Raw genomic sequence first — 50,252 nt, 5'->3', positions numbered from 1 at the left:
TTTAATGCCGCTTTGTGTGAATGAACTTACCCAAACCTGCCACATTGTGTCCGTTTAGGGGCTGCAAATATAAAACCCTTTTCATTACCACCAAATTCTTTTTAAACTTTTATTGAAGAAATTTTTAGTGAATTGGATTTCAGCACATTACATCAAGTTTAATTTTATTAAAAACTTCACTTTGTCCTTTATATATATAGGTATATCTTTGTGGGCTAAATTCATATAAATTAATAATGATTAAAATCACTCTACCTGATGGTTCAGTTAGATCTTTTGATAAAGATGTAACTCCTTATGAAGTGGCTGTAGATATTAGCGAAGGTTTTGCGCGTAATGTTATTTCAGCAAAATTCAATGATAATATTGTTGAAACCACCACTCCATTAACTACTGATGGTAGTCTTACTCTATATACATGGAGAGATGATGAAGGCAAGAAAGCTTTTTGGCATTCTTCGGCTCATGTTTTGGCACAAGCGCTAGAAGAACTTTATCCTAATATAAAACTTTGGGTTGGGCCAGCTATTGAGAATGGATTTTATTACGATGTAGATCTAGGTGAGGATTCAATTTCAGAAAAAGATTTTAAGAGCATTGAGAACAAAATGATAGAAATAGCTCGCGGAAAACATGATTTTAAAATGCGTAACGTTTCTAAAGCTGAAGCTCTATCATATTATAAAGGAAAAAATGAATATAAAGTAGACCTCATCGAAAACCTTGATGATGGCTCTATAAGTTTCTGTGATCACTCTAATTTTACAGATTTGTGTCGTGGTGGACATATTCCAAATACTGGTATTATTAAGGCTGTGAAAATATTAAGTGTTGCAGGTGCATATTATAAAGGTGATGAAAACGAAAAACAATTAACAAGAGTTTATGGTATTTCCTTCCCTAAACAAAAAGAATTAACCGAATACCTTCACTTATTAGAAGAAGCAAAGAAAAGAGATCATAGAAAACTTGGAAAAGAACTAGAACTTTTCACTTTTTCTCAAAAAGTAGGTCAAGGTCTTCCGCTATGGCTTCCTAAGGGTGCTGCTTTACGTGAAAGATTAGAGAACTTTCTAAAGGCCGCTCAGAAAAAAGCTGGTTATGAAATGGTTGTTACCCCACATATTGGTAATAAAGACTTATACGTAACTTCTGGTCATTTTGCTAAATATGGCGAAGATAGTTTTCAGCCCATAAATACTCCTGCCGAAGGTGAAGAATTTCTTTTAAAACCAATGAATTGCCCACACCATTGTGAGATTTATAATAATAGACCTTATTCATATAAGGAATTACCTAAAAGATTCGCTGAATTTGGCACAGTATACAGATATGAGCAAAGTGGTGAGCTTCATGGTTTAACCCGTGTAAGAGGATTTACTCAAGATGATGCACATATTTTTTGTACACCAGATCAACTAGATGCAGAATTTAAAGAAGTTATAGATTTGGTTCTATACGTATTTGGCTCTCTGGGATTTGAAAACTTTACTGCCCAAGTATCATTAAGAGATCCTGAAAAACCTGAAAAATATATTGGTAGTGAAGAAAATTGGGAAAAAGCTGAACAGGCCATACTTAATGCAGCTAAAGATAAAGGTTTGAATTATGTTGTTGAAACTGGTGAAGCCGCTTTTTATGGTCCAAAATTAGACTTTATGGTTAAAGATGCTTTAGGTCGTCAATGGCAACTGGGTACTATCCAAGTGGATTATAACCTCCCTGAGCGTTTTGACTTAACATATAAAGGTAGTGATAATGAGCTTCATAGACCAGTAATGATACATAGAGCACCATTTGGTAGTATGGAAAGATTTGTTGCAATTTTACTGGAACATACAGGTGGAAACTTCCCACTTTGGCTTATGCCAGAGCAGGTTATGATACTGTCTGTTAGTGAGAAATATGAAAAATACGCCGAAAAAGTTTTAAATTTGCTAGAAAATAACGAAATTCGCGCCCTCGTTGATAATAGAAATGAAACCGTGGGGAAGAAAATTAGAGAAGCAGAAATGCAAAAATTTCCTTACATTATAGTTGTTGGCGAGCAAGAACAAAATGATAACACTATTACTGTTAGACAACATGGAGGAGAAGATCTTGGCACAATAAGTGTTATTGAATTTACCGAAATGATCAATAAAAAAATAAAGGAAAGCCTAAAAAGCTTTTAGATAATAAAGTTTAATTAAAAAATATAAGCCATAGCAATACGTAGAAACAGAAGGAGTTACAATAGACGAGAAGCCCAAGAGGACAAACATCGTATAAATTCTAAAATTAGAACTGAAGAAGTTCGAGTTGTAGGAGAAAATGTTGAAGTAGGCATTTATCCTATCAAAAAAGCATTATCCATGGCTGACGAACAAGGGTTAGATCTTGTTGAGATTTCGCCAAATGCAAACCCTCCTGTTTGTAAGATTATGGATTATAAGAAGTTTCTTTACGAACAAAAGAAACGAGAAAAAGCTTTAAAAGCAAAAGCTTCTAAAGTTGTTGTAAAAGAAATTCGTTTTGGCCCTCAAACTGATGACCATGATTACGAATTTAAAAAGAAACATGCTATAAAGTTCTTACAAGACGGGGCAAAATTAAAAGCCTTTGTATTTTTTAAAGGACGATCAATAGTATTTAAGGAGCAAGGACAAATCTTATTATTAAGATTAGCGCAAGATCTTGAGGAATATGGTAAAGTTGAACAAATGCCAAAACTCGAAGGTAAGCGAATGATTATGTTCATTGCACCTAAAAAAGTCAAATAAATACACCGTCACTAAGGTCGTGGTGTATTAAAAATAAGCGAAACGTAAAATTAAAACTAGGACAAAATGCCTAAAATGAAAACAAAATCGAGTGCTAAGAAACGTTTCAAACTAACTGGCACTGGTAAGATTAAAAGAAAGCACGCTTTTAAAAGTCATATCTTAACAAAGAAGTCTAAAAAGCGTAAGCTTGCGTTAACTCATGATACATTAGTACATAAGGCTGACGAAGATAATATTAAAACAATGTTACGTTTAAAGTAACAACGTTTTAATCGGTTAAAACAATTTATAAACCCTGGAGTTAGGCAAAATTATTTAGCAAGTACCACGATTTGGTCGCCTACTACAAAAAACAATTAAAGAAATGCCAAGATCAGTAAATTCAGTTGCAAAAAGAGCTAGAAGAAAAAAAGTTCTTAAGCAAGCAAAAGGATACTGGGGAAGACGTAAAAACGTTTGGACAGTAGCTAAAAATGCGGTTGACAAAGCGATGCAATACTCGTACAGAGACCGTAGAAACAAAAAAAGAACATTCCGCGCGTTATGGATTATGCGTATAAATGCAGGTGCAAGACAACACGGAATGAGCTATTCTAAGTTTATGGGTAAACTAAAAGCTAACAACATTGAATTGAACCGTAAGGTTCTTGCAGATTTAGCTATGAATCACCCAGAAGCTTTTGAAGCAATAGTAAACAAAGTAAAGTAAGGCTTTTAGCCAAATTAATAACAACATTTCGCTTATATAAAATCCGATTCATGTATTTGAATCGGATTTTTTTATTGAATCAATTTATACTCTAATCAAAAAATGAAACATGTAAAACTGGTTGTTTCCGATATGGATGGCACACTACTAAATTCTAATCACGAAGTAAGTCAGCGATTTTTTAATTTGTTTAAAAAGATGCTGTCTTTAAATATAAAATTTGTTGCAGCTAGTGGCAGACCATATTATAGCATTACAGAAAAACTTCACCCTATAACAAAAGACATAATAATTGTAGCAGAAAACGGAGGGCTTGTTATAGAAAACAAGGAAATCTTACTTAGCAACAATATCCATTCAAATAAATTAAATAAGCTTTATAATTTAGTCTCTAAAATAAAAGATGTATATCCTATATTTTGCACTAAGCATCGTGCTTACTTTCTTAATACACCCTTAGAAATAGTAAATACTTTTTCTGAATATTATTCAATGAATAAAACCATTAGTTCGTTAAAAGAAATAGAAGATGACGTTATAAAAATAGCGCTATATCATTCTAAAAATTCAGAAAGCTATATTTACCCACACGTAAAACATTTGAGCCCAGAATTTAATGTTGTTGTGTCTGGGAACAATTGGGTTGATATTTCAGAATCTATCACAGATAAAGGAAATGCGCTTTCTTTTCTGCAAAACAGATATAACATAAAACCTTCTGAAACTATGGTTTTTGGCGACTTTAATAACGATTTAGAAATGCTGAAGCTATCTAAATATAGTTATGCAATGGCAAATGCACATAAAGCTGTTAAAGCTACAGCGAATTTTGAAACCGACACAAATGATAACTTTGGTGTAGAGAAAGTAATAGAATTATTAATTGCCGAAAGCAGTCAAGACTAACAGTCTTCCTGAAGCATTATTTCTATGCTCACAGAGGTATATGCCTTGCCAAATACCCATATTTAGTTTACCATTAGTAATTGGTACTTGTAGCGAAGTTCCTAACAAAGAAGCTTTTATATGTGCTGGCAAATCATCTGGTCCTTCATAGGTATGTTTATAATACGGTTGATTTTCTGGCACCATTTTATTAATATGACTTTCAAAGTCTAATCTTACCGTTGGGTCTGCATTTTCATTTATGGTTAAACTTGCTGATGTATGCTTAATAAAAACTTGTAACTGACCTATTCTTATCTCTTTTATTTCAGGAATTGCATTTTTTATTTTAGAAGTAATGAGATGAAAACCTCTTGGGTAAGCTTCTAGTCTAATCTCTTTTTGAAAGAATTTCATTTATAATAAAACTACCTATTAAGTCTTCTGCTTTTTCTTCTTCGCTGCTGGAAACAATACATTATTTAAAATAAGTCTATAACCTGGCGATGTTGGGTGTAAATCGAGTTCTGTCTTTGGGTCTCCCACTCTATGTGTATAATCTTCTGGATCGTGACCTCCATAGAATGTAAAAAAGCCTTTACCCTTAATTCCATGAATGTATTTTGCTTCTCCATTAGTTCTATTTTCGCCCATTACTAATACATTGGATTTTATTTCATCTCTTGTAAAAGATGTCGTTTGTCCCATAAATCCTTTTACTAGAGATGTATGATTTTGTGTTAACATCGTAGGAATCGGATCCCACTTAGCAGAGTATTCCATCAACGAAAAATAATCAGTTTTAAAAGGTATCTGACGTTTAGACGTCATATCAATTGAAGAAAACTCATAAACATTAGGGCTTCTTTCTAAGACATAGTCCTTAAACGCAAATGTTTTTGAGTAATCTATTTTGTTTTGATATCCTGGGTCACTTACATCACCATCAAACATAGGTTCGCAAATATCTACTCCTTCTGCCGATAAGGCAATATCAAAACTATCGGTTGCCGAGCACATTGCAAACATAAAACCTCCACCTACTACGTAATCTCTAATTTTTAAGGCTACTGCTAATTTTGCTTCTGAAACCTTATCGTAACCTAGTTTTTCTGCCAATTCTTCGGCATTCTTTTTTTCTTCAATATACCAAGCTGCAGAACGGTAGGTTCTGTAAAATTTCCCATACTGGCCTGTAAAATCTTCGTGATGAAGATGTAACCAATCATAAAGTAACAATTCATCGTTAAGAACTTCTTCATCGTAAATAGTTTCATACGGAATTTCAGCATAGGTCAAAACCATAGTTACTGCATCGTCCCAAGGTTGTTTTCCATAAGGTGTGTAGACTGCAATCTTTGGTGCTTTTTCTAATACAACCGCTTCTTGATTTACTGCAGGACTTGCAATTTCATCTAATATCTCTTTAGCTTTACTGTCTGAAATCACTTCAAAAGATACACCTCTTATCTGACATTCACGTTGAATGATTTCTGCATCAGGCAACAAAAACGAACCTCCTCTATAATTTAAAAGCCAATTTACTTTGAGTTCGCGCTCTAAAGTCCAATAGGTAACTCCATAAGCCTTGAGATGATTTTCTTGAGATTCAGCATCCATTGGAATTAATATATATGAAGCGTATGCATTAACACTGAGAAAGAGTGCAAATAATATGAAAGTTAATTTTTTCAAGTTCATAGATTTATAACGAAATATAACCAATTTTTAGTCTTTCTAGTCTTATTTTATCATTCTTTTAAGAGCTAAATGGCATACTCCATCAGTCTATTATAATGAGGTAAACATTGTTCTAAAAGGGTATTTAGGTGTGTTGGAAAAGCTTCTGTTTTTGGTTTATATTCTCGAAATCCACTCGATTTATGAACGTTATGATACCAATAATCTGCCCAAATACCATCTTCCTCTCGTTTTTGTGGTTTCCAGGATAACATAGACTTTTCAAATGGAATGTTTGCAAATTCACATAACTTGAGTAGTGTAGCTTCAGGGTTTTTAAGGACTTGCTTAGAATTTATAACCTTGAAAGGAATACTTTGATTTTCAAAATAATTTAAAAGATCGATATGAAGTTGATAACCTACATCATCAATTGTAGGATTATGAATCACTTTATCAAAAGATGGTAACATATCTACAGGATTTCTAGTTAAAATAATATTGATGGTATCCTTCATGAATGAACGATCTAAATCTAAGAGATGATGCGTCATTTGTTTGAAAAACAAAACTTGCTTTTCAGTATTGTTCAACATCATTTCTACCACCTTTTCTCCATCAGATTCCATAGTATTCATAATCTCTTCTGCGCCTGGATGATAACTATTCGCATCTGGATGATGCTTTAAGTAATAGGCATAAAGTGGTTCATCAAACACTTTTGTATCCTTACGTTGTGCAAAAGAATACATCAATGCAGTTGATATATTTCTTGGTCCAGACCATAAACATACACGTTTAATATTATCCATTGGCAACTGTTTTTTCGATTAACTTTTCGTACAAATCGCTAAGCTCTCTAGTCATTTTTCCACACTTACCCTCGCCTATTTGTCGCCCATCGATTTTTGTAACAGGTGTTAAACCTCCGAAAGTTCCTGTAACAAAAGCCTCGTCTGCTCCATATACATCAAACAAAGAAAAATCTTTTTGAAAACAAGGTATATTGTTAGTATTGCAAACTTCTATAACCTTAGCTCTAGTAATACCATTCATACAATACTTGCTTGTAGATGTCCACACTTCGCCATTTTTAACAATAAAAAAATTAGTAGCATTACAAGTGGCTACAAATCCATTAACGTCTAGCATTAAAGCTTCATCAGCTCCAGCTTCAATCGCTTGAATAAGCGCCTGAACTTCATGAAGCTTACTATGGCAATTCAACCTTGGGTCTAGATAATCTGGCGAACCTCTTCTTATGGTACTCGTAAACAAGGTAATCCCTTTTTCTTTAGATACTTTTGAAGCTTTTTTATACTCTGGAATAATCACCACATTTGGTCCGGAAATGGTTAACCTTGGGTCTTGGGATGGTGTTTTTTTAATGCCACGCGTTACCATTATTCTTACGTGTACGTCATCTTTCATACCATTAGCATTAAGAGTATCCCATACTTTTTGGGTTAACTCTTTTTTGGTAAATGGCAGTACCATACCAACCGTTTTAGCAGATTGCCACAAACGATTAAAATGGTCTTCGATAAATACTAGAACGCCATTGTGTAACCGTAAGGCTTCCCACACACCATCACCTACTAAATAACCACTATCAAAAACAGAAATTTTTGCTTCGTTTCGAGGAAATAGCTCGTCATTAATGGAAATAAGAATAGTATCGTTTCTGGAGTCTTCTTGTGCATTGTGCGTGCCGTGAACCATAATGTTTTGTTTATGGCATGAAGATACTTAAAAATTACAACGCTAAAAACGCTTAAAAGTCTTAATCTAATTTTGTCTCATTGCCAGAAAGAAGACTCGCAATGACCTTAGTACTTGGAAATTGTTCTAAAATAATCTTGATAAAAACAGTTATAGGAATAGCCATTATTAGTCCAGGAATTCCCCAGAGAAATCCCCAAAACATCAACATAACTAATACGGCTATGATATTTATTGAGAAAGATTTTCCCATAAAAATAGGTTCTAAAATAGCACCAAAAACTACCTGAACCATTGAAATTGAAATTATAAAGAAGAGCAATGTACTTGTCGGATCTAATTCTACAAATGCAAAAATTGAAAGTAAAATCACCGAAATAAAAGAACCTACCATTTGCACAAAGTTAATAGCAAAGGCAAATAAGCCCCAAAAAATCGGAAAACTCACATCAAACATTACACACATTAAACCCGTAAACAAACCAGTTAAAGCACTAACCAAAAATTTCACTTTTATAAATTTAATCAAGTCTTTTTCAATCTTCATAAAAGCTTTAATTGAAGTATGTTTTTGTTTTAACAGTGTGTTATTAAGGAGATTATGCACATTAATAGATTCACCTAACCAAAGTACAACAAAGAACGCTGTCATTAATAATGTTGTAAAAAAGGTTCGCAAAAAACCGAATGTACTGCCGAGATTTTCTTTTTCAAAAAACTGTGCTAGTATATTTTTATCTTGTTGGAATTCAATGCCAAAACTATTTGATAAATAAACTTTTAAGTCTGCTAGTTTTTCTTCTGCCTTTGGAAAAAAATCTGATTTAGTTGCCAAAATTTCCTTACTAGATAGCTGTATCAATTCTACACCTAAATAGACACAGGCAGATACTAAAAGTAGAACAACAATGATGCTTAAAAATTTTGGAACTTTCCTTCTTCCTAATTGACGCATTAGAGGTAGAAACAATAACGCAATAAACATTGAAAATATTAACGGAATGAATATGAAAGATAGTACTTTAAGCAAATAAAATACTAAAGGAATAGCAATGATTAACAACAGAATATTTGTTGTGCGTCTTTGATCTAACATGAGGCAATTTTCTTCTTAAATAACAGAGGTAAAGATAGGTTAAAAAAGAGGCTTAGTAATTATAAAATGATGTTAAAAAGGTACTCCATCATCTTCTGGATCATCAAACGCATCAGATGCCGAAGGGAAACTATCTGGTTTAAAGGTGTCATCATTAGCAGCCGCATTTAACTTTGATTGAAACTCAAAAGGTGTATCAAAATCATCCAAGTTATCAAACTTACCAAGATGACCGATAAACTTAAGTCTTATATTTTCCAAGCCACCATTTCTGTGTTTTGCTACAATAAATTCGCCTTGGCCTTCAGTTGGTGAACGTTCTTCATCATCCCACTCATCAATTTTGTAATATTCTGGTCTGTAAATGAATGATACAATATCTGCATCTTGTTCAATAGCACCAGACTCACGCAAGTCTGACAGTAAGGGTCTTTTGCTTCCACCACGTGTCTCAACAGCACGAGATAACTGAGACAATGCAATTACTGGAACATTAAGTTCTTTTGCCAATGCCTTAAGGTTACGAGAAATCATAGAAATTTCCTGCTCACGGTTACCACCTTTTTGGCTACCACCAGCAGTCATTAACTGTAGATAATCTATCATTATCATTTTGATACCATACTGTGATGCTAGACGACGTGCCTTTGCTCTTAAATCGAAGATTGATAAAGAAGGAGTGTCATCTATATATAAAGGTGCCTTTTCTAGGGTTTTCACTTTAACGTTAAGCTGTTCCCACTCGTGCTTTTCTAACTTACCAGTTCTTAATTTTTCTGAAGACAACCCTGTTTCACTAGAAATTAAACGAGTTATTAACTGTACGGAAGACATCTCTAAGGAAAAAAAAGCTACAGGTGTATTAAAATCTACAGCTATATTACGCGCCATGGTTAGCGTCAATGCTGTTTTACCCATACCTGGACGAGCTGCAACAATAATTAAATCACTTGGTTGCCAACCAGAAGTCAATTTATCTAACTTATCAAAACCTGTTGGTATACCACTTAATCCTTCCTTATTTGATATCTCTTCAATCTTCTTTTTTGCTTGAATTACTAAGCTCTGTGCTGTCTCTGTCGATTTTTTAACGTTACCTTGAGTAACTTCATAAAGTTTAGCTTCTGCATTATCTAAAAGATCAAAAACATCTTTAGTTTCGTCATAAGCTTCTTCGATAATTTCGTTAGAAATCTTAATTAAACTACGTTGAATATACTTTTGAAGTATGATGCGTGCATGAAACTCGATATGAGCTGAAGAAGACACTCTTTGTGTTAAAGAAATAAGATAAAAATCACCACCAACCAAATCTAATTTTTCATCTTTCTTTAATTGAGAAGAAACGGTTAATAAGTCTATTGGTTCGCTGTTTTCAAATAATTTGAAAATAGCTTCGAAGATGTATTTATGAGCATCTTTATAAAAAGCATCTGGACTTAAAATATCAATAACCTCATCAACACCTTTTTTGTCAATCATCATTGCTCCGAGAACAACTTCCTCTAAATCAGTAGCTTGAGGAGGTATTTTCCCCTTCTCTAAGCTTATGATTGTGCTTTTATCGACTTTGTAACCTTGTATTGGGTTGGGTTGTTTCATAAATAACAAAAGTAGTTAAATAGTACTGACGAACTATGATTAATGTCAGCTTCAATCTTAACAGTTCTTCAACAATTTAACTGTTAATAACTTGATTATATTGTTAATAGCGCCAAAAAAAACCGAAGATTCAACTTCAGTTTTTTTTAGTTGCTTATGTTTGTTGATATTAGTCTTTATAGACACCCATTTTATCGTATTTATCCATACGTTTTTTGACTAATTCTTTTGGTGATAAGTTTTTTAACTCGTTGTACGATTTTACAATAGCATCGCTAACTGCCAAAAATGTTTTTTCTCTATCTGTATGTGCACCGCCAAGAGGTTCTTTAATGATTTGGTCTACAAGCTTCATACGCTTCATATCTTTAGCAGTTAGCTTTAAAGCTTCAGCTGCTTGCTCTTTGTACTCCCAACTTCGCCATAAAATTGAAGAACAAGATTCTGGTGAAATTACAGAATACCAAGTGTTTTCTAGCATCATCACCTTATCACCTACTCCAATCCCTAAAGCTCCACCGGAAGCTCCTTCACCAATAATAATGGTTATAATAGGAACTTTTAAACGAGACATTTCTAAAATATTTCTTGCTATTGCTTCACCCTGTCCTCTTTCCTCAGCTTCTAAGCCAGGATAAGCGCCAGGAGTATCTATTAATGTCACTACAGGAATTCCAAACTTTTCCGCAGATTTCATAAGACGCAGTGCCTTACGGTAACCTTCTGGATTTGACATTCCAAAATTTCTATATTGTCTGGTCTTGGTATTATATCCTTTTTGCTGACCAATAAACATATATGTTTGGTCGCCTATTTTACCCAAACCGCCAATCATAGCTTTGTCGTCTTTAACGTTGCGATCTCCATGCAATTCTAAAAAAGAGTCACCACAAAGTGCTCTGATATGGTCTAAGGTGTAAGGTCTATTAGGATGACGAGACAGTTGTACACGTTGCCATGCTGTTAGATTTTTATAAATCTCTTTTTTTGTTTCAGCAAGTTTCTTTTCAATCTGCTTACAAGTTTCAGTTACGTCTACATCACTTTCTTTTCCTATAATCTGGCATTTATCTAGCTGCTCTTCTAGTTCTTTTATCGGTAATTCAAACTCTAAATATTCCATACAATTTGAAGTTAGTTTTAAGTTAGTAAAGTTTACAAACCTACGTATTCTAATTCACTTTTTATAAAAAAATTAATATTAAGTAGGCTCCTTTTATAGTTAGTTATAAAATATATTATTGCAAAGGTAACATACTAACTTTAATTGTTAATTGGCATCTTTTTTTTGTTTTCGTGTTTTATAGTTTTTTAATAAAGCATCTAGAAGTACCATAGATATTATTAAGGCAGCACCTAAATAAAATTGAGGTGACATCTTTTCGGTCTCTGGAAAAAGGAACAAGGCTAAAATTATGCCGTAGATTGGCTCTAAATTATAGGTCAAAATTACAGTGAATGGGCTAATATGTCTCATAACTTCTACTGCACCAATAAAGGCATACGCTGTACATATTGAGGCTAATATAAAAATATAAATCCAATCGCTTTGTGAGAGTTTAAAGAATTGTTCGTTGAAGTGAATTCCCGAAAAATGAATAAATAGACTTAAAAAAATGACACCACTAATAAATTCGTAAAATGAAATAACGGTTGCGTTATATCGCTCTATAAAACGTCCATTGATAACGGCGAATAATGTTGAAAAAAGTGCAGAAAGTAATCCTAAAATGATTCCGTTAATATATTTTAGTTCGCTACTAGTAATCAAAAAGACTCCTAGAATTACTATCAATCCAAAACCTATTTCATAAACTAAAATGCGCCTCTTAAAAAAAATAGGCTCAATAAAAGATGCGAAAAAAGCACCTGATGAAAACATTGCCAAAGCAATTGAAACATTTGATTGTTTTATAGATTCAAAAAAAGTAATCCAATGTAAGGCTATAATTACACCTGCTGCAGAAAATTTAAGAATGGTTTTTCTACTTACCGTTATATTAAGTTTTATTATTTTTATGTAGACAAACATTAATATAGCAGCAATTACCATTCTGTACCAAACTATTGCAGTTGCACCAGCAGATATTTCTTTACCCAGAATTGCCGTAAAACCAGCTATAAAAACCAGAAAGTGTAAATGAAGATAATCCTTAAATCTAGCGTTTGGCATTCTGTAGAAGGTATACAGCTAAAATACCAAATATAAAGTTAGGAAACCATACAGCTATTACAGGTGAAAAATTTGATTGCTCAGCCATAACACCGAAAATCTTATCAAAAAAGACATAAATCATAGCAATAGCAATACCAAAAGCCAAATTTACACCCATACCACCTCTACGTTTAACAGATGATACTGCAACTGCAATAATAGTTAATATAAATATTGAAACAGGTAAACTCCATTTTTTTAATTTAACCACCTCATATCTGCCGATATTTTTTGACCCTTTCTTTTTTTCTGATTCAATAAATCTTAGAAGTTCTGCATAAGATTTTGTTTCGGCTGCATACTCTAAGGGTGTTAAATCTTCGAGTTCAAAAGAAAAAATAGTATCCTTTCGTCTTACTTTTTCTATGATTTCACTATTATTTTCAAAAGTACGTTTTAAGTAGTTTGTTAACCTATAGCTACTATCTTTTTCAATAAATCTAATATTATCTGCAAAGATTTTATATTTTAATTCATTGCCTTCAAAATGCTCGTAAGTAAAATTATTTCCTGTCTTACTCTTTGGTGAGAAGCTACTTACATAGATATAATCGTTATCGTTAATTTGTTGATATACATCTCTGGTTTCTTGTATTTTTTTATTCTTTTTAAGGTACTTATATTTAAACTGGTTAAAGCCTTGACTAGCTATTGGAGCCAAATACATACCCAAAACTAAAGCTACACCAGAAATAATAGTGGCTCCTATTAAATAAGGTCTTAAGAATCTGGTAAATGACACCCCAGAACTTAAAAAAGCAACAATCTCTGTATTGTTGGCCAACTTTGAAGTAAACCAAATAACAGATAAAAATAAGAAAAGAGGAAATAAAAGATTAGCAAAGTAAACTGTAAAATCTACGTAATACGCTGTAACTTCACCAAATGGTGCTTTATTTTCTATTATTTTCCCGACCTTTTCTGCTAAGTCTACTGTAATACCAATAGGAATAAACAGCAACAACATCATTAAAAATGTTAACAAATAACGCTTAAGTATGTACCAATCTAGGATTTTCACTTACTATAATCTTTTATCCATTTGTTTAACCATTTTTTCTTTCCATGTTTTAAAATCACCTTCAATAATATGCTTTCTGGCTTCTCTTACCAACCATAAATAAAAGCCTAAATTATGAATAGTAGCTATTTGCTTTCCTAATAATTCATTAACAGAGAATAAATGTTTTAGATATGCCTTACTGTACTCGGTATCTACAAAGGTGATTCCCATTTCATCAATTGGCGAAAAATCTTCAGCCCATTTTTTATTTTTAATATTTATGGTACCATGGGCTGTAAATAGCATCCCATTTCTGGCATTTCTGGTAGGCATTACACAGTCAAACATATCTACACTTAACGCGATATTTTCTAAAATATTGATTGGTGTACCAACTCCCATCAAATAACGTGGCTTATCCTCTGGTAAGATATCGCAAACTACTTCGGTCATGGCATACATTTCTTCTGCTGGTTCACCAACTGATAATCCACCTATTGCATTTCCTTGTGCACCTGCATTCGCAATATATTCTGCTGATTGAATTCTTAGATCTTTATAAGTACTGCCTTGTACTATTGGAAAAAACGTTTGCTCATAACCATACTTAAAAGGTACTTTATCCAAATGTGTTAGACATCGTTCTAGCCAACGATGCGTCATATGCATAGAACGTTTTGCATAATTATAGTCACATGGATAAGGTGTACATTCATCAAACGCCATAATGATGTCAGCACCTATAGATCGTTGAATTTCCATTACATTTTCAGGTGTAAACACATGGTAGCTACCATCAATATGGGATTTAAACTTAACACCTTCTTCTTTAATTTTTCTATTTGCAGATAAAGAATACACTTGGTAACCTCCAGAATCAGTCAAAATATTTCTATCCCAATTCATAAACTTATGTAGTCCACCTACTTGTTCTAAAATAGGTGTTTGAGGACGTAGGTATAAATGGTAGGTATTTCCTAAAATGATATCTGGGTTAACATCATTTTTTAATTCGCGCTGATGTACACCTTTCACAGTACCAACAGTACCAACAGGCATAAAAATTGGTGTTTCAATTGTTCCATGATCTGTTGTAACAACACCAGCTCTTGCCTTTGATTCTTTATCTTTTGCTAAGCAATTAAATTCCATAAATGTAAGTCTGGTGGCAAATATAATTAACTCAAATACATTGGCATCTTAATTAAATTCAAAAATTGTTAGCAATTCATTAAAATCGTTAATAAGTGGCACTATTCGACTTTTGAATGCGACTTATAAAAAGTTATTTTTGCAGCATTAATTTAACCTAAAAAACATGTCTAATATTCAACAATTAGAAGATTTAACTACTCAAGTTCGTAGAGATATCCTACGTATGGTACACAAAGTAAATTCTGGTCACCCTGGCGGATCATTAGGTTGCGCAGAATTTTTTGTTTGTCTTTACAAAGAATTAATGGAAACCAAAGAAGGTTTTGATATGGATGGTATTGGTGAAGATTTATTTTTCCTATCCAATGGTCATATCTCACCTGTTTATTACAGTGTACTTGCGAGAACAGGATACTTTCCTGTTGAAGAATTAAACACGTTTAGATTAATAGACTCTAGATTACAAGGTCACCCAACAACTCATGAAGGTTTACCAGGTGTAAGAATTGCTTCTGGTTCTTTGGGACAAGGTATGTCTGTTGCAATTGGCGCCGCAGAAACGAAGAAATTAAACAATGACAATCATCTTATTTACAGTCTTCATGGTGACGGTGAGTTACAAGAAGGACAAAACTGGGAAGCTATTATGTATGCTGCTGGTAACAAAGTAGACAACCTCATTACAGCGATTGATCTTAACGGTCAACAGATTGATGGATCAACAGACAATGTTTTACCTATGGGTAACATAAAGGCTAAATTTGAAGCTTTTGGTTGGGACGTTGTGGAAATAAATGAAGGTAACAATATCGAAGCCATTTTAAAAGGTATGGCAACTGCCAAATCACTTTCCGGAAACGGCAAACCTATTTGTGTACTGCTTAAAACAGTAATGGGTAATGGTGTAGATTTTATGATGCATACACATGCTTGGCATGGTAAAGCGCCAAACGACGAACAATTAGCTGTAGGCTTAGCTCAAAATGCAGAAACTTTAGGAGATTATTAATCAGCAATCAAAACACAGAATGAAAACATATACAAATACAGGAAATAAAGATACACGCTCTGGTTTTGGAGCTGGATTAACAGAATTAGGTAAAACAAACGAAAATGTAGTAGCATTATGTGCTGACTTAACTGGTTCTCTTAAAATGGATGAGTTTAAAGCTAATCATCCTGAACGTTTTTTTCAAGTGGGCATTGCTGAAGCCAATATGATTGGTATAGCTGCAGGAATGACCATTGGTGGTAAAATTCCATTTACAGGAACCTTTGCAAACTTTTCTACAGGTAGAGTTTATGACCAGATACGTCAAAGTGTGGCCTACTCTGGAAAAAACGTGAAAATTTGTGCTTCACATGCAGGCGTTACACTAGGTGAGGATGGTGCTACACATCAAATTCTAGAAGATATTGGATTAATGAAAATGTTGCCAGGTATGACAGTAATTAATACTTGTGATTACAACCAAACCAAGGCAGCAACATTAGCTATAGCAAAACATGATGGTCCTGTATATTTAAGGTTTGGCCGTCCTAAAGTACCAAATTTTACACCAGAAAATGGTGAATTTGAAATTGGAAAAGCTGTAAAGCTGATTGAAGGAAATGATGTTACCATCGTAGCAACAGGGCATTTAGTTTGGGAAGCTTTAGAAGCTGCTAAAGCACTAAATGAAGAAGGTATATCTGCAGAAGTTATAAATATTCACACCATAAAACCTTTAGATGATAAGGCTATTTTAGAATCTGTAACTAAAACAGCTTGTATCGTAACTGCTGAAGAACATAATTATTTAGGTGGCCTTGGTGAAAGCGTTGCAAGAGTTTTAGTCCAACATAACCCTACTCCTCAAGAATTTGTTGCCACTCAAGATACCTTTGGCGAGTCTGGTACTCCTGCTCAACTTATGGATAAGTATGGACTAAACAGTTCTGCAATCCACAAAGCTGCGAAAAAAGCTTTAAAAAGAAAATAACTTCATTTTGGCAACGTTTTTGATATTAGATACCTAATCTTAAAAACGAACATTATGAAAAATTTGAAAAAAACAGCATTTTTTGCTGTAGTTCTGGCATTTATTGGTTTTAGTGCTAATGCTCAAAAAGGAAGCGCCTTCGGATTTAAAGGTGGTTTAAATTATAGTGCCAACGGAGATTATTTTGAGTCTATTGGTGATAATGCTAAAAATCCAGACCGAAACATTGGTTATCATATAGGGCTTTTTGGAAAAATTGGTGATCAATTATATTTTAGACCAGAACTCGTTTACACTGCTACTAAAAGTGATTACGATAGTAATGCCTTTAACGTTAAAAAGATCGACGCACCACTTTTAGTAGGGATTAAGGTTTTAGGACCAGTAAGTGTCTTTGGTGGTCCATCTTTACAATATATACTAGACACCGAATTTGAAGGTATAGATATAGACAACGTTGAAGATGACTTTTCTGTAGGTCTTAACTTCGGCATTGGTCTTAACTTTAATAAAATTGGAATAGACCTTAGATACGAACGTGGCTTTAATGATAATGAGGCCACATTTATAAATAATAACTTAGGCGATGGTGTATTTAGCAGAATCGACACGAGACCAGATCAATTGATATTAAGTTTATCTATAGCTTTGTAAAATTGACAATAATATTTTTAAATTAAAAAGCCGCAAATTAGCGGCTTTTTTTTGTTATATAACTGTCTTATTGTTAGGCAAATTAACCTTCTTCTTCATTATAATTTATTGCGATATCTTCTTGTAAATAATCAGCAACACCATTACTGTCAGAGTCTACAATCTCTACCGTATTGATTGTAATAACACCATCTGTTTCAGATCTACTTACTTCATACTCACCTTCACCTAAAACGGGTTCTTCCTCATTAACATTTGTATCTACTGTATAAGTATTTGACATTAATTCATCTATAGTATTCACACCATCACCATCATCGTCTAGATCTATGAAATTAGGAAAATTATCCTCGTCTGTGTCATCATTAGAAACATCCATATCACTATCTAAATCTTCAATGTAGGATGGTATTCCATCACCATCATGATCTTCTACTTGTGTACGCAATAATTCGAATTTAAAAATCAAATTAGCATAGGAGGATCCTGAATCCGTGCCAGAGAAAAAACCTAGACCAGAAGGTACAAACATAACTCCAAAACCATAATCTTCATATTCAACTATACCATTGTTAAGAGTAAATCCTGTAGATGCTTTAAAGCCAGGCAGAACCAATTGCCATGCTCTTATAGAGCCAAATGAGTTAATTAGGTTGCCTTGGAGTGCCAAATTTATTGGTGTAATCCTAGAGTCAAACACATTTCCAGACCCTACCTCTTTTCCTTCATAGCGCACTTCTACACGATCTGTGAAGTTTGGTGATTGTCCTTCTCCATTATTAATTCTTAGAACATAATACTCGTATTGCACATCAAAATATTCAGTTGTTAATATTTCTACAGCATCAATAAGTAATGTATTGTTTTCTGGGTCTGGCATATCTAAATATTCTCCAGTATTTTCATCTATTGGCAACTCTGTAATTATCAAATCTCCATACCTATAGTCTTCACCTTCTTGAAAAAAACTTGAGTTATAATAATGCGTAGAGAGATAATCTATGAGCGAATCGTTATCAGCCATTTGTTGCTCACCTCTATCCCTTAACTCTATGTTTGGCACAGTAGTATCATCATCGTCTTTACAAGAGACAACTATAATTAACACTAAAAGAAAATAAAGAATATATTTTATTGATTTCATAATATAATTGTTATTTTGATAAAATTAACCACAAATCTTACCAAGTGTTCATTATTGCATTAATACGTGGCGCAAGATACATTAAATTAATATTTTTACGTCAAAACCATAACGTAGATTTTAGTTAAAATATATGCGAATAGACAAATATCTTTGGTGTGTACGCTATTATAAAACACGAAGTACAGCAACTCAAGCTTGTAAAAAAGGCCAAGTAAAACTAAATGGTGCTGTAGCAAAACCATCTAGAGAGGTTTACCCAACTGACGAAATAGAACTAAGAAAGGATCAAATCAGCTACAAGTTAACAGTTAACGATCTACCGCCAAATCGTGTTGGTGCTAAACTTGTAAATATATATAGAACAGACACTACCCCAAAAGAAGCTTTTGCGGCTAAAGATCTATTAAAATTTAGTAAAGATTATTATCGCAAAAAAGGAACAGGAAGACCAACTAAAAAAGATAGACGAGATATAGATAGTTTTTATGAAGATGATGAAGAATAAGTTTGACAGATCATATTGGGAACTTAGGTACGAAGAAAATAAAACCGGTTGGAATATTGGATACGCATCCCTGCCAATAAAAGAATATATTGAACAATTAGAAGATAAATCCGCAACTATATTAATCCCAGGTGCAGGTAATAGTTATGAAGCCCAACTTTTATGGAACAATGGATTTATTAACACTTTTGTTTTAGATATTGCCAAACAACCATTAGAGAATTTAAAAAACAGAGTTGAAACTTTTCCTAATAACCAATTGCTACATCAGGATTTTTTTGAACTCAACAAAACCTTTGACCTTATTATTGAGCAAACTTTTTTCTGTGCACTAAATACTGATTTAAGAAATCAATATGCAGAAAAAATGTACCAATTATTAAAACCTAATGGAAAATTAGTTGGTCTGTTTTTCGATTTTCCATTAACAGAATCAGGTCCACCTTTTGGTGGAAGTATAGAAGAATACAAATCTATCTTTGGCAAATATTTTAAAATTAAAACACTTGAGCGTGCAACAAATTCAATAAAAGAAAGACAAGGTAAAGAACTGTTTTTTATCTTTGAGCGGCTTTAATGCAACCACTTGTTAATTTTTTGCATTTTTCAAATCAAAACTTTAAACGGCACACTATGGCGCTTACTAAAAATACCATTCTAAGTCATAAGGAAATTGAGCACAAAATTAGACGTATTGCTTACCAGATTTATGAAAGCAATGTAAACGAATCTGAAATTATAATTGCTGGTATTGAAAGTAGTGGTTATATTTTAGCTAAGAAAATTAAATCGCAGCTTGATAAGATTTCAGATATCACATCTACGCTTTGTAAGGTTACAATAGACAAGAAGACACCAACTAATCCAATAAAAACTTCAATCAAAAGTGAAGACTATGCAAATAAGTCTATTGTTTTAATTGACGATGTTTTAAACTCAGGAAGTACATTAATATATGGTATCAAGCATTTTTTAGATGTACCATTAAAGCAATTTAAAACTGCTGTATTGGTAAACCGGAACCATAAAAAATTCCCAGTAAAGGCGGATTTTAAAGGTATTTCTTTGTCTACTTCGTTATTTGAACATGTACACGTGAACCTTTCTAAGCAACCGTACGAAGCTTACTTAGATTAAAGACATTAAAATTTCTTCAACAATATCTTTTTTAGATTTATTGTCAGCAACAATTATGTTTGAGGCTTGATTATAGTATTGAGTGCGTTCAAAAAGATGTTTGCCTATAAATTCTAGAAGAGCTTCCTCTCTTTGTAAATGACTAATCAAGGGTCTATTCTCCTTCTCTTTAAACAATCTTTCATTAAGAGTTGGTAAAGACAATTTTAAATAAAACAAACAAACTTTAGATTCGTTTAAAAGTACGTTTAGATTGTTTCCATAACAAGGTGTTCCGCCACCTAAAGCTAAAACTATATTATCTTTTGAATTTAAAATATCATTTAAGTAGAATGCCTCTTTCTTTCTAAAATAAATCTCACCCTTAGTCTTAAATAACTCACTAATCGTAGCATTTTCATTACTAGAAATATACTCATCTAAGTCTAAAAAATTGTAATTCAACACAGTAGCTAAATTCCTACCAATTGTAGACTTACCAGAACCCATATAGCCCATTAATACAACTATCATAAGACTTAAATAATTAAAAATTAGACACCAAACTTAATCAAAATAAAAAAACAAAAATTTAAATAAAAAAAGTATTGTTTTATTAATTAAACCTTTTATATTTGCACCCTCATTTAAGAGAACATCTTAATGACCGGGTAGCTCAGTTGGTAGAGCATCTCCCTTTTAAGGAGAGGGTCCTGGGTTCGAGCCCCAGCCCGGTCACAAAAGTTAAGCAATAATGCTTAACTTTTTTTTTACTCGATAATAGAGTTTTTTAGTAATTAATGTTTATCTTTTTGAATCAGTTAGCTTAGCCAAAGAGGTAACTCTTTACAATTTTTATTGCGCACGTGGCGGAATTGGTAGACGCGCTGGCTTGAGGGGCCAGTGACCGTTTAGGTCGTGGAAGTTCGAATCTTCTCGTGCGCACAACTTCTCTTTATTCTTACAATTTGTTAACTGTTTTTTTAGCAAGCTAACTATTAACAACAATTTTTTACTTAATTTATGTTAATTCTGATTAAACTATCAGTTTAAATGTTATTTTTGTTTAAACATTTTTATCAAAAAATGAACAATATTAAAAGTCAATTCAGTATTAAAGACTTAGAAAATCTTACAGGAATAAAAGCGCACACAATCAGAATATGGGAAAAGCGCTACAATTTGTTACAACCAAAACGTACTGATACTAATATAAGGTATTACGATTTGGCCAGCTTTCAAAAATTATTAAATGTAAGTTATCTAAATAACAACGGTTTCAAAATTTCTAAAATTGCAACACTTGCAGAAGAACAGATTCCTGTATTAGTAAGAGAAATTGCTGCAGAGAATAATTTAGAAAGCCATGCCATCAATGCATTTAAGCTTTCTATGTTAAATTTTGATCAGGCACTATTTTATAAAACTTACAATTCACTTTTAACCGAAAAAGATTTTGAAACAGTTTTCTATGATATTTTTATTCCTCTGCTAACCGAAATAGGCTTATTATGGCAAACTGATACAATTACACCAGCTCACGAGCATTTTTTAACGTCATTGATACGTCAAAAAATATTAATAAATACAGAAAAAGCCCAATCCAAACAAGTCAATAAGTCTAATAAAACATTTGTGCTGTACTTACCGGAAAATGAAATCCATGAATTGGGTCTCCTATTTATTAATCACCAGCTGGTCAATAAAGGTTACCAATCTATTTTATTAGGTATGAGTGTGCCGTTACAAAGCTTAGCTGACCTCAAAAATTATTATGATGAGCTCATTTATATTTCATATTTCACCGTAAAACCTGAAAAAAATGATATAGAGCAATACATAGAGGATTTTGACAAATTATTGATTAAAAACTCCAATACAAAACTTTGGATTTTAGGTCAAATGCTGAACGCCTTAGACATAAATAAGCTACCTAATGGCGTATCAGCATTTAAAAGTATCAAATCCCTAACAAAAAACCTCAAGTAATGAGCAAAACAATATCTATAATAGGTTCAGGTTTTTCATCGCTATCAGCTTCATGCTATTTAGCAAAAGCTGGTTACAATGTATCTGTTTTTGAGAAGAATGATACCGTAGGCGGAAGAGCAAGGCAACTCATCAAGGATGGTTTTACTTTCGACATTGGACCTAGTTGGTATTGGATGCCAGACATTTTTGAAAAGTTTTTTAACGATTTTGGCAAAAGCACAACCGATTATTATGTGCTTGATAAATTAAGTCCAGCTTATAAGATTTTCTTTTCGGATGAAGTCATCACAATAGGCGATCATATGGATCAAATCTGTGAAGAATTTGAGCGTATAGAATCTGGGAGTTCTAAACCTCTTCGGAAATTTATTGCTCAAGCACAAGACCATTACAATATTGCAATTAACAAGGTGGTTTTAAAACCAGGTATTTCACCATTTGAATTGGTAACTAAAGATACTGTAACAAGAGTTGATCGTTTTTTTAAAACAATAAGCTCAGAGGTTAGGAAAAACTTTAAAAATCCAAAACTCATTTCTACATTAGAATTTCCTGTTCTGTTTTTAGGTGCAAAACCTAGTCAGACTCCTTCGTTTTACAGTTTCATGAATTTTGCAGATTTTGGTTTGGGTACTTGGCACCCTAGAGGTGGTATGTACCAGATTATTAAAGCTATGAAAAGCCTAGCTGAAAGTTTAGGAGTTAAAATAAATACAAATAGTACTATTGAAAAGATAAATGTTGAAGACGGAAAAACTAAAGGAATAACAGTTAATGGCAACTTTATCGCTTCAGACATTGTATTAAGTGGTGCTGATTATCATCATTCCGAGACTTTATTAGATAAAACCTACAGGCAATACTCCGAGAACTACTGGGATAAACGCACTTTCGCTCCCTCTTCGTTGCTCTTTTACGTAGGTTTTGATAAAAAGTTAAAAGACATCGAACATCATAATTTATTCTTTGACACTAATTTTGAAAATCATGCAGAGGATATTTATGATGACCCCAAATGGCCTGAAAATCCATTATTTTATGTTAACTTCCCTTCAGTTACTGATAAAAGTATGGCTCCTAATGGTTGTGAGACAGGTTTTTTTCTTATACCAATTGCCCCAGGACTAGAGGATACACCAGAATTAAGAGCACAGTATTTTGATATAATCATAAATCGGTTTGAAAACCTAACACTTCAAAAAGTAAAAAAGAATATCTTGTTTAAAGAATCGTTTTGTGTAAAGGACTTTATCCGAGAATATAACTCATATAAAGGTAATGCCTACGGTATGGCAAATACCTTAAGACAAACTGCATTTTTAAGACCAAAGTTAAAAAGCAAAAAAGTAGATGGATTGTACTTTACAGGACAACTAACTGTACCTGGTCCAGGTGTACCGCCATCTCTAATATCGGGAAAATTAGTTTCAGAACTAATCCAAAAAAATGAAATTTAACCGCTAAGAAAAAGACATTATTATCATGAAATCAATTTTTGACAACGTTTCTAAAAGCTGCAGCAAGCTAGTTACCAATGCTTACAGCACGTCGTTCTCTATGGCGACAAAAATGCTATCTGACAGTATAAGACAAGATATCTATAACATCTATGGGTTTGTCCGTTTTGCTGATGAAATTGTAGACTCATTCCATGATTATGATAAAGAAAAACTCTTTAATAATTTTGAAGCTGATTTAGAAGCTGCCTTATCTGATAAAATTAGCTTAAACCCTATCTTAAACTCATTTCAAGAGACCTACCATAAATATAATATTGACAAGAAGTTAGTAGATGCTTTTATGAGTAGTATGCGATTAGATTTACATAAAAAAGACTATCTAACTGAGAAAGAATACAAAGCCTACATTTATGGTTCTGCAGATGTTGTAGGGTTAATGTGTTTGAAAGTTTTTGTTAAAGGTGATAATGAAAAATATGAAGATTTAAAGGATTCTGCTATGAGCTTAGGTTCGGCGTTTCAAAAGGTTAATTTCTTAAGAGATTTAAAAGCAGATTTTGAAGACTTGAGCCGAACATACTTCCCAAACACCGATTTAAACCATCTAGATGAAGCATCTAAAAAAGCTATTATAGACGATATAGAAAATGACTTTTCTAAAGGTTTACAAGGTATAAAACGCCTACCTCTAGAAGCTCGTTTTGGTGTGTTTATGGCTTACCGTTATTACAACAAGCTATTGCAAAAACTTAAAAACACACCTGCTTTAGAGATTAAATCAACAAGAATACGAGTTCCTAATTATAAAAAAATAGAGTTATTAACCCGTAGTTACGTAAAATATCAATTAAATTTATTGTAATTTAAAACATAAAAAATGCAAACTTTTTATTGGATACTAATCTTTTTAGGAACATTTTTTATAATGGAATTCAATGCATGGTTTACTCATAAATATATTATGCACGGATTCTTATGGAGTTTACACAAAGATCATCATCATAAAGATCACGACAGTTGGTTTGAGCGTAACGATGCTTTCTTTATTTTTTACGCAGTTGTTAGTATGTCTTGCTTTTACTTTTGGAGTGCAAAAGGCATATGGTTTACATTACCAATAGGGCTCGGTATATTAATGTATGGTATTGCATATTTCATCGTTCATGATATCTTTATTCATCAGCGATTTAAGTGGCTAAGAAACATAGATAATAAATATGCGCGTGGCATAAGAAGAGCTCATAAAATACACCACAAGCACTTAGGTAAAAAAGATGGTGAAAACTTTGGAATGCTTATAGTACCATTTAAATATTTCAAGAATTAGAAATGCCAAAAGCTACGGTTATTGGAGCTGGTATAGCAGGTATTGCTGTAGCGCTAAGGTTACAAAAAAAGGGTTACCAAGTAAGTGTTTTTGAGAAAAATCCATACTTCGGAGGCAAGCTACATAGTATAAACAAAGACTCTTATCGCTTTGACCTTGGTCCATCCTTGTTCACCATGCCACACCTTGTTACCGAACTATTTGCTCTGCACGGACAAACTAGCACTGATTATTTTAATTACTACCAAAAAGATAACATCTGCAATTATTACTGGGAAGATGGCACTAGTTTTGAAGCTAATGCAGATAAAGATACATTTATTAATGAGGCATCTAAAGTATTTGATGAGCCCCAACAAAACATAACCAATTATATCGATGCCAGTAAAAAAAAATATGACCTTACCGCTGAATTGTTTTTAGAGAAATCTTTGCATCGATTAAATACTTACTTAACTACTAAAACTTTAAAGGCATTAATTAATTTAGGGATCTTAGACATTAATACTACCCTAAATAATACGAACAAAAAATATTTTACAAACGATAAACTCGTTCAATTATTTAACAGATATGCTACATATAATGGTTCGTCACCTTATAAAACACCAGGAATTATGTCTATGATTCCTCATTTAGAAATGGGAATGGGCACTTTCTTTCCGGTCGGTGGTATGCACGAGATAAGTAAAAGTTTATATGAACTTGCGCTGCGTGTAGGTATTCAATTTAAGTTTAATGAAAATGTTAAAAACATTATTGTTAAAAACTCAAAAGCGATTGGCATTGAGACCCAGAAACAAAAATATTTGAGTGATATTGTAGTATCAAACTCAGATGTCTACCCAACGTTTAAAAACTTATTATCGCACCAGCGAGAGCCAAAGAAAGTACTAAAACAAGAACGGTCTAGTTCTGCCCTTATCTTTTACTGGGGCATAAGTAGAGAATTTAAAAAGTTAGATCTTCACAATATTTTTTTTAGCAATGATTACCAGTCTGAATTCAATGCACTTTTTAACGAAAAGACACTTTTTGACGACCCTACGATATACATTAATATAACTTCAAAAGAAAACCCTTTAGATGCACCAAAAGGTCATGAAAATTGGTTTGTTATGATTAACGCACCTGCCGATTATGGACAAAATTGGTCTGAATTAATCGCAAACTCAAAAAAGAATATTTTAGAAAAATTAAAGCGAATACTAAAAATAGATATAGCACCACTCATTACCACTGAACATATACTTGATCCCGTAGGTATTGAGAAAGCAACTAGTTCTTATAGAGGCTCCCTTTACGGGACTGCAAGCAACAACAAATTTGCTGCTTTTTTACGTCATCCAAATTTTTCGAATAGAATCAAAAATCTATTCTTTTGTGGTGGTTCCGTCCATCCTGGTGGTGGCATTCCTCTTTGTCTACTTTCTGCTAAAATTGTAGCTGATTTAATTCCGGAAGCATCTAATGAATAATTTACTATTTAAAAATAAATTAAAGCTTAGTATATTTTTGGTGTGGTTATTTCATGCTTCGGCAATAATTGGAATTGGTTTAGGTTATAACGATTGGTTTATTCAAAAAACACCACTTAACTTAAGTGTATCTCTTATTTTATTTCTTTTAGTTTACCCTGTAAATGATGCTAAAAAAGCTTTTGCATTTATCGCTTTTATGATTGCCGGTATGTTTGCAGAATGGTTAGGTGTCAATTATCAATTACTATTTGGTTCCTATTATTATGGTGAGAACTTTGGACCTAAATTAGACGGAGTTCCATATTTAATTGGTGCCTATTGGGCTCTACTGACTTTTATAACTGCTGCCATAACTGACTATACAAAATGGCACGTCGTTGCTAAGGTTATTACAGCAGCTGTTTTAATGGTATTTTTGGATTATCTTATGGAATTTAATGCACCAACGTTCGATTTTTGGCATTTTGAAGGTGGAATGCCACATTTGAATAATTATCTAACTTGGTTTTTTCTTGGGCTCTTATTACAAATTATATTAAGAGTTTTAAAAATAAAAGGCAATAAGTTGTTCTCATTACATCTCTACTTAGCGCAACTGGTGTTTTTCTTGTTTGCTTATTTTTATTTTTTAAAACTCTAGTCCATCTATGCCAGACCAACTACCATAAGATTTATAAGGCTGAAATCTTGAAAAAAGTTCTTCTTTATACCACTGTATTTTTTTTGTGTCCATGACTGCTTTTTTGTGTTCCTCACTTCCGTAAGCATAAGTCGTCAAATCATCTTTTGATTTCCAAATACTAAATGTAGCCATCTGAAGAAAAGGTACTTCACCGATTCCTTTAGCATAAATGAGACCTCTATTATCACTAAGAGGCTTCTGAGATGTGGGTACATACCGCCAAAATTTTAGCAAATGGCGCTTCTTTATTGTAGCTCTTGTAATCACGGCAATTAGAGGATTATTCTCATTAAGGGTGTCACTTTTTACAAACGGATTCTTACCAGACCAAGCACCGTGAGATTTTATGTGTTTTAAATAAAAAATAATGTGTTCCTTGGATTTACTTTTAAAACGTTTATTTAGTTCTGAATGTTTATAAAAAGCATCAGCTGATGCTTCATTATCCCATACTTGCAACAACGCATATACAGACCAATCTGGTGATGGACTAAATCCATTCTTTCCACTTCCCATTAATTTATATAAAACCTGACCTTTAATTTTTGACAATGGATTATGTGCAAACTGCATCATACCAAAAGCCCATATTTTACTAGCAATGGTGTTGTATCTAAAAAACGTTAATGTAGTGATTTGAGACAATTAATAAATATTTTAATTCAGCCAATTAAAAACGAAAATCAAAGATAGTGCAATAATTATTCAATTAATAAATCATCGAGTAATTGTCTAATTTTTTCACTATTCCAATCTAAGGCACCGGATTCATCTACTACAATTTCATGGTTTTTGTTAATTATAAACGTACGAGGAATTGAATTTGTCGCTAATACATCTGGCACCTCATTAATAGGGTTGTAAACTTTGAAGTTGAATCCATTTTTTGACTTAAAATTGTTAACAACATTAATTTTATCATTCGTTACAAAAAGGAATTCTACTTTATTATTATAATCGTCATATAACGCTTGAAGACTTGGCATCTCGGCTATACATGGCGGACACCATGTTGCCCAAAAATTAATAAACACGACGTCTCCTTTTGTAGATCGAAAATCGAGGATTGTATTATTATCAGATTGTAATTTCCATTTATTATAGGTCACTTTAACTCTTTGGTCATTATCTATAATCGTTGATTGATTAATATAACTTAACCCTCTGTGTAACCAAACTTGAATAAGCTGTCTTGTTTGTGGAATTATCAGTAGCAAGATTACTATTATAAAGACAATATTGCTTTTTTTAAAATGCTTTTTCATCATCATCAAAGTTAAGCTGAAGTACTGAAAATTCTAATTTGTCGGCGGTTAAAATCAATAACATCTGCTTCTTTAAGTTCGTTCATTAAAATATTTAATGTCGGACGAGAAATACCTATTAATGAGGCTATATCTTTCTGTGTATATGGATGGTTTATAATATGATCACCTGTTTTTTCACAACCGTAACCATAATCTGTACATAGTTCGTTTAAGAATTCTAGTAATCTTGTTTTTGAATCTTTAAATAATAACAATTGAAGTCTTCGTTCTAGTTTTTTAAATTTAAAGCCTATAAATTTATAGACTCTCAAGCTGAAAGTTTTATTATCTCGCATTAAATCGTGCATGGTGTCAACACCTACAGGACAGATAGACGTATTATTGTCTAAGGATTGTGCAAACTCATCTCTTTTTTCCTCTCCTAAAATGGCTTTTTCACCAAACAACTCACCCTTTCTTAAAATTGCCTTTACAACCTCAGTACCATCTTCGTTGTAATATCCAATCTTAACTTTACCCTTCTCTATAAGATAAACTTTGTTTGCTGCATCGTCTTCAAAATAAATGTAATCACTCTTTTTATAGGCATCAAAATCGTGACATGACTTATATTTTTTAAACTTATGAGGGCAGAGTAAATTAAATAAATTTACATCTTCAAGGATCCAAATAGAATTCATGACTAAAGAAAGATTTAATTGAGTTAAAGTTAAAGTCGATCATTTTTTTTAAACCTTTCATTGTAAAACAAAAAAACTCTCAGCAAATAACTGAGAGTTTTTAATTTATCAATTAAACTTAACTTAGTTAAGCGTTTTGTTTTTTAATTAAATTAAGAGCAGAACCTTCTTTATACCATTCAATCTGCGCATCATTATAGGTATGGTTTAAAGCAATTACATCTTTAGAACCATCTGCATGTACAACCTCTACGTGTAATTGCTTATCTGGTGCAAACTCATTTAAATCTAAGAAGTTAAATGTATCATCCTCTTGAATTAAATCGTAGTCTGACTCATTAGCAAAAGTAAGACCTAACATACCTTGCTTCTTAAGGTTTGTTTCGTGGATACGAGCAAAAGACTTTACAATTACAGCGGCAACACCTAAATGTCTAGGTTGCATCGCAGCATGCTCTCTAGAAGATCCCTCACCGTAATTATGGTCTCCTACAACCACAGACCAAATACCATTCTTCTTGTATTCTCGTTGTGTGTCAGGAACTCCACCAAACTCACCTGTCAATTGATTCTTAACAAAGTTAGTTTTTTTGTTAAAGGCATTTACAGCTCCAATTAAAGTATTATTAGCAATGTTATCTAAATGCCCTCTAAAACGTAACCATGGACCTGCCATAGAAATATGGTCTGTAGTACATTTACCAAATGCCTTAATCAATAATTTGGCACCTGTTATAGAATCACCTATAGGCTCAAAAGGTGTTAATAATTGTAATCTTTCTGAATCTGACTTCACAGTAACTTCTACTCCGCTACCATCTGCAACAGGCGCTAAGTATCCGTTTTCTTTTACATCAAAACCTTTAGGTGGTAATTCCCACCCTGTTGGTTCATCTAACATCACTTCTTCACCATTCTCATTGATCAAAGTATCAGTCATAGGATTGAAATCTAATCGACCAGCAATAGCAATAGCAGCTGTAATTTCTGGTGATGCTACAAAAGCGTGTGTATTTGGATTACCATCTGCACGCTTTGCAAAGTTTCTATTAAATGAATGTACAATACTATTTTTGGGTGCATTCTTAGGATCGCTATACCTAGCCCACTGCCCAATACAAGGGCCACAAGCGTTTGTAAAGATCTTAGCGTCTAATTTTTCAAAGACTTCAAGAATTCCATCACGCTCAGCAGTGTAGCGCACTTGTTCAGACCCTGGATTAATACCAAACTCTGCTTTTGTTTTAAGACCTTTGTCTAAAGCTTGTTGTGCAATAGAAGATGCTCTAGACAAATCTTCATATGATGAGTTAGTACAAGAACCTATGAGTCCCCATTCAACTTGCATCGGCCATTCATTCTCAGTAGCCTTCTTGGTCATATCCTTACCTACTTCGGTAGATAAGTCTGGTGTGAACGGACCATTTAACAAAGGCCCTAACTCTGAAAGGTTAATATCTATAACTTGGTCAAAATACTGCTCAGGATTTGCATATACTTCAGCATCTGCAGTAAGATAATCTTTAATCTTATTAGCTTCGTCAGCTACATCTTCTCTATCTGTGGCACGTAAGTAACGCTCCATAGAATCATCATATCCAAAAGTAGATGTAGTAGCACCTATCTCTGCACCCATGTTACAAATAGTTCCTTTACCTGTACACGACATAGATAATGCACCTGGGCCGAAATATTCAACGATTGCACCAGTTCCTCCTTTAACTGTTAAAATCTCAGCAACTTTTAAGATAACATCTTTTGGCGCTGTCCAACCTGAAAGTTTTCCTGTTAATCTTACACCTATTAATTTTGGAAACTTAAGCTCCCAAGCCATGCCAGCCATAACATCTACAGCATCTGCACCACCAACACCAATAGCAACCATACCTAAACCACCTGCATTAACAGTATGCGAGTCTGTACCAATCATCATACCACCTGGAAAAGCGTAATTTTCTAATACTACTTGATGGATGATACCTGCTCCTGGTTTCCAAAAGCCAATTCCATATTTATTAGATACAGATTCTAAGAAATTAAATACTTCACTACTAGTATCATTTGCGTGTTTTAAGTCTGTAGCTGCACCATCTTTAGCTTGAATTAAGTGGTCGCAATGTACAGTCGTTGGAACAGCAACTTTTGGCTTACCTGCTTGCATAAATTGAAGTAACGCCATTTGTGCAGTTGCATCTTGACAAGCTACTCTATCTGGAGCAAAATCTACATAGTCCTTACCTCTAGTGAACGCTTTTGTAGGTTTACCATCCCAAAGATGAGCGTATAATATTTTTTCTGAAAGTGTTAATGGTTTTCCAACAATCTCTCTAGCCGCATCTACGCGATCTGTCATGTTAGCATAAACCTTTTTTATCATATCAATGTCAAAAGCCATAAAGTATATTTAAAGGTTGATTATTATTTTAATTTAAGTGTCACAAAATTACAAAATAGTAGTGGTTTTTGAAAATATGTAAAGAAAACCTCAAAACACTGAAAATAAATCACATAAAGTCGTTTTTTATATGTATTAATTAAAATATTAACATATTAATTACTAATTATTTAAAAAATTAACAATTAAACTTATTTAGAATAATTCTGAATTTAAGACTTAGATTTATAAATCTTTATTAAGGTGATTATAAAAATAAAATTTAAATGACTTCAATAAGATTCCTTGTACTAAAATTTCACTTCCGTATAGTCGATGTTGTGTTTTAAACAAGACAACTATTATAGTGATAATTAAACCGAGGAAAAACTACAATTGCTAGAATTAGTTTTTTCTTAGCTGAATTGATTATTAAAAAAGGCTCTCTATGATTTTTTCATCACTTACACCCTCTGCTTCTGCTTTGTAGTTTTTAATAATTCTATGTCTTAAAATACCAATGGCCACAGCTTGAATGTCTTCAATATCTGGTGAAAACTTCCCTTTAGTAGCTGCATGCGTTTTAGCTGCTAGAATTAAATTTTGAGATGCACGAGGACCTGCTCCCCAATCCACAAACTCTTTTACGATATTTGCAGCTGTATTTTCATTTGGCCTTGTCTTTGCCACTAAGGAAACAGCGTATTCAATAACGTTATCAGCTACAGGAATACGACGTATTACGTTTTGAAAATCTATGATTTCCTGAGCAGAAAACAAAGCATTAACGGTAGTTTGCACATCTGTAGTTGTTGCTTTTACGACCTCAACTTCTTCTTTAAAAGAAGGATACTGTAATCTGATTGCAAACATAAAACGGTCTAACTGTGCTTCTGGCAAAGGATACGTACCTTCTTGCTCTATTGGATTTTGTGTTGCTAACACAAAGTAAGGTAAGCTTAACTTGTATTGATGACCAGCAACAGTTACAGCACGCTCTTGCATAGCCTCTAAAAGTGCAGCTTGCGTTTTTGGTGGTGTTCTGTTAATCTCGTCTGCTAAAATAATATTAGCAAAAATTGGTCCTTTAATGAATTTAAAACGTCGATCTTCATCTAGAATTTCACTACCAAGTATATCACTAGGCATTAAATCTGGTGTAAACTGAATACGTTTAAAATCTAAACCAAGTGCTTGTGCAATGGTATTAACCATTAAGGTTTTTGCCAAACCAGGCACACCTATTAATAATGAATGTCCACCAGAGAAAATAGATATTAAAATTTGGTCTACAACATCTTCTTGGCCAATAATCACTTTAGCTATTTCCTGCTTTAATGATTTGTATTTATTCACGAAGTTTTCGATTACAGCAACATCAGACATATACTATTGAATTTTTAACCAATTACTCTGATACTCACAGTCTCTATATTCTCCGTTAATCTTTACATAGGTTTGTTCAATGACTTCTTTCTGCCACTTTTCGATTGCTCGTACTTGTTTATCCTGAAGTGCTAATTCTTTAATCTTCAAATAATCTCTCGCAAAGTCTGCCTCGTGATCGTCTATACGGTCAGTTACAGTCATTATTTTGAACTTAATATTATTTATACGGTCTTCGTCTTGAATCACTTCACTAACCTCACCATCTTTTAGACCTTGTATTTGGGTGTACATTTCTGTATCCATTTTTGTCAACTCAAAATTAAAATCTTGAGTAGTAGGATTTGTCAATCGACCTCCTTCGTATTTTGTTTCCTCTTCGTCGCTAAATTCTAAAGCCGCATCTGCAAAAGACAGTTTACCACTAACAATTAAATCTCTAACCTTCTCAATTTTTTCTTGCGCTTTCTCAACAGTTTCAGGTGTTAACTCTGGTCGCAATAAGATATGTCTAACCTGATATTCCTGACCTCTAATTTTTTCTAAATAAATAATGTGGAATCCAAAATCCGTTTCAAATGGCTCAGAGATTTCACCTTCTTGAAGATTAAAGGCGACATCTCTAAATTCTTTTACCATTCTAGGTTGTTTTCTATTCATAGCTGGCAATAAACCACCATTGTTTTTAGACCCAGAGTCCTCCGAATAAAAAAGTGCTTTGGTGGCAAACTTAGCACCATTTTCTTCTACATCTTTTTTAAATCCTTTTAGCCTATCTATTACAGCTTGTTTAGCTTCTTCGGTTACTTCTGGTACTACAACAATTTGAGCCACTTTTAACTCTGTACCAAAAGTTGGTCTTTCATCTTTTGGGATTTCATTAAAAAACGTTCTAACTTCTTCTGGTGTTACCTCAACTTCACCAATAACTTTTTTTCGCATTTCTTGTTCGAGATAACCATTTTTGTTAATCTCATACATCTCATCTCTTAAAGCCTGTTCAGAGTCTTTTTTGTAGTATTTTATTAACCAATCCATATCTTGTCTAGATTGCGCTAGAATACCCTCTATCTGCTGATCGACAAGCGATTTGATATACAACCCATTGACCATAATGCTATCTTGAATAGCTTGGTGCGCGTATAACTTTTTCTCTAAAAGTAGACCAAAAAGTTCGCAACGCGTTACACCACTTAAGTCGGCTCCTTGTGCTTCTAGCTGAGCGATTTCACGATCTAAGTCAGATTCTAAAACGACAAAATCACCAACAACAGCGGCTACACCATCTGCTTTTATTCTAGTAGTATTAACTACCGAGTCTTGTGCTTTTTCCTTAACAGTCTCAACCTCATCAGGAATTATCTCTTGCGCACCAATAGTGCCAAAGCACAGAAAACAACAAAGACTTATAGCCTTAGTTATAGATTTGAAATTTATTATTCTTAATTGCATCTTTTGAAATATCATTTTCTAGTTGTTTAATAAGCTCTAGTTTACGCTTATTAATTACAATTTGTTTTATTGATTTGTTTACGTACTCTAATGGTGCATAATCATTCTGCAGGCGTATGTCACTAACGTGCATCAAATATAGGTTTATTGAATCTTTGAGCTGTAAGAAATTAGATTTTTTTAACAGTTGATCTTTACTTTCTTGAGTTACTACAGGAACTTTGTCTACTACTTGACTAAATTTAACCCAAATAGAGTCATTGAGAGAAAACGACTTAAACTGCATAGATATTGAATCTAAGTAACGTTTATCCTTAGCTTCATATCGTCTGAACCTTTTCTTAATCGTATCTAAATCTATTGGATTGAGCGGAAGACTAATATATCGTAATTGTAGTAAATCATCATTAAGCTTGAACGACTCCTTATTAGCTTCATAAAAAACCTCTGCTTCATCGGCATTAACTAAAGTGTCTATATTCTTTTTCACCAAAGCTTCTAAATAGGCTTTAGTATATAAATCACTTTTGTACTGATTTACTAGTTTGGAAAACTCATTTTGTTTTTCTTCAGATAGATTCAGCAATGCTCCATCCATTAACAACAGCTGTCTTGCCCAACGATTTATATAACCGTTAACGATGACTAAACTATCTTCCTTACTGGTACCTTCAGGAACTAGATCTTCAATATCTTCTTTGTACAAATACGTCTCATTAACTCTTGCAATAGGTTCTCTATCATCTGCCTTTTTAAAAAAATCACAGCTGAAAGAAAACAAACAAACAGTTAATATAAAGAACGTTTTTTTCAAGAAAATTTATTGATTATTAATTTTTGCTTTTACTCTTTCTAGAGCCTTTTCGTTAACCTCAACTTTAAAACGCTCATGAAGACCATTAATCCAATTAGCCTCAATTTCTGCCTGATAATCGTTAATAACATTACCCATAGCTTCATCTAGCGTTTTATTTCCTGCTGGTAATACAGACTTAATATCTATAACATGAAACGCGTCATTATGCTCATATATTTCGGAAACACCTTGTTCCACCTTAAGATTAGCCGGAAGCTTTGGATCGTTTGTATTAAAAACACCTTTAGTGAATATGATATTTTTCTGAGAATCTGTATCTAAAGCTTTTCTAATAGCTTCCTCAGACTTCCCTTTTTTCATCATCTTTAATGCTTTTTTAGCAACGTCCTCGTTCGCAGCAGTTGCTATTACCACCTCAACTCTTTCATCCCATTGGTATTTAGCTTTGTGCTTTTGATAATACGCTTCTAAACCAACAGAATCTTTTGATGCTTTGTTCCAGATTTCTTTTTCCATTAAATCAAACAACAATAATCCATCTCTATATTCTTTTAGAATATTTGCAAAGTCTTTATTTTCTAGCTCTAGATTATCTTCTCTGTATTGAAGGATTGAAGTTTCAAAAAATTTATCAAATTCTTTATCTATAATTACAGAAAAATCACCCTTTTTATTAGCGTAAGCTTGCTGAGCAGACATGAGGTGACGACCAAACTCATTATACGTAAATGATCGGTTACCAATTGTAAAGACTGTCTTATCAGTTTCAAATTCCTCTGGCAATCTCCAAGAGCGTGTAAAATAATTACCGTCTAAAAGTGCTTCAAAATATTTTTTAGCTTCAGGATTGTATGAAATTTGATAGCGTTTCTTTAACTCATCTACCATTGATTCATTAATAAGCTGAGATCTAGAATCTCTTTTCACCTTCGACTCTATTGCTGGTTTTAGTTCTTCAAAAGATTGGATTGGCTTATGTTCTATACGCTTTACTATGTGCCAACCATATTCTGATTTAAAAGGCTTACTAACATCACCATCGTTCGGTAAAGCAAAAGCCTCATCTTCAAAAATTGTTGAACTTAACTGACCGCTTTTAAAAGGAGATAACTTACCACCATTTCTTGCAGAACTTTTATCATCTGAGAATTGCTTCGCCAAAGACTCAAACTTTTCGCCTTGCTGCAATTTTTTATAAATATCATTAATGCGCTCTTCTGGGTCTAAAAGCGAATCTTTTTGCTGTAAGGCAATCATTATATGAGCTGCAGTAATAGTTCCTCTTGAAGGACGCTTATCATTAACCTTTACAACATGATAACCAAACTGTGTTCTAAAAGGCATTGAGATTTCTCCTATCGGAGTATTATAAGCTGCTGTTTCAAAATCGTAAACCATTTTAAATGCAGAGAAGTAACCCAAATCCTCGAGAAAGATGGTTTGTCCGTTATGCACATCGGCTTTTACAGCATCAAAACCTTCTTTTAGCACACGCTCTCTTAACTTTAAAACCTGATTGTAGGCACCTAACGTATCTTTTGCATTGCCATCTAATCGTACCAATACATGAGATGCATTAACATCAAAACTATTACGCTCGTATGCTTCTTTTACTAAAGCATCTGTAACTTTATTCTCAGAAAGATAATTTTTGGTCAATTGTTTCTTGTACCTCAAAAACTCTCGTTGATACTTGGTATCCTCATCTAGTTTAAGACGTTTTGCTTCTTTGAGCTTTAGTTGGTACTCAGTAAACAACGTTAAATAGCCATCAACATCTTTTTGACTTTCATCTTTTACTAAATCTAAATTCTTATTGTAAACTCTTAAAAATTCTGAAGTCATCACAGGTTCACCATCTACTTTTAGTAACACTTCATCTTTTTCTTGAGCAAACGATACATTTAGTGCTAGTAAAACTAAGAGCAAGCATTTAAATCTAGGTTTCATGTTTATTAAATTTTCTTCGTTAAATTTTCACATTTACATTCTATAAATGCCTCAATTTAGAGGTTGAGCAAAAATAACATAAATCGCTTATTTTACAAGTTATAGCAATATCTTAATTTATTTAATATCACCTGTTTGAAAAAAGTTAATTATATCTTGTAAATAGGTAGAAACGTCGATAAATTAAACTTAGTATTACTGCTTTTATCTATCTTTAAATTCATTTTAAATTTCTAGATGAAATATACAACTGAAATTATCATTGAAAAACCTTTAGAGGAAGTAGTCAAAAAAATGGACTCTGCCGAGAATATGAAACATTGGCAAGAAGGTTTGATTAGCACCGAACATATTTCTGGAACACCAGGTAAATTTGGTGCCAAAATGAAATTAAACTACGATTTTGGAAAGCGTAAAATGGAACTCATTGAAACTATTACAAAACAAGATTTCCCAAATGAATTTCATGCTACATATACCACCAAAGGAGTTAGAAATATTCAGCAAAATTACTTTGAAGGTACACCTGAAGGCCACACAAAGTGGATTAGCAAAAATGAGTTTCAACCAACTAACTTTATGATGAATGCTATGCTCTTCTTAATGCCAGGCGCTTTTAAGAAACAAACTAAAAAATACATGACCAACTTTAAAAACTTTACCGAAAAAGGTACTTCAGTTTCTAATGCGTAAATTAAAATTGATATGGGATTTTAGAGGTCCTGCAAGTAAAAAAACTGCCGAGCATCATTTGATACACCTTAAAGAGTATATTATGATGAATAACTTAGATATTATTATAACTGGTGTTGAAATTATAAGCGAAATGCATCATATAGCATTTATAGTGGTTGATGAGTCAGAAATGAAACCAATTAGAGATGCGCTAAAACCACATAGAGGACAAGTCTATTCTGGTAGTTAAAACAAACGCTTTAAAAGAGATTGAATAAATCGTTTTGGCGGAACAGATAAAATTACTTTAAGATCTTCTAGGAAGGTAGATTCTTCATCTAGAAATTTAAAGATCGTTTTTAGATCTGCTTTTTTAAACATAGAAGCAAACAAGGCTGCACCTTCACTATTGTGATTGGCCAACACATCTAAAAAGAGCAAATCATAAAACCAAAATTTTGATTTTTTTTGAAACTTACTCAAATCATTTTCAGTTTTTAAAAAATCAACTAATGCTTTAGTTTTTTTGGTTGTATTTCTAAAAGTGTATCCAGTGCTAGCTTTAGTCCAACCACCAGCCGTGCCAATATTGAGTATATGTTTAGAGTTTAACTTAGCAAACTCAAAAGATGTCATTGGGATAGATCCCTTTTCTTTTTCTACAATTTTATAATCAGTAATGTTATTTTTCTTTAAACAATCAATTATAGCAGTTTCGTATTCATTAAGTTGCAATAAATCTTTAGAAAATAACGTATACTCAAATAATGCTGTTTTTTTATCTATAGGTAACACGTACATAAAACGTGTATTACCGTTTTGCGGCACTGTAAAATCCATAAAAGTTGCCATAGTGTCATCAAAAACTGCGTCTTCAGTTTTTATAAACCAGCCTACAAAATGTTGCTGTAGCACAGGATACTTTTTTTGATTAACATACAGATTGGCGTCATGTATGCTATTATAAAGTTTAGAAGCTACGTAGCTTCCGTTATTGGTTATAATTTGCACATAATCATTAAGTTCAGTGAAATTAACAACCTCAGCATTAAGGAAAGTAATGTTGGCTTTTTCTTCAATTTTTTGCCAAAGTGAATCATAAAAATCTTCACTTCTTATCATTTTATATTGATATGGTAATATTTCTATGTCGCCTTTATAACTATCACTTCCAAAATAGATTTTAGACCAGGTTTTAGTTAGCATGTCATCCCACTCACCTTCACCATTTTCCCAAAAGCACCAAGTTCTATCATTACCTTTTTGCTTTTCTTTATCAATAATTAAAATCGATTTATCATTAAAAAAATCATCTAATGCCATGCGGTATGCCAGCATAAGACCAGAGGCACCCGCACCTAAAATGATATAATCGTAGTTTGTCATTAATAAAATTTAAGCTCTAGCGAAGATAAGGTTAATTACACTTATCTTTCTAAAATTTAATTATCTTGAAATATTTTTTAATTAAACTTTATGAAATCAACTCTACATATACTCATTATTTTTACATTACAATTTAGCTTAGCTCAGGACAGCTTGACTATAAAAACAGTAATTCCATGGAAGAAAGATGTAAAACTAAAGTGGGTAGATTTTAATGGTTCCCCAAATACCGATGTCCTAGCTTATGCACAAACATCCTACAAAATAGATATTTTACCTACTGAAGTAAATGTTGATGAAAATAATAACATTCAGAATTATGAAAGTCTTCATGTTGTTGCGAATTTTTACACCAATCACTCTTGGGTCTACAGAGAAAGCGATTATTTATTAAAACATGAGCAGTTGCATTTTGATATTGCAGGCTTATATGCTTTAAAAATCAACAAAGAGTTCAAAAAACTAATTGCCCAGAAAGATGCAAATTTTGATTCTTATTTTGATATTTATCAAAATCTATGGGCAAAATGTAGAGAAGTACAAAGTCAATACGACTCAGAAACTCAACATGGTCAACTTGTAGTAGAAAACGATGAATGGATTAAAAAAATTAATGCTGAAATAGAAACACATTTATAAAAAAGTCCCACCATTTAAGTGAGACTTTTAATTATTTAAAATTAGAAAATACGTCTTATTTCGTATCCATTAATTCCACATCAAAAACCAAAGTAGCGTTTGGTGGAATTACACCTCCTGCACCTGCAGCACCATAACCTAAGTCGCTAGGAATTACCAAACGCGCTTTATCTCCTACATTGAGTAAACAGATCCCTTCGTCCCAACCAGGAATTACCTGACCTACACCAACTTGGAAATCTAGAGGAGAATTTCTCTTGTATGAAGAATCGAACACAGTACCATCTGCTAACTGACCTTTGTAGTGTACAGATACCATATTGCCCTTTTCAGCTTTTTTACCATTACCTTTTTGAATAATCTTATAACGCAATCCTGAAGCTGTTTCTTCAAAACCTGCAGCTAATTTATCTAACTCTGCTCTTGCAGCTTCACGCTCTGCAGCAATACGCTTTTCGCGCTCACCTTCGAAAGTTCTAAACGCTTCAATAGCGTTAAACTCTTTAGCGGCATCGCCTACTCTTACAATCTCTAAGCTTTCAATTTTATCACCTTGCGCTACAGCATCGACAACGTCTTGACCTTCTACTACGTTGCCAAAAACAGTATGCTTACCATCTAACCAAGGAGTTTCTACATGCGTGATAAAAAACTGGCTACCGTTGGTACCAGGACCAGCATTTGCCATTGATAGTTTACCAGGTGCATCGTGTTTTAAATCTGGATGAATTTCGTCATCAAATTTATAACCAGGATTTCCTGTTCCTGTTCCTTGTGGGCAACCACCCTGAATCATAAAATCTGGTATAACTCTATGAAAGTTTAAACCATCATAGTAAGGTGTACCTTGAGGTTTTGCAGAGTTTTCTAAGTTACCTTCTGCCAAAGCTACAAAGTTACCTACCGTACCTGGTGTTTTTTCGAATTCTAAATTGACTAAGATTTCACCTTTTGAAGTGTTGAATTTTGCGTATAATCCGTCTTGCATTGTTTTTTCTTTTGTTTAAGGCTGCAAAGATACAAAGTTAAGTTGGAAGAGAGAAGCTTGTGTATTGAAGTGTTTTTTCTTGAAATCTATGAATCTATATAGCATTTTTATAACTCTTAGACTAAGTAAATACCACATATAATATGGCTTATACACGACATAAAGTCGGCATATACTTGGCATATATATTAATTTTGTATGTATTTTACCTTGTCTATTTATTGCTGTGCTGAATGGTTTTGTTCTCGGTGTGCGGATGTAATGTGCAATTAGTATGGCTAGTTTTAAGGTATTACTATTGTACTTGAGCATGTTCGGTTAGATATCGAGAACTTTTTATAGTAAAGATCCTGCTTCTCGATACAAATTTTTCTCATTTCAGTTGAAAAGCTCACTTGAAGTGACAAATTTTATCCCTGATCTCAACAGAATTTTTTGTGTAGTTTTGCCAAAATTTAATTTTATGGGTTTTTCACTTTCTAAACTATTTAATAAAACTGAAACTACCGAAGATACTATTGATGCTATTATTGCTTCTGTAGAACATGAAGCTTATGGTGTTTCTGAAAGTAACGTTCTTTTTTCTGGACTTAACGAATTGGGCGGCTATTTCTTTTTTCAGACGATAGTTGTAGGTGCGCTAAACGTTAAATGTAAAAATGGCGCTACGCTTACATTTAAAGGAAAGAATTTTGAATTGTCCTTAGACTCTGATTCCCTAGAGTTTGAATCGCATCATACCGAAGTAAAAGGGCGTTATGTTACTAATATTGATTTTCAGATTGAAGAGAGTGATATTAAAAAGTTACAAAATGCTACTTTATCTGAGATTATTTTGAAGGTTAAAAAGCAGGAACTTTTATTTACAAAGTACACTTCTGAGAAGTCTACAAAATAGCCCGAAATAGATTACTCATCATTATTAACCTCTATCCAATACCCATCTGGATCTTGGAAGTAAATTTGTTTTACGCCATCGTCTCTTATGTAATCTTTGTTGGGCGTATCTTTCCAGTCGGAATACTCAATATTTAAGGTTTCTAAATGGTTTATAAATTCGTTGAGATGTGTTGTTGCTAATGCAAAATGCACGGCTTTATTAATTTTTATTTCTGCATTTGGTCTTGAAATTAAATGTAGCTGTGTACTCTCTGTGAGCTGAAGCCATCTGGTTTTAGAGCTTGAGGCTGTATTTTCGATTTCTTTTAACTGCAAAACCTTTTGATAAAACGCTACGGATTGATTGACGTCTTTTACTGAAAGTGCGATATGGTTGAATGATATATTCTGTATCAAGATTAATCTAAAGAAGCTTGGTTTTTTAACTCAGTTCTTGTTGTACGCAGTTTTTATTCAGTTTTGATAAACTTAGTATTAACCGTTTTGCCGCTAGTATCAGTTAATGAAAGAATATAAATACCATTGGACAAATCGTTAACATCTATTCTTCTTTTATTATTTGTAATCTTTAGCACTCTTCTGCCACTCAGATCAAATACAGAAATATTCTTTTATATTATATTAGCAGATAAACTGATATTAATATACTTAGCCGTTGGATTGGGTTGAATCTGAATTGAATCCTCCGAAAACTCGGATAATGATAACAAGTTATTACCATAAATTGCTTGATCACCAAGTATAGAGGTTATAATGAGTGTTCTTGTATCATCAATTTCAATAATTTCATATTGGAATGGGTCTTGTTCTCCATCCCACCAGAAATCTTTATATAGCAAGTCATAATCTGGGTTTTGAGGGAAGTTTGTATTGCAACCTGTAGCCAGAAATACTATAGACTCACAACTAAATTCAGTCATACCGTTAAATGACAACTCACCACCTCCACTAGCGCATACTCCTGTACCAAAAGTGTTACTGGCTTCTTCAAAGTTTAAAGGAACATATTCTATTTCCTCATTGACAGGAGGAACGTTACTATTGCCATTAATTATTAAATCATGAAGGTACCATGTATGTTCAAAAAGTCTAGAGTCTTGCGAATAACAATTGATACTTATAAAGATGACAAATAGAATATTTAGAGTTTTCATATTTATAAATGTTTTACAACGGTATCGTATAACCGTCAGTTAACTATATAAAGTTAATAATTTTTGGTTAGGAACTGGAGTTAGCAATTCCAAGTGGACTCACTAGAGCTTGCCCAGAATGTGGTCGAAGGGTAGTCGAAACCGTCGTAATTGTGGTTATAGATTATTACCCAACGTTTTTCTTTTTTTCAATTCGGTTATTCTTTTTTCAATAGCATTCGGGTCTATAATAAATTCCACTTGGTCGATACATTTAAGTTCGGCTGAAAATAGGATTCTATCCTTGTCTTTATTAATTAGTAAAATCCCTTCGTCATATCTCAATTCACCTTCATTATCCACAATTTCGTTTCTTGAAAGTATCTGTATTTGTTCAATCTCAAACTCATTAAAATTGATGTTTGAGTTCAGCCCTTTTTTTATTCTTCTATTGACGTCTTTTTCAAAGTCACCAATTGACCTTTCATGGTCGGTTACAGTTAATTTCAAGTCATAATAATCTAAAAGAGTTTCATTATCCTCTGTCCATTGAGCACTCAAATTAAAATTTCGTGATTTTTCATTACCAAACACATCTTTCCAAAAGAAAGGAATTTGAATATGAGTTGCTGTATATGTTTTTTCAATAAGATTTGCTCCAAGATTTGATGTTCTCGCAAACCAAATTCTTTTTCCAATTAGCTCCTCTAGTTCCGCTATATTTTGATTCTTTATATAATTTCCTAATATTTTCAATTCTATCTTTAATGTTGAATGACTAGTTATACAATAACAAAAATTCCTCTTATCACACAAAATTCATGAGATAAAAGGAACCTTGTTCATTTACAAAATATATGTTTTAATTCGCTACTTCACTAATAAACTTAATGCGGTAGAGACGTAATTCTTCATCGTCATAATCACCATCAAACTCTTCAATAGCATCAGAGATTTTGTCGCTTTCTGAGTCCATAAAGTAGTCATGGATTTCTTCTTGCTGATCTTCGTCCAATAAATCGTCGATATAGTAACTAATATTAAGCTTAGTACCAGAGTATACGATAGATTCCATTTCTTTAATAAACTCTGGCATTTCCATACCTTTTGCAGAAGCGATATCATCTAATGGTAATTTTCTATCCACATTTTGGATGATGTATAACTTTAGCGCTGAGTTTGTTCCTGTAGATTTTACGACCATATCATCTGGTCTGGTAATATCATTCTCTTCTACGTAATCAGCTATAAGATTTACAAAATCTTTACCGTACTTTTTGGCCTTACTTTCTCCTACACCATGTACATTAGACAGTTCTTCTATAGTAACAGGATATTTTAATGCCATATCTTCTAAGGAGGGATCCTGGAAAATAACAAATGGTGGCACACCAAGTTTCTTAGCATTACGCTTACGTAAATCTTTAAGCATCTTCATTAACTGCTCGTCTGCAACTGCTCCACCACCTTTAGCGTTGGTAATAATACCATCGTTAGATGCTTCATCGTAGACATGGTCTTCTGCCATCATAAACGACTGAGGGTTCTTTAAAAAGTCTTTACCTTCATCGCTAAGTCGCAAAACGCCATAGGTTTCGATATCTTTCTTTAAAAGCCCTGCAACAATCACTTGGCGAATAAGCGCCATCCAAAAACGATCTTCCTTGTCTTTACCAATACCAAAAAATGGTTGGGTATCCGTTTTATGAGAAGAGATTAAGGCGTTAGATTTTCCAATAATCACTTGTACCAAATCTTTAGCTTTGTACTTTTCGTTGGTCTTATCAACCGTATCCAACAATATTTTTACCTCATCTTGAGCTTCTACCTGCTTTTTAGGATTACGAACATTATCGTCCATATCGCCACCTTCGCCAGTTTCATTATCAAACTCTTCACCAAAATAATGTAGAATGAATTTTCGTCTAGACATGGAAGTCTCTGCAAATGCGACTACTTCTTGCAATAAGGCATGACCAATTTCCTGTTCTGCAACAGGCTTACCAGACATAAACTTTTCAAGCTTTTCTATGTCTTTATACGCATAGAATGCTAAACAATGACCTTCGCCACCATCGCGTCCTGCTCTACCAGTTTCCTGGTAATAGCTTTCGATACTTTTTGGTATATCGTGATGAATCACAAAACGCACATCTGGCTTGTCTATTCCCATACCAAAAGCTATGGTTGCCACAACCACATCTGTATCTTCCATTAAGAACATATCTTGATGCTTTACTCTGGTTTTGGCATCTAAACCTGCATGATATGGCACAGCTTTTATACCATTAACCTGAAGTACTTGCGCCAACTCTTCTACACGTTTTCTGCTCAAACAATAAACGATACCAGATTTGCCTTCGTTTTGCTTTATAAAGCGAATAATATCGGCATCTACATTCTTTGTTTTAGGACGTACTTCATAAAAAAGGTTTGGTCTGTTAAACGATGCTTTGAAAGTAACAGCATCTGTCATACCTAAACTTTTCAGGATATCTTCCTGCACTTTAGGTGTTGCTGTTGCTGTAAGTCCAACAATAGGAATATCATCACCAATGCGTTTTATAATATGACGCAGGTTTCTATATTCTGGTCTAAAATCGTGTCCCCATTCACTAATACAGTGGGCTTCGTCCACAGCCATAAAAGAGATTTTCTGAGACTTCAAAAAATCTACATATTCTTCTTTAGTTAACGATTCTGGCGCTACATATAACAGTTTTGTGATACCGTTAATAATATCATCTTTTACACGTTTAACTTCTGTTTTATTCAATGACGAATTTAAAACGTGTGCGACTCCTTCATTTTCAGATACTGCGCGTATAGCATCGACCTGATTTTTCATTAAAGCAATAAGTGGCGATACCACTATTGCTGTACCATCTTTTATTAAAGCTGGTAGCTGATAACAAAGTGATTTCCCACCACCTGTTGGCATAATAACAAACGTGTTATTACCTTCTACTACATTTTTAATAACTTCTTCTTGTAGACCTTTAAACCCAGAAAAACCAAAGTATTTTTTTAGTGAGGAGTGTAAGTCAATTTCTGCAATACTCATTAATCCCTTTTCGTATTTATTTCTTCTTTAAAAAACTAAACTCTACTACAAATATAACATCTAGAACTTAGCTTTGCATCTGTAATTACGTTGTTAAGTACTTATAATTTTTTCAAAGTAATTTTGGAATATTTGAATGAAAAAATTCACGTACTTTTGCATAACCTTAAAGATAACAAAATCTTTATATCTAAAAAACACATTAAAAGATTAGTTTTGAACACTGTGTCATCCATTTTAAAGACTGCCAAAAGCACAATAGCATTAGAAAGCAAAGCTATCGGGAATTTGTCAGATTTACTTACAGACGATTTTGCCAATGCTGTAGAACTCATCTATAATTCTAAAGGACGCGTTATTATAACTGGTATTGGTAAAAGTGCCATTATAGCTAACAAGATTGTTGCGACTTTAAATTCTACAGGAACACCTGCTGTTTTTATGCATGCTGCAGATGCAATACATGGCGATCTAGGGTTGATTTTAAAAGACGATGTAGTTATTTGTATTTCTAAGAGCGGAAACACTCCTGAAATTAAAGTTTTGGTGCCACTTATAAAGAATGCCAAAAATAAAATGATTGCTATTACCGGTAACAAAGAATCGTTTTTAGGACAACAGGCAGACTACGTTTTGAATGCTTATGTGGAGCAAGAGGCTTGTCCTAATAATTTGGCTCCTACTACAAGTACTACTGCACAGCTTGTTATGGGTGATGCTTTAGCGATTTGTTTATTAGAATTGAGAGGGTTTTCGAGCAAGGATTTTGCAAAATACCATCCTGGTGGTGCCTTAGGCAAACGTTTATATTTAAGGGTTAATGATTTATCATCTCTAAACCAAAAACCAGAAGTACATTTAGACGCTAGTCTTAAAGAAGTGATTGTAGAAATTACCGAAAAGATGCTTGGAGTTACTGCTGTTGTGGAAGATGACAACATTGTAGGTATAATTACAGATGGCGATTTACGTCGTATGCTAAGCAAGAGTGATGATATCACAAACCTTACTGCTAAAGATATAATGAGCACTAACCCAAGACGTATTGCTGAAGACGCTATGGCTGTTGATGCTAAAGAATTGATGGAAGAATTTGGTATTTCGCAATTATTGGTTGAGCATGATGGTAAATACGCTGGAGTAGTTCACTTACACGATTTAATAAAAGAAGGCATTATATAATGGCGAAGAAGCGTGTAGACGAAATGTCTTTTCTAGACCATCTTGAAGATTTAAGATGGCATTTAATTAGAGCAACCTTAGGAGTAGTTATTGCTGCTACACTTGCTTTTATATTCAAAAAGTTCATTTTTGATGTTATCATTTTTGGGCCTACTCAAATGAATTTCCCTACGTATGAAGGTTTGTGTAAAATGTCACAATTCTTGGGTATTGAAGACACCACGTTTTGTGCCGATAAGTTTCCGTTTATTATTCAAAACAGAACCGTTGCAGGTCAATTTTCAGCACATATCTGGACATCGATTTACGCAGGTTTTATTGTAGCCTTTCCTTACGTACTGTATCAATTATGGAGTTTTATAAGTCCTGGGTTAAAACCTAATGAGCGTAAAAACTCAAGAGGATTTATAGTTGTGGCTTCGTTTTTGTTTTTCCTTGGTGTCTTATTCGGGTATTACATTATTACACCTTTATCGATTAACTTCTTGGCTAACTATCAGATTAGTGAACAGATTTCTAATGAGTTTGATATTAGCTCTGTGATTGCCATTGTGAGGTCTTCTTCATTGGCATCTGGTTTTGTGTTTGAGTTACCAATTATCATTTATTTTTTAACGAAAGTTGGTTTGGTAACACCGCAATTTTTGAAAAAGTACAGAAAGTACGCTTTGGTGCTTGTACTTATATTATCTGCCATAATTACTCCACCAGATATTGCAAGTCAGGTGATTGTGGCTATCCCAATTTTAGTATTATACCAAGCAAGTATTTATATTTCTGCTATCGTAGTTAGAAACCAAAATAGAAAAAGAAAACATGTCTGATCTTGTAAAAGAATTTAATGATTATCGTTCTAAAATGAATGATAAAATCTTAGCTGATAATAACAAAATTGTAAAGCGTATTTTTAATCTAGACACTAATGCTTTTGCAGAAGGTGCTTTAGATAAAAAAACCAAAGAACTACTTGGTCTGGTAGCTTCGACTGTATTGCGTTGTGATGATTGTGTGAAGTATCATTTAGAATCTTCATATAATGAAGGTTTAACAAAAGCCGAAGTTAGTGAAGCGCTTGGTATCGCTACTTTAATTGGTGGTACTATTGTTATTCCGCATTTGAGAAGAGCGCATGAATACTGGGAAGCGCTAGAAAATCAAGGTTAAACTTTTTATAAATATAGACTTAAGATAATCGGTTCTATATGAATTTGTTATTTTTAGCGTTCTTAGAAATAATATGAAGTTACGTGCAGAACATTTAATGAAGTCCTACAGCGGACGAAAAGTTGTAAAAGACGTTTCTCTTGAAGTCAATCAAGGCGAGATTGTAGGTTTACTTGGTCCTAATGGTGCTGGTAAAACGACTTCGTTCTATATGATTGTTGGCATTATTAAACCTAATGGTGGAAACATTTATCTAGATAATACTGACATTACAAAATATCCAATGTACAAGCGTGCCCAAAACGGTATTGGATATTTAGCACAGGAAGCTTCTGTATTTAGAAAATTAAGTATTGAAGATAATATTTTGAGTGTGCTTCAGCTTACCAAATTGAGTAAAAAAGAACAACACGAAAAAATGGAATCTTTGATAGAGGAGTTTGGTCTAGGTCATATTAGAACCAACCGTGGTGATTTACTATCTGGTGGTGAGCGTCGTCGTACAGAAATTGCTCGTGCACTTGCTACCGATCCCAACTTTATATTATTAGATGAGCCTTTTGCTGGTGTAGATCCTGTTGCGGTAGAGGATATTCAGCGTATTGTGGCGAAACTTACCAAAAAGAATATTGGTATTCTTATTACAGACCATAACGTACAAGAAACACTTGCCATTACCGATAGAACATACCTGATGTTTGAAGGTGGTATCTTAAAAGCTGGCAAACCAGAAGAACTTGCCAGTGATGAAATGGTTCGTAAAGTTTACCTTGGTCAGAACTTTGAGCTTCGCAAAAAGAAGTTAGAATTTTAGTTTAAGATAACTTCTTTAACTTTCTTCTTACTCTTTTTAAACCCAAAATACCCAAATACACTAGTGCAGATTGTATAAATAAATTCACAATCCAATACACTGCCCTTACGGACAAACTTTCGTTAACGTAAAATGGCAACCCTCTGTGTATGGCACTTATGGGTAGACTAAAAATAGCAATAATCGGATTTGTTACCGAGGTTAAATCACTCTTGCTTTTAGTTAATTGAACATCCAAAAAGACAATTAAAAATTGAATCACCATTAGTGTAAAAAAAACGATGAGAAACGGTCTAAGTTTTAGTTTTTTCATTTTTCCGTGATTTCTTGTTTTATTAATTTTTTCTGATAACGTCCTTGTACAACATCTACGATAATCAATACCGCAATTACAAAATAAAATGTTGTCTTGCTCATTGGCACAATCTCATTTCCAAAAATTTTAAGGTGTGCCAAATGTCCTCCTTCGGTAACTAGCATAATACCCACAATAAATAGAATAAATAAACCTAGCACCTCATACATTCTATTTTTAGATAAAAACGTAGAGATCTTATTAGCAAAAACCAACATCAAAAGACCGCTTAATACAATAGCTATAGCCATAACAATAAAAGCAGTTGTTGAATTTTCAATTTCGCGAGTTAAGCCAATTGCAGCTAATATGGAGTCAAAAGAGAAAACCAAATTCATAACAACTATACTTACCACAACGGCATTAGCTGACTTAGATCCCTTACCTGTTACCATTTGATCTACAGTAAGGTTTTTTGTAGAGATCATATGCCAAATCTCTTTAATTGCCGTGTAAATGATAAATCCGCCTCCTGCTAAGACTATTAAACTATGGCCATTAAATGCAAAGTCTACAACATCTTCTACATGACCTGTTAAAAATGAAAATGGCTCCTGAAAATATTTTATCAATGACACCAACACAAACAGCAAAACAATTCTCAACGCAATAGCTATTAATATGCCTACCCTTCGCACTCGTTTTTGTTCACTTACAGGTGCTTTTTTAGATTCTAAGGAGATATATAATAAGTTATCAAATCCTAGTACCGCCTGAAGCATTACCAGCATTAAAAGCGTAAAAATAACTTGGGCCATTTTTTAAAATGTTGTGTTTATTAGTTTATATTCTTCTTATCGATTAGGGACAAAATAATATAGAGAATAATAATGATAGGTATTGCAGC

55 protein-coding genes and 2 tRNA genes (1 of these 57 running past the window's edge) are annotated in these 50,252 nt (G+C 33.3%); 27 read left to right on the top strand and 30 right to left on the bottom strand.

What is annotated here, in order from left to right:
* The first annotated feature begins 236 nt into the window (after nucleotides 1-236).
* From thrS to FC091_RS13200, 5 genes are all read left to right on the top strand, one after another.
* On the top strand, nucleotides 237-2,174 hold the full coding sequence (gene thrS, locus FC091_RS13220) for a threonine--tRNA ligase (protein WP_138434732.1): 1,938 nt from the start codon (nucleotides 237-239) through the stop codon (nucleotides 2,172-2,174).
* A gap of 36 nt (nucleotides 2,175-2,210) precedes the next feature.
* Nucleotides 2,211-2,762, top strand: coding sequence for a translation initiation factor IF-3 (gene infC / locus FC091_RS13215; RefSeq protein WP_138434731.1), 552 nt, complete (start codon nucleotides 2,211-2,213; stop codon nucleotides 2,760-2,762).
* Nucleotides 2,763-2,828: 66 nt separating this feature from the next.
* Nucleotides 2,829-3,026, top strand: a complete 198-nt coding sequence (rpmI, locus tag FC091_RS13210) for a 50S ribosomal protein L35 (RefSeq protein WP_019388182.1) — start codon at nucleotides 2,829-2,831, stop codon at nucleotides 3,024-3,026.
* 103 nt (nucleotides 3,027-3,129) lie between these two features.
* Nucleotides 3,130-3,474, top strand: a complete 345-nt coding sequence (rplT, locus tag FC091_RS13205; RefSeq protein ID WP_073081329.1) for a 50S ribosomal protein L20 — start codon at nucleotides 3,130-3,132, stop codon at nucleotides 3,472-3,474.
* A gap of 102 nt (nucleotides 3,475-3,576) precedes the next feature.
* The gene (locus FC091_RS13200; protein WP_138434730.1) at nucleotides 3,577-4,380 is read left to right on the top strand and encodes an HAD family hydrolase; all 804 of its coding nucleotides are present in this window, start codon (nucleotides 3,577-3,579) and stop codon (nucleotides 4,378-4,380) included.
* On the opposite strand, the gene FC091_RS13195 is transcribed toward FC091_RS13200, so the two are convergent.
* The 10 genes from FC091_RS13195 to tgt form a co-directional block, all read right to left on the bottom strand.
* Nucleotides 4,354-4,776, bottom strand: a complete 423-nt coding sequence (locus FC091_RS13195) for a secondary thiamine-phosphate synthase enzyme YjbQ (protein WP_138434729.1) — start codon at nucleotides 4,774-4,776, stop codon at nucleotides 4,354-4,356. The genes FC091_RS13200 and FC091_RS13195 overlap by 27 nt on opposite strands.
* 18 nt (nucleotides 4,777-4,794) lie before the next feature.
* On the bottom strand, nucleotides 4,795-5,979 hold the full coding sequence (locus FC091_RS13190; RefSeq protein WP_138434743.1) for an asparagine synthetase B: 1,185 nt from the start codon (nucleotides 5,977-5,979) through the stop codon (nucleotides 4,795-4,797).
* A gap of 146 nt (nucleotides 5,980-6,125) precedes the next feature.
* A complete protein-coding gene (locus FC091_RS13185; protein ID WP_246035927.1) occupies nucleotides 6,126-6,851 on the bottom strand; it encodes a sulfotransferase-like domain-containing protein in 726 nt (241 codons plus the stop codon).
* A complete protein-coding gene (locus FC091_RS13180; protein ID WP_138434728.1) occupies nucleotides 6,844-7,761 on the bottom strand; it encodes an aminotransferase class IV in 918 nt (305 codons plus the stop codon). The genes FC091_RS13185 and FC091_RS13180 overlap by 8 nt, the downstream gene beginning before the upstream one ends.
* A gap of 61 nt (nucleotides 7,762-7,822) precedes the next feature.
* On the bottom strand, nucleotides 7,823-8,857 hold the full coding sequence (locus FC091_RS13175; protein WP_138434727.1) for an AI-2E family transporter: 1,035 nt from the start codon (nucleotides 8,855-8,857) through the stop codon (nucleotides 7,823-7,825).
* A 72-nt stretch (nucleotides 8,858-8,929) separates the two neighbouring features.
* Nucleotides 8,930-10,459, bottom strand: coding sequence for a replicative DNA helicase (gene dnaB / locus FC091_RS13170; protein WP_138434726.1), 1,530 nt, complete (start codon nucleotides 10,457-10,459; stop codon nucleotides 8,930-8,932).
* A gap of 169 nt (nucleotides 10,460-10,628) precedes the next feature.
* On the bottom strand, nucleotides 10,629-11,582 hold the full coding sequence (locus FC091_RS13165) for an acetyl-CoA carboxylase carboxyltransferase subunit alpha (RefSeq protein ID WP_138434725.1): 954 nt from the start codon (nucleotides 11,580-11,582) through the stop codon (nucleotides 10,629-10,631).
* Nucleotides 11,583-11,729: 147 nt separating this feature from the next.
* Nucleotides 11,730-12,632, bottom strand: a complete 903-nt coding sequence (locus tag FC091_RS13160) for a DMT family transporter (protein WP_138434724.1) — start codon at nucleotides 12,630-12,632, stop codon at nucleotides 11,730-11,732.
* Nucleotides 12,619-13,695: an LptF/LptG family permease gene (locus FC091_RS13155; RefSeq protein ID WP_138434723.1), complete on the bottom strand. Its 1,077-nt coding sequence runs from the start codon at nucleotides 13,693-13,695 to the stop codon at nucleotides 12,619-12,621. Before FC091_RS13155 ends, FC091_RS13160 begins: the two co-directional genes overlap by 14 nt.
* 3 nt (nucleotides 13,696-13,698) lie before the next feature.
* Nucleotides 13,699-14,829, bottom strand: a complete 1,131-nt coding sequence (gene tgt / locus FC091_RS13150) for a tRNA guanosine(34) transglycosylase Tgt (protein ID WP_138434722.1) — start codon at nucleotides 14,827-14,829, stop codon at nucleotides 13,699-13,701.
* 166 nt (nucleotides 14,830-14,995) lie between these two features.
* On the opposite strand from tgt, the gene FC091_RS13145 reads away from it, so the two are divergent.
* The 3 genes from FC091_RS13145 to FC091_RS13135 all read left to right on the top strand — a co-directional run bounded on the left by FC091_RS13145 (nucleotide 14,996) and on the right by FC091_RS13135 (nucleotide 17,468).
* A complete protein-coding gene (locus tag FC091_RS13145) occupies nucleotides 14,996-15,841 on the top strand; it encodes a transketolase (RefSeq protein WP_138434721.1) in 846 nt (281 codons plus the stop codon).
* Nucleotides 15,842-15,860: 19 nt separating this feature from the next.
* Nucleotides 15,861-16,814 carry a transketolase family protein gene (locus tag FC091_RS13140; RefSeq protein ID WP_138434720.1) on the top strand — a complete coding sequence of 318 codons (954 nt, stop codon included), beginning with the start codon at nucleotides 15,861-15,863 and terminating at the stop codon, nucleotides 16,812-16,814.
* 63 nt (nucleotides 16,815-16,877) lie between these two features.
* Entirely contained in the window at nucleotides 16,878-17,468 is a 591-nt protein-coding gene (locus FC091_RS13135; protein WP_449441489.1) for a porin family protein, read from the top strand.
* A gap of 82 nt (nucleotides 17,469-17,550) precedes the next feature.
* Here FC091_RS13135 and FC091_RS13130 read toward each other — a convergent pair whose 3' ends face one another.
* Entirely contained in the window at nucleotides 17,551-18,612 is a 1,062-nt protein-coding gene (locus tag FC091_RS13130) for an FKBP-type peptidyl-prolyl cis-trans isomerase (RefSeq protein ID WP_138434718.1), read from the bottom strand.
* Nucleotides 18,613-18,745: 133 nt separating this feature from the next.
* On the opposite strand from FC091_RS13130, the gene FC091_RS13125 reads away from it, so the two are divergent.
* Genes FC091_RS13125 through FC091_RS13115 form a run of 3 tightly spaced genes read left to right on the top strand, consistent with a single transcriptional unit; the run spans nucleotide 18,746 to nucleotide 20,257 of the window.
* Nucleotides 18,746-19,120, top strand: a complete 375-nt coding sequence (locus tag FC091_RS13125; protein WP_138434717.1) for an RNA-binding S4 domain-containing protein — start codon at nucleotides 18,746-18,748, stop codon at nucleotides 19,118-19,120.
* Complete coding sequence (locus tag FC091_RS13120; RefSeq protein ID WP_246035925.1) at nucleotides 19,107-19,697, top strand: methyltransferase; 591 nt, start codon at nucleotides 19,107-19,109, stop codon at nucleotides 19,695-19,697. The genes FC091_RS13125 and FC091_RS13120 overlap by 14 nt, the downstream gene beginning before the upstream one ends.
* 56 nt (nucleotides 19,698-19,753) lie before the next feature.
* Nucleotides 19,754-20,257 carry a phosphoribosyltransferase family protein gene (locus tag FC091_RS13115; RefSeq protein WP_138434715.1) on the top strand — a complete coding sequence of 168 codons (504 nt, stop codon included), beginning with the start codon at nucleotides 19,754-19,756 and terminating at the stop codon, nucleotides 20,255-20,257.
* On the opposite strand, the gene FC091_RS13110 is transcribed toward FC091_RS13115, so the two are convergent.
* A complete protein-coding gene (locus tag FC091_RS13110; protein ID WP_138434714.1) occupies nucleotides 20,249-20,770 on the bottom strand; it encodes a shikimate kinase in 522 nt (173 codons plus the stop codon). The genes FC091_RS13115 and FC091_RS13110 overlap by 9 nt on opposite strands.
* A gap of 131 nt (nucleotides 20,771-20,901) precedes the next feature.
* Here FC091_RS13110 and FC091_RS13105 point away from each other — a divergent pair.
* The 8 genes from FC091_RS13105 (at nucleotide 20,902) to FC091_RS13070 (ending at nucleotide 27,136) form a co-directional block, all read left to right on the top strand.
* Nucleotides 20,902-20,974 (top strand) — tRNA-Lys (locus FC091_RS13105).
* 122 nt (nucleotides 20,975-21,096) lie between these two features.
* Nucleotides 21,097-21,181 (top strand) — tRNA-Leu (locus FC091_RS13100).
* A 141-nt stretch (nucleotides 21,182-21,322) separates the two neighbouring features.
* On the top strand, nucleotides 21,323-22,225 hold the full coding sequence (locus tag FC091_RS13095) for a MerR family transcriptional regulator (protein ID WP_138434713.1): 903 nt from the start codon (nucleotides 21,323-21,325) through the stop codon (nucleotides 22,223-22,225).
* Nucleotides 22,225-23,685 carry a phytoene desaturase family protein gene (locus FC091_RS13090; protein ID WP_138434712.1) on the top strand — a complete coding sequence of 487 codons (1,461 nt, stop codon included), beginning with the start codon at nucleotides 22,225-22,227 and terminating at the stop codon, nucleotides 23,683-23,685. The genes FC091_RS13095 and FC091_RS13090 overlap by 1 nt, the downstream gene beginning before the upstream one ends.
* A 25-nt stretch (nucleotides 23,686-23,710) precedes the next feature.
* Nucleotides 23,711-24,550 (top strand): phytoene/squalene synthase family protein, encoded by an 840-nt coding sequence (locus FC091_RS13085; RefSeq protein ID WP_138434711.1) that lies wholly within the window; start codon nucleotides 23,711-23,713, stop codon nucleotides 24,548-24,550.
* Nucleotides 24,551-24,565: 15 nt separating this feature from the next.
* A complete protein-coding gene (locus FC091_RS13080) occupies nucleotides 24,566-25,015 on the top strand; it encodes a sterol desaturase family protein (RefSeq protein WP_138434710.1) in 450 nt (149 codons plus the stop codon).
* Between the two features lie 2 nt (nucleotides 25,016-25,017).
* Entirely contained in the window at nucleotides 25,018-26,493 is a 1,476-nt protein-coding gene (gene crtD / locus FC091_RS13075) for a 1-hydroxycarotenoid 3,4-desaturase CrtD (protein ID WP_138434709.1), read from the top strand.
* Nucleotides 26,486-27,136: a carotenoid biosynthesis protein gene (locus tag FC091_RS13070; RefSeq protein ID WP_138434708.1), complete on the top strand. Its 651-nt coding sequence runs from the start codon at nucleotides 26,486-26,488 to the stop codon at nucleotides 27,134-27,136. Before crtD ends, FC091_RS13070 begins: the two co-directional genes overlap by 8 nt.
* Here the strand turns inward: FC091_RS13070 and FC091_RS13065 are convergent.
* The 8 genes from FC091_RS13065 to FC091_RS13030 all read right to left on the bottom strand — a co-directional run bounded on the left by FC091_RS13065 (nucleotide 27,125) and on the right by FC091_RS13030 (nucleotide 37,105).
* On the bottom strand, nucleotides 27,125-27,823 hold the full coding sequence (locus FC091_RS13065) for a DUF3291 domain-containing protein (RefSeq protein WP_138434707.1): 699 nt from the start codon (nucleotides 27,821-27,823) through the stop codon (nucleotides 27,125-27,127). The genes FC091_RS13070 and FC091_RS13065 overlap by 12 nt on opposite strands.
* Nucleotides 27,824-27,879: 56 nt before the next feature.
* Nucleotides 27,880-28,443, bottom strand: a complete 564-nt coding sequence (locus tag FC091_RS13060; RefSeq protein WP_246035923.1) for a TlpA family protein disulfide reductase — start codon at nucleotides 28,441-28,443, stop codon at nucleotides 27,880-27,882.
* Between the two features lie 11 nt (nucleotides 28,444-28,454).
* Nucleotides 28,455-29,126, bottom strand: coding sequence for a Crp/Fnr family transcriptional regulator (locus FC091_RS13055; RefSeq protein ID WP_138434705.1), 672 nt, complete (start codon nucleotides 29,124-29,126; stop codon nucleotides 28,455-28,457).
* Nucleotides 29,127-29,253: 127 nt separating this feature from the next.
* The gene (locus FC091_RS13050; protein ID WP_138434704.1) at nucleotides 29,254-31,521 is read right to left on the bottom strand and encodes an aconitate hydratase; all 2,268 of its coding nucleotides are present in this window, start codon (nucleotides 31,519-31,521) and stop codon (nucleotides 29,254-29,256) included.
* Nucleotides 31,522-31,932: 411 nt separating this feature from the next.
* Complete coding sequence (locus FC091_RS13045) at nucleotides 31,933-32,886, bottom strand: AAA family ATPase (RefSeq protein ID WP_138434703.1); 954 nt, start codon at nucleotides 32,884-32,886, stop codon at nucleotides 31,933-31,935.
* A 3-nt stretch (nucleotides 32,887-32,889) separates the two neighbouring features.
* Nucleotides 32,890-34,338: a peptidylprolyl isomerase gene (locus FC091_RS13040; RefSeq protein ID WP_246035921.1), complete on the bottom strand. Its 1,449-nt coding sequence runs from the start codon at nucleotides 34,336-34,338 to the stop codon at nucleotides 32,890-32,892.
* Nucleotides 34,301-35,119 carry a peptidyl-prolyl cis-trans isomerase gene (locus FC091_RS13035; RefSeq protein ID WP_138434701.1) on the bottom strand — a complete coding sequence of 273 codons (819 nt, stop codon included), beginning with the start codon at nucleotides 35,117-35,119 and terminating at the stop codon, nucleotides 34,301-34,303. The genes FC091_RS13040 and FC091_RS13035 overlap by 38 nt, the downstream gene beginning before the upstream one ends.
* Nucleotides 35,120-35,158: 39 nt before the next feature.
* Nucleotides 35,159-37,105, bottom strand: a complete 1,947-nt coding sequence (locus FC091_RS13030) for a peptidylprolyl isomerase (RefSeq protein ID WP_138434700.1) — start codon at nucleotides 37,103-37,105, stop codon at nucleotides 35,159-35,161.
* 237 nt (nucleotides 37,106-37,342) lie between these two features.
* Between FC091_RS13030 and FC091_RS13025 the strand changes: the two genes are divergently transcribed.
* Nucleotides 37,343-37,798 (top strand): SRPBCC family protein, encoded by a 456-nt coding sequence (locus FC091_RS13025; RefSeq protein WP_138434699.1) that lies wholly within the window; start codon nucleotides 37,343-37,345, stop codon nucleotides 37,796-37,798.
* Nucleotides 37,791-38,030: a hypothetical protein gene (locus tag FC091_RS13020; protein ID WP_138434698.1), complete on the top strand. Its 240-nt coding sequence runs from the start codon at nucleotides 37,791-37,793 to the stop codon at nucleotides 38,028-38,030. Before FC091_RS13025 ends, FC091_RS13020 begins: the two co-directional genes overlap by 8 nt.
* On the opposite strand, the gene FC091_RS13015 is transcribed toward FC091_RS13020, so the two are convergent.
* A complete protein-coding gene (locus FC091_RS13015) occupies nucleotides 38,027-39,166 on the bottom strand; it encodes a lycopene cyclase family protein (RefSeq protein WP_138434697.1) in 1,140 nt (379 codons plus the stop codon). The genes FC091_RS13020 and FC091_RS13015 overlap by 4 nt on opposite strands.
* A gap of 90 nt (nucleotides 39,167-39,256) precedes the next feature.
* Between FC091_RS13015 and FC091_RS13010 the strand changes: the two genes are divergently transcribed.
* Entirely contained in the window at nucleotides 39,257-39,805 is a 549-nt protein-coding gene (locus FC091_RS13010) for a DUF922 domain-containing protein (protein ID WP_138434696.1), read from the top strand.
* A gap of 55 nt (nucleotides 39,806-39,860) precedes the next feature.
* On the opposite strand, the gene FC091_RS13005 is transcribed toward FC091_RS13010, so the two are convergent.
* Nucleotides 39,861-40,793 (bottom strand): peptidylprolyl isomerase, encoded by a 933-nt coding sequence (locus FC091_RS13005; protein WP_138434695.1) that lies wholly within the window; start codon nucleotides 40,791-40,793, stop codon nucleotides 39,861-39,863.
* Between the two features lie 463 nt (nucleotides 40,794-41,256).
* On the opposite strand from FC091_RS13005, the gene FC091_RS13000 reads away from it, so the two are divergent.
* Nucleotides 41,257-41,691, top strand: coding sequence for a hypothetical protein (locus FC091_RS13000; protein WP_138434694.1), 435 nt, complete (start codon nucleotides 41,257-41,259; stop codon nucleotides 41,689-41,691).
* 11 nt (nucleotides 41,692-41,702) lie between these two features.
* On the opposite strand, the gene FC091_RS12995 is transcribed toward FC091_RS13000, so the two are convergent.
* The 5 genes from FC091_RS12995 to recQ form a co-directional block, all read right to left on the bottom strand.
* Nucleotides 41,703-42,089, bottom strand: coding sequence for a VOC family protein (locus FC091_RS12995; protein WP_317128744.1), 387 nt, complete (start codon nucleotides 42,087-42,089; stop codon nucleotides 41,703-41,705).
* Nucleotides 42,090-42,142: 53 nt separating this feature from the next.
* A complete protein-coding gene (locus FC091_RS15395) occupies nucleotides 42,143-42,298 on the bottom strand; it encodes a T9SS type A sorting domain-containing protein (RefSeq protein WP_138434740.1) in 156 nt (51 codons plus the stop codon).
* A gap of 6 nt (nucleotides 42,299-42,304) precedes the next feature.
* Nucleotides 42,305-42,847 (bottom strand): hypothetical protein, encoded by a 543-nt coding sequence (locus FC091_RS12985; protein ID WP_138434693.1) that lies wholly within the window; start codon nucleotides 42,845-42,847, stop codon nucleotides 42,305-42,307.
* A gap of 156 nt (nucleotides 42,848-43,003) precedes the next feature.
* Nucleotides 43,004-43,582 carry a hypothetical protein gene (locus FC091_RS12980; protein WP_138434692.1) on the bottom strand — a complete coding sequence of 193 codons (579 nt, stop codon included), beginning with the start codon at nucleotides 43,580-43,582 and terminating at the stop codon, nucleotides 43,004-43,006.
* Nucleotides 43,583-43,688: 106 nt separating this feature from the next.
* A complete protein-coding gene (gene recQ, locus FC091_RS12975; RefSeq protein WP_138434691.1) occupies nucleotides 43,689-45,890 on the bottom strand; it encodes a DNA helicase RecQ in 2,202 nt (733 codons plus the stop codon).
* A gap of 216 nt (nucleotides 45,891-46,106) precedes the next feature.
* Between recQ and FC091_RS12970 the strand changes: the two genes are divergently transcribed.
* From FC091_RS12970 to lptB, 4 genes are all read left to right on the top strand, one after another.
* Complete coding sequence (locus FC091_RS12970; RefSeq protein ID WP_138434690.1) at nucleotides 46,107-47,072, top strand: KpsF/GutQ family sugar-phosphate isomerase; 966 nt, start codon at nucleotides 46,107-46,109, stop codon at nucleotides 47,070-47,072.
* Complete coding sequence (gene tatC, locus FC091_RS12965) at nucleotides 47,072-47,896, top strand: twin-arginine translocase subunit TatC (RefSeq protein ID WP_138434689.1); 825 nt, start codon at nucleotides 47,072-47,074, stop codon at nucleotides 47,894-47,896. The genes FC091_RS12970 and tatC overlap by 1 nt, the downstream gene beginning before the upstream one ends.
* Nucleotides 47,889-48,236, top strand: a complete 348-nt coding sequence (locus FC091_RS12960) for a carboxymuconolactone decarboxylase family protein (RefSeq protein WP_138434688.1) — start codon at nucleotides 47,889-47,891, stop codon at nucleotides 48,234-48,236. Before tatC ends, FC091_RS12960 begins: the two co-directional genes overlap by 8 nt.
* A 73-nt stretch (nucleotides 48,237-48,309) precedes the next feature.
* On the top strand, nucleotides 48,310-49,050 hold the full coding sequence (gene lptB / locus FC091_RS12955; RefSeq protein ID WP_138434687.1) for an LPS export ABC transporter ATP-binding protein: 741 nt from the start codon (nucleotides 48,310-48,312) through the stop codon (nucleotides 49,048-49,050).
* Nucleotide 49,051: 1 nt separating this feature from the next.
* Here the strand turns inward: lptB and FC091_RS12950 are convergent, their stop codons facing one another.
* The 3 genes in view from FC091_RS12950 to FC091_RS12940 are tightly spaced (at most 20 nt apart) and all read right to left on the bottom strand, a layout consistent with a single transcriptional unit that may run on beyond the window.
* Complete coding sequence (locus FC091_RS12950; RefSeq protein ID WP_138434686.1) at nucleotides 49,052-49,363, bottom strand: hypothetical protein; 312 nt, start codon at nucleotides 49,361-49,363, stop codon at nucleotides 49,052-49,054.
* Nucleotides 49,360-50,163 carry a TerC family protein gene (locus FC091_RS12945; protein ID WP_138434685.1) on the bottom strand — a complete coding sequence of 268 codons (804 nt, stop codon included), beginning with the start codon at nucleotides 50,161-50,163 and terminating at the stop codon, nucleotides 49,360-49,362. The genes FC091_RS12950 and FC091_RS12945 overlap by 4 nt, the downstream gene beginning before the upstream one ends.
* A gap of 20 nt (nucleotides 50,164-50,183) precedes the next feature.
* Nucleotides 50,184-50,252, bottom strand: partial view of a CDP-alcohol phosphatidyltransferase family protein gene (locus FC091_RS12940; RefSeq protein ID WP_138434684.1) — the 3' portion only. 690 nt of this gene lie beyond the right edge of the window; only the last 69 of its 759 coding nucleotides appear in the window; its start codon lies off the right edge, out of view; it ends in the stop codon at nucleotides 50,184-50,186.

Origin of the sequence: Winogradskyella algicola (assembly GCF_005869935.1) — a bacterium.
Taxonomy (GTDB): Bacteria; Bacteroidota; Bacteroidia; order Flavobacteriales; family Flavobacteriaceae; genus Winogradskyella; species Winogradskyella algicola.
The sequence above is the reverse complement of the archived record's forward strand: the minus strand, read 5'-3'. Positions and strand labels throughout refer to the sequence as shown.

What these genes read in the sequence shown, in the direction of transcription:
- FC091_RS13130 (WP_138434718.1), bottom strand. Translation starts at nt 18,612, where the DNA reads ATGAAATCAATAAAATATATTCTTTATTTTCTTTTAGTGTTAATTATA.
- FC091_RS13110 (WP_138434714.1), bottom strand. Translation starts at nt 20,770, where the DNA reads ATGATAGTTGTATTAATGGGCTATATGGGTTCTGGTAAGTCTACAATT.
- FC091_RS13040 (WP_246035921.1), bottom strand. Translation starts at nt 34,338, where the DNA reads ATGCAATTAAGAATAATAAATTTCAAATCTATAACTAAGGCTATAAGT.
- FC091_RS13125 (WP_138434717.1), top strand. Translation starts at nt 18,746, where the DNA reads ATGCGAATAGACAAATATCTTTGGTGTGTACGCTATTATAAAACACGA.
- FC091_RS13005 (WP_138434695.1), bottom strand. Translation starts at nt 40,793, where the DNA reads ATGCAAGACGGATTATACGCAAAATTCAACACTTCAAAAGGTGAAATC.
- rplT (WP_073081329.1), top strand. Translation starts at nt 3,130, where the DNA reads ATGCCAAGATCAGTAAATTCAGTTGCAAAAAGAGCTAGAAGAAAAAAA.
- FC091_RS13020 (WP_138434698.1), top strand. Translation starts at nt 37,791, where the DNA reads ATGCGTAAATTAAAATTGATATGGGATTTTAGAGGTCCTGCAAGTAAA.
- recQ (WP_138434691.1), bottom strand. Translation starts at nt 45,890, where the DNA reads ATGAGTATTGCAGAAATTGACTTACACTCCTCACTAAAAAAATACTTT.
- FC091_RS13080 (WP_138434710.1), top strand. Translation starts at nt 24,566, where the DNA reads ATGCAAACTTTTTATTGGATACTAATCTTTTTAGGAACATTTTTTATA.
- tatC (WP_138434689.1), top strand. Translation starts at nt 47,072, where the DNA reads ATGGCGAAGAAGCGTGTAGACGAAATGTCTTTTCTAGACCATCTTGAA.
- FC091_RS13140 (WP_138434720.1), top strand. Translation starts at nt 15,861, where the DNA reads ATGAAAACATATACAAATACAGGAAATAAAGATACACGCTCTGGTTTT.
- FC091_RS12945 (WP_138434685.1), bottom strand. Translation starts at nt 50,163, where the DNA reads ATGGCCCAAGTTATTTTTACGCTTTTAATGCTGGTAATGCTTCAGGCG.
- FC091_RS13070 (WP_138434708.1), top strand. Translation starts at nt 26,486, where the DNA reads ATGAATAATTTACTATTTAAAAATAAATTAAAGCTTAGTATATTTTTG.
- FC091_RS13010 (WP_138434696.1), top strand. Translation starts at nt 39,257, where the DNA reads ATGAAATCAACTCTACATATACTCATTATTTTTACATTACAATTTAGC.
- FC091_RS13180 (WP_138434728.1), bottom strand. Translation starts at nt 7,761, where the DNA reads ATGGTTCACGGCACGCACAATGCACAAGAAGACTCCAGAAACGATACT.
- FC091_RS13045 (WP_138434703.1), bottom strand. Translation starts at nt 32,886, where the DNA reads ATGTCTGATGTTGCTGTAATCGAAAACTTCGTGAATAAATACAAATCA.
- FC091_RS13050 (WP_138434704.1), bottom strand. Translation starts at nt 31,521, where the DNA reads ATGGCTTTTGACATTGATATGATAAAAAAGGTTTATGCTAACATGACA.
- FC091_RS13200 (WP_138434730.1), top strand. Translation starts at nt 3,577, where the DNA reads ATGAAACATGTAAAACTGGTTGTTTCCGATATGGATGGCACACTACTA.
- FC091_RS13145 (WP_138434721.1), top strand. Translation starts at nt 14,996, where the DNA reads ATGTCTAATATTCAACAATTAGAAGATTTAACTACTCAAGTTCGTAGA.
- FC091_RS13165 (WP_138434725.1), bottom strand. Translation starts at nt 11,582, where the DNA reads ATGGAATATTTAGAGTTTGAATTACCGATAAAAGAACTAGAAGAGCAG.
- FC091_RS13000 (WP_138434694.1), top strand. Translation starts at nt 41,257, where the DNA reads ATGGGTTTTTCACTTTCTAAACTATTTAATAAAACTGAAACTACCGAA.
- FC091_RS13030 (WP_138434700.1), bottom strand. Translation starts at nt 37,105, where the DNA reads ATGAAACCTAGATTTAAATGCTTGCTCTTAGTTTTACTAGCACTAAAT.
- crtD (WP_138434709.1), top strand. Translation starts at nt 25,018, where the DNA reads ATGCCAAAAGCTACGGTTATTGGAGCTGGTATAGCAGGTATTGCTGTA.
- lptB (WP_138434687.1), top strand. Translation starts at nt 48,310, where the DNA reads ATGAAGTTACGTGCAGAACATTTAATGAAGTCCTACAGCGGACGAAAA.
- FC091_RS13190 (WP_138434743.1), bottom strand. Translation starts at nt 5,979, where the DNA reads ATGGATGCTGAATCTCAAGAAAATCATCTCAAGGCTTATGGAGTTACC.
- FC091_RS13120 (WP_246035925.1), top strand. Translation starts at nt 19,107, where the DNA reads ATGATGAAGAATAAGTTTGACAGATCATATTGGGAACTTAGGTACGAA.
- FC091_RS13175 (WP_138434727.1), bottom strand. Translation starts at nt 8,857, where the DNA reads ATGTTAGATCAAAGACGCACAACAAATATTCTGTTGTTAATCATTGCT.
- FC091_RS13095 (WP_138434713.1), top strand. Translation starts at nt 21,323, where the DNA reads ATGAACAATATTAAAAGTCAATTCAGTATTAAAGACTTAGAAAATCTT.
- FC091_RS13055 (WP_138434705.1), bottom strand. Translation starts at nt 29,126, where the DNA reads ATGAATTCTATTTGGATCCTTGAAGATGTAAATTTATTTAATTTACTC.
- tgt (WP_138434722.1), bottom strand. Translation starts at nt 14,829, where the DNA reads ATGGAATTTAATTGCTTAGCAAAAGATAAAGAATCAAAGGCAAGAGCT.
- FC091_RS13060 (WP_246035923.1), bottom strand. Translation starts at nt 28,443, where the DNA reads ATGAAAAAGCATTTTAAAAAAAGCAATATTGTCTTTATAATAGTAATC.
- FC091_RS13185 (WP_246035927.1), bottom strand. Translation starts at nt 6,851, where the DNA reads ATGGATAATATTAAACGTGTATGTTTATGGTCTGGACCAAGAAATATA.
- FC091_RS12985 (WP_138434693.1), bottom strand. Translation starts at nt 42,847, where the DNA reads ATGAAAACTCTAAATATTCTATTTGTCATCTTTATAAGTATCAATTGT.
- FC091_RS13015 (WP_138434697.1), bottom strand. Translation starts at nt 39,166, where the DNA reads ATGACAAACTACGATTATATCATTTTAGGTGCGGGTGCCTCTGGTCTT.
- FC091_RS12950 (WP_138434686.1), bottom strand. Translation starts at nt 49,363, where the DNA reads ATGAAAAAACTAAAACTTAGACCGTTTCTCATCGTTTTTTTTACACTA.
- FC091_RS12960 (WP_138434688.1), top strand. Translation starts at nt 47,889, where the DNA reads ATGTCTGATCTTGTAAAAGAATTTAATGATTATCGTTCTAAAATGAAT.
- dnaB (WP_138434726.1), bottom strand. Translation starts at nt 10,459, where the DNA reads ATGAAACAACCCAACCCAATACAAGGTTACAAAGTCGATAAAAGCACA.
- rpmI (WP_019388182.1), top strand. Translation starts at nt 2,829, where the DNA reads ATGCCTAAAATGAAAACAAAATCGAGTGCTAAGAAACGTTTCAAACTA.
- FC091_RS13160 (WP_138434724.1), bottom strand. Translation starts at nt 12,632, where the DNA reads ATGCCAAACGCTAGATTTAAGGATTATCTTCATTTACACTTTCTGGTT.
- FC091_RS13195 (WP_138434729.1), bottom strand. Translation starts at nt 4,776, where the DNA reads ATGAAATTCTTTCAAAAAGAGATTAGACTAGAAGCTTACCCAAGAGGT.
- thrS (WP_138434732.1), top strand. Translation starts at nt 237, where the DNA reads ATGATTAAAATCACTCTACCTGATGGTTCAGTTAGATCTTTTGATAAA.
- FC091_RS13085 (WP_138434711.1), top strand. Translation starts at nt 23,711, where the DNA reads ATGAAATCAATTTTTGACAACGTTTCTAAAAGCTGCAGCAAGCTAGTT.
- FC091_RS13090 (WP_138434712.1), top strand. Translation starts at nt 22,225, where the DNA reads ATGAGCAAAACAATATCTATAATAGGTTCAGGTTTTTCATCGCTATCA.
- FC091_RS13025 (WP_138434699.1), top strand. Translation starts at nt 37,343, where the DNA reads ATGAAATATACAACTGAAATTATCATTGAAAAACCTTTAGAGGAAGTA.
- FC091_RS13115 (WP_138434715.1), top strand. Translation starts at nt 19,754, where the DNA reads ATGGCGCTTACTAAAAATACCATTCTAAGTCATAAGGAAATTGAGCAC.